Annotated in this window: 29 protein-coding genes and 3 pseudogenes (1 of these 32 running past the window's edge); 9 read left to right on the forward strand and 23 right to left on the reverse strand. The window is 72.3% G+C overall.

All coding sequences use genetic code 11. The annotated features are described in order from the left end of the window. From BMZ82_RS42095 to BMZ82_RS29210, 9 genes and pseudogenes are all read right to left on the reverse strand, one after another. A partial coding sequence (locus tag BMZ82_RS42095; protein ID WP_177244710.1) for a type I polyketide synthase occupies positions 1-6778 on the reverse strand: 6778 nt, incomplete at its 3' end. Positions 6779-6791: 13 nt separating this feature from the next. Further along, positions 6792-19640 (reverse strand): type I polyketide synthase, encoded by a 12849-nt coding sequence (locus BMZ82_RS29175; protein WP_256252168.1) that lies wholly within the window; start codon positions 19638-19640, stop codon positions 6792-6794. 338 nt (positions 19641-19978) lie between these two features. Then, complete coding sequence (locus BMZ82_RS29180; RefSeq protein WP_093780396.1) at positions 19979-21283, reverse strand: cytochrome P450; 1305 nt, start codon at positions 21281-21283, stop codon at positions 19979-19981. Positions 21284-22001: 718 nt separating this feature from the next. Continuing rightward, on the reverse strand, positions 22002-23342 hold the full coding sequence (locus tag BMZ82_RS29185; protein WP_093780397.1) for an NADH-quinone oxidoreductase subunit D: 1341 nt from the start codon (positions 23340-23342) through the stop codon (positions 22002-22004). A 109-nt stretch (positions 23343-23451) separates the two neighbouring features. Beyond that, positions 23452-24006: a NuoB/complex I 20 kDa subunit family protein gene (locus tag BMZ82_RS29190; RefSeq protein WP_093780398.1), complete on the reverse strand. Its 555-nt coding sequence runs from the start codon at positions 24004-24006 to the stop codon at positions 23452-23454. 507 nt (positions 24007-24513) lie between these two features. After that, positions 24514-26826 (reverse strand): serine/threonine-protein kinase, encoded by a 2313-nt coding sequence (locus BMZ82_RS29195; protein ID WP_093780399.1) that lies wholly within the window; start codon positions 26824-26826, stop codon positions 24514-24516. A 59-nt stretch (positions 26827-26885) separates the two neighbouring features. Beyond that, positions 26886-27401 (reverse strand): annotated as a pseudogene (locus BMZ82_RS29200) (oxygenase MpaB family protein); the annotation flags it as partial. A gap of 19 nt (positions 27402-27420) precedes the next feature. After that, positions 27421-28673, reverse strand: a protein-coding gene (locus tag BMZ82_RS29205) for an IS3 family transposase (protein ID WP_093780400.1) whose coding sequence is annotated in 2 segments (ribosomal slippage) — positions 27421-28391 and positions 28391-28673 — 1254 coding nt in all. Because the reading frame shifts where the segments join, the coding sequence is not laid out codon by codon here. Positions 28674-28723: 50 nt separating this feature from the next. Then, a pseudogene (locus BMZ82_RS29210) lies at positions 28724-28945 on the reverse strand (hypothetical protein); the annotation flags it as partial. A gap of 36 nt (positions 28946-28981) precedes the next feature. Here BMZ82_RS29210 and ppk2 point away from each other — a divergent pair. Then, the gene (gene ppk2 / locus BMZ82_RS29215; RefSeq protein WP_093780401.1) at positions 28982-29785 is read left to right on the forward strand and encodes a polyphosphate kinase 2; all 804 of its coding nucleotides are present in this window, start codon (positions 28982-28984) and stop codon (positions 29783-29785) included. A 17-nt stretch (positions 29786-29802) separates the two neighbouring features. Here the strand turns inward: ppk2 and BMZ82_RS29220 are convergent. From BMZ82_RS29220 to BMZ82_RS29230, 3 genes and pseudogenes are all read right to left on the reverse strand, one after another. Then, positions 29803-30676, reverse strand: a pseudogene (locus tag BMZ82_RS29220) (universal stress protein). Between the two features lie 5 nt (positions 30677-30681). Beyond that, positions 30682-31704: a zinc-dependent alcohol dehydrogenase gene (locus BMZ82_RS29225; RefSeq protein WP_093780402.1), complete on the reverse strand. Its 1023-nt coding sequence runs from the start codon at positions 31702-31704 to the stop codon at positions 30682-30684. Between the two features lie 34 nt (positions 31705-31738). Further along, the gene (locus BMZ82_RS29230; RefSeq protein ID WP_093780432.1) at positions 31739-32683 is read right to left on the reverse strand and encodes a universal stress protein; all 945 of its coding nucleotides are present in this window, start codon (positions 32681-32683) and stop codon (positions 31739-31741) included. Between the two features lie 297 nt (positions 32684-32980). Between BMZ82_RS29230 and BMZ82_RS29235 the strand changes: the two genes are divergently transcribed. The 3 genes from BMZ82_RS29235 to BMZ82_RS29245 all read left to right on the forward strand — a co-directional run bounded on the left by BMZ82_RS29235 (position 32981) and on the right by BMZ82_RS29245 (position 36212). Continuing rightward, a complete protein-coding gene (locus BMZ82_RS29235; protein ID WP_093780403.1) occupies positions 32981-34732 on the forward strand; it encodes a SulP family inorganic anion transporter in 1752 nt (583 codons plus the stop codon). Between the two features lie 152 nt (positions 34733-34884). Then, on the forward strand, positions 34885-35355 hold the full coding sequence (locus BMZ82_RS29240) for a cyclic nucleotide-binding domain-containing protein (RefSeq protein ID WP_093780404.1): 471 nt from the start codon (positions 34885-34887) through the stop codon (positions 35353-35355). 155 nt (positions 35356-35510) lie between these two features. Further along, positions 35511-36212 carry a response regulator gene (locus BMZ82_RS29245; RefSeq protein WP_093780405.1) on the forward strand — a complete coding sequence of 234 codons (702 nt, stop codon included), beginning with the start codon at positions 35511-35513 and terminating at the stop codon, positions 36210-36212. 22 nt (positions 36213-36234) lie between these two features. Here BMZ82_RS29245 and BMZ82_RS29250 read toward each other — a convergent pair whose 3' ends face one another. The 3 genes from BMZ82_RS29250 to BMZ82_RS29260 all read right to left on the reverse strand — a co-directional run bounded on the left by BMZ82_RS29250 (position 36235) and on the right by BMZ82_RS29260 (position 38608). Next, complete coding sequence (locus BMZ82_RS29250; RefSeq protein WP_093780406.1) at positions 36235-37413, reverse strand: acyl-CoA dehydrogenase family protein; 1179 nt, start codon at positions 37411-37413, stop codon at positions 36235-36237. Between the two features lie 218 nt (positions 37414-37631). After that, complete coding sequence (locus BMZ82_RS29255; protein WP_093780407.1) at positions 37632-38183, reverse strand: SMI1/KNR4 family protein; 552 nt, start codon at positions 38181-38183, stop codon at positions 37632-37634. A 47-nt stretch (positions 38184-38230) separates the two neighbouring features. Further along, positions 38231-38608 carry a four-helix bundle copper-binding protein gene (locus BMZ82_RS29260; RefSeq protein WP_093780433.1) on the reverse strand — a complete coding sequence of 126 codons (378 nt, stop codon included), beginning with the start codon at positions 38606-38608 and terminating at the stop codon, positions 38231-38233. Between the two features lie 199 nt (positions 38609-38807). Between BMZ82_RS29260 and BMZ82_RS29265 the strand changes: the two genes are divergently transcribed. Then, positions 38808-39173 (forward strand): DUF6479 family protein, encoded by a 366-nt coding sequence (locus tag BMZ82_RS29265; RefSeq protein WP_177244711.1) that lies wholly within the window; start codon positions 38808-38810, stop codon positions 39171-39173. 62 nt (positions 39174-39235) lie between these two features. Here BMZ82_RS29265 and BMZ82_RS29270 read toward each other — a convergent pair whose 3' ends face one another. Next, positions 39236-41659, reverse strand: coding sequence for an ATP-binding cassette domain-containing protein (locus tag BMZ82_RS29270; RefSeq protein ID WP_256252170.1), 2424 nt, complete (start codon positions 41657-41659; stop codon positions 39236-39238). Positions 41660-42012: 353 nt separating this feature from the next. On the opposite strand from BMZ82_RS29270, the gene BMZ82_RS29275 reads away from it, so the two are divergent. Further along, positions 42013-43947 carry a PAS domain S-box protein gene (locus tag BMZ82_RS29275; protein ID WP_371271320.1) on the forward strand — a complete coding sequence of 645 codons (1935 nt, stop codon included), beginning with the start codon at positions 42013-42015 and terminating at the stop codon, positions 43945-43947. Here the strand turns inward: BMZ82_RS29275 and BMZ82_RS29280 are convergent. The 3 genes from BMZ82_RS29280 to BMZ82_RS29290 form a co-directional block, all read right to left on the reverse strand. Then, on the reverse strand, positions 43931-44908 hold the full coding sequence (locus BMZ82_RS29280) for an ATP-grasp domain-containing protein (RefSeq protein WP_093780408.1): 978 nt from the start codon (positions 44906-44908) through the stop codon (positions 43931-43933). The two genes, BMZ82_RS29275 and BMZ82_RS29280, sit on opposite strands and share 17 nt — an antisense overlap. A gap of 472 nt (positions 44909-45380) precedes the next feature. Continuing rightward, a complete protein-coding gene (locus BMZ82_RS29285) occupies positions 45381-47765 on the reverse strand; it encodes a phosphoketolase family protein (RefSeq protein ID WP_093780409.1) in 2385 nt (794 codons plus the stop codon). Between the two features lie 143 nt (positions 47766-47908). After that, a complete protein-coding gene (locus BMZ82_RS29290; protein WP_093780410.1) occupies positions 47909-48370 on the reverse strand; it encodes an RpiB/LacA/LacB family sugar-phosphate isomerase in 462 nt (153 codons plus the stop codon). Between the two features lie 134 nt (positions 48371-48504). Between BMZ82_RS29290 and BMZ82_RS29295 the strand changes: the two genes are divergently transcribed. The 3 genes from BMZ82_RS29295 (at position 48505) to BMZ82_RS29305 (ending at position 52607) form a co-directional block, all read left to right on the forward strand. Then, complete coding sequence (locus BMZ82_RS29295) at positions 48505-48759, forward strand: KR domain-containing protein (RefSeq protein WP_093780411.1); 255 nt, start codon at positions 48505-48507, stop codon at positions 48757-48759. Between the two features lie 134 nt (positions 48760-48893). Next, positions 48894-49430 carry an SMI1/KNR4 family protein gene (locus BMZ82_RS29300; RefSeq protein ID WP_093780412.1) on the forward strand — a complete coding sequence of 179 codons (537 nt, stop codon included), beginning with the start codon at positions 48894-48896 and terminating at the stop codon, positions 49428-49430. Positions 49431-49589: 159 nt separating this feature from the next. Next, the gene (locus tag BMZ82_RS29305) at positions 49590-52607 is read left to right on the forward strand and encodes a glycosyl hydrolase 115 family protein (protein ID WP_093780413.1); all 3018 of its coding nucleotides are present in this window, start codon (positions 49590-49592) and stop codon (positions 52605-52607) included. Here the strand turns inward: BMZ82_RS29305 and BMZ82_RS29310 are convergent. From BMZ82_RS29310 to BMZ82_RS29325, 4 genes are all read right to left on the reverse strand, one after another. Beyond that, positions 52544-53368, reverse strand: a complete 825-nt coding sequence (locus tag BMZ82_RS29310) for a YqjF family protein (protein ID WP_093780414.1) — start codon at positions 53366-53368, stop codon at positions 52544-52546. The two genes, BMZ82_RS29305 and BMZ82_RS29310, sit on opposite strands and share 64 nt — an antisense overlap. A gap of 90 nt (positions 53369-53458) precedes the next feature. Beyond that, the gene (locus BMZ82_RS42550) at positions 53459-55936 is read right to left on the reverse strand and encodes a carbohydrate binding domain-containing protein (RefSeq protein ID WP_093780415.1); all 2478 of its coding nucleotides are present in this window, start codon (positions 55934-55936) and stop codon (positions 53459-53461) included. A 213-nt stretch (positions 55937-56149) separates the two neighbouring features. After that, the gene (locus BMZ82_RS29320; RefSeq protein WP_256252171.1) at positions 56150-57031 is read right to left on the reverse strand and encodes a glycoside hydrolase family 43 protein; all 882 of its coding nucleotides are present in this window, start codon (positions 57029-57031) and stop codon (positions 56150-56152) included. A 101-nt stretch (positions 57032-57132) separates the two neighbouring features. Beyond that, on the reverse strand, positions 57133-57671 hold the 3' portion of the coding sequence (locus BMZ82_RS29325) for a carbohydrate ABC transporter permease (protein WP_093780417.1). Its footprint extends 388 nt past the window's final position; only the last 539 of its 927 coding nucleotides appear in the window; its start codon lies off the right edge, out of view; it ends in the stop codon at positions 57133-57135.

The raw sequence follows: 57671 nt of genomic DNA on the forward strand, positions 1-57671 counted from the left end.
GACCCATCCCCGACCACTGAGAACCCTGACCCGAAAACAGGAACCCGCTCAGCCCACCCCGATCAGCCAACCCACTGACCACACCAGGCGCACCCGCCGCCAACGCGTCCAACCCCGCCAGCAACTCGTCCCGGTCCGCGGCCACCACCGCACCCCGAAACTCCAGCGCCGCCCTCGTCGTAGCCGCAGCCAACGCCAGCCGAGACATCGTCAGTTCAGACCCCGACGCCACCACGAACTCACGCAAACGAGCCGCCTGAGCAGCCAGACCCGCCGCACCACGGCCGGACACGAGCACGGGCAGCGCCTCAGACTCGGCAGGCCCAGCGGCAGGCCCCGTGGCGGCGGATGCCGTGACGGGTGACGTGGCGGGCGGTTGCTCGATGATGACGTGGGCGTTGGTGCCGCTGACGCCGAACGCCGACACGGCGGCGCGGCGGACATCGGTCTCCGGCCAGTCGATCGCCTCGGTGACCAGTCGCACCGGTCCGGCCGACCAGTCGACGTGCGGGGTCGGTTCGCCGACGTGCAGGGTGCGGGGCAGCGCCCCGTGACGCATCGCCTGCACCACCTTGATCACACCGGCGACCCCGGCGGCGGCCTGGGTGTGGCCGATATTGGACTTGACCGACCCCAGCCACAACGGCCGGTCACGTTCGGCACCGTAGGTGGCCAGCAGGGCCTGGGCCTCGATCGGGTCGCCGAGTGTGGTGCCGGTGCCGTGCGCCTCCACCATGTCGATGTCCGAAGGGGACAGTCCGGCGGCGCTCAGCGCGGCGCGGATGACCCGCTCCTGTGAGGGACCGTTGGGGGCGGTGAGCCCGTTGGACGCGCCGTCGGAGTTGACCGCCGAACCGCGCAGCACGGCCAGCACCTCGTGGCCGGCCGCCTGCGCGTCGGACAGCCGCTCCAGTACGAGTATCCCGATGCCCTCGGACCAGCCGGTGCCGTCGGCGTCGGCGGAGAAGGACTTGCAGCGGCCGTCGGCGGCCAGGCCGCGCTGCCGGTCGAACTCGCGGAACGGGGTGGGGCTGGACATGATCGTCACGCCGCCGGCCAGCGCCAGGGTGGATTCGCCTGAGCGCAGCGACTGGGCGGCCAGGTGCAGCGCCACCAGCGAGGACGAGCAGGCGGTGTCCACAGTGACCGCCGGACCGGTGAACCCGAAGGTGTAGGCGACCCGGCCGGTGGCGATGCTGCCCAGGTTGCCGTTGCCGAGGTAGCCCTCCAGCTCCTCGGGCACGTGCGCCAGCCTGGTCGCGTAGTCGTGGTACATCAGCCCGGCGAACACACCGGTGCGGCTGCCGCGCATGGTGAGCGGGTCGATCCCGGCGCGTTCGAACGCCTCCCAGGACAGTTCCAGCAGCAGCCGCTGCTGCGGGTCCATGGCCAGCGCCTCGCGCGGCGAGATGCCGAAGAAGCCGGGGTCGAAGTCACCGGCGTCGGCCAGGAAGCCGCCCAGTCCGACCGGCAGTCCGGGCAGGTCCCAGCCACGGTCGGCGGGGAACCCGGAGATGCCGTCCCGGCCCGCTGCGACCAGGTCCCACAGTTGCTCGGGGGTGCCGACCCCGCCGGGGTAGCGGCAGGCCATGCCGACGATGGCGATCGGCTCGTCCGCCGAGGCCACGACCGTGGGGGTGGTGGGTTCGGGTCCGGTTCCAAGGTCACCGGCCTGGGTGAGGACGAATCCGGCGAGCGCGGCCGGGGTGGGGTGGTCGAACACCAGGGTGGTGGGCAGCCGCAGCCCGGTGGCGACGCCGAGCCGGTTGCGCAGTTCCAGCGCGGTCAGCGAGTCGACGCCGAGGTCGGCGAAGGACTGTTCAGCGCCGACCTGTGCGGCCCCGGCCAGGTCCAGGACCCCGGCGGCCTGGGTGCGCACCAGGTCCAGGGCGGCGCGGCGGCGCTCCGGCGCGGGCAGCGCGCGCAGCCGGTCGGCCCAGCCGGACTGCTGCCGCGTACGGCGACGGCCACGGACCAGGCCCGCGAAGACCGTGGGCAGCGGGTCCAGCCGGTGCAGGGCCGCGGTGTCCAGCCGCATCGGCAGCACGGCCGCCTCACCGAGCCCGACAGCGGCGTCCAGCAGTGCCAAGGCGTCTTCGGTGGACAGGGCGGCGATACCGCTGCGGGCGATGCGGGCCAGGTCGGCTTCGGCGAGCCCGCCGGTGATGCCGCTGCGCTGCTCCCACAGACCCCAGCCCAGCGCGTGCGCGGGCAGCCCGGCGGCGCGGCGCTGCCGGGCCAGCGCGTCCAGGTGGGCGTTGGCGGCGGAGTAGGCGGCCTGTCCGGCGTTGCCGATGGTCGCCGAGGCGGAGGAGAACAGTACGAACCGGGTGAGGTTCCGGTCGCGGGTCAGTTCGTCCAGCCATCGCGCGCCCAGCACCTTCGGCGCCAGCACCGCCCGCAACCGCTCCTCGGTCAGCCCGGTGACGAGGCCGTCGTCCACGACCCCGGCAGCGTGCACCACGGCCGTCACCGGGTGCTCGGCCAACAACGCGGCCACCGCCTCCCGTTCGGCCACGTCACAGGCCACCACCGCCACCTCGGCACCCTGCTCCCGCAGCTCGGCCACCAACCCCGCCATACCCGGCGCCGCATCCCCGCGCCGGGAGGCCAGCACCAGACCACGCACCCCATGACGGCCCACCAGATGCCGCGCGACCAAACCCCCGAGCGTCCCACTCGCCCCCGTGATCAACACCACGTCCTCAGCCGGCCAAGGACCATCCCCCGCATCCCCGGCCGCCTCGGTCACCCGCACCAGCCGGGGCACCAGCAACCGCCCGCCACGCAGGGCCAGTTGTGTTTCGGTGGTGGTGGTCAGCGCCGCGGTCAGTTCCGCGTCCGTGACGGTGGGGTCGGGCGCGTCCAGCAGGACGAACCGGTCGGGCCACTCGACCTGCGCCGAGCGCACCAGGCCCCACACGGCCGCGCCGGCCGGGTCGGGCACCTCCTCGGCGGTGGTGGCGACCGCGCCCCGGGTGACCAGGACCAGCCGGGCACCCGGCGCGGGCTCGTCGGCCAGCCAGCCGCGCACCCGCTCCAGCACGGCGGCGATGCGCTCGGCCACCGGGGTGTCCTCGACCCGGAACAGCTCGTCGGCGCCGGTGTCGTGGTGGTGCCCGGTGTGGGCGGGCGTCCAGTCCAGCCGGTACAGCGAGTCCAGCCGCGCGGGCGGGCGCAGTGCGCCGGTGAGGGCACGCAGCACCACGCGCTCGACGGTGCCGACCGGCGTGCCGCTGTCGTCGGCGAGGTCCACCCGGACCGCGTCGTCCCCGGCGACGGTGAGCCGGACTCGCAGCGCCGCAGCGCCGGCGGCGTACCAGTGGACCCCGTGGAAGGCGAAGGGCAGCCGCAGGGCGTCGCCGCCGCGCAGGGCGAGGGCGTGCAGCGCCGCGTCCAGCAGCGCCGGGTGCAGGCCGAACTCCCCTGCCTGGCCGCGCTGTTGGTCGGGCAGGTTGATCTCGGCGAAGATCTCGTCGCCGCGCCGCCAGGCCGCGCGCAGCCCCTGGAACGCCGGGCCGTAGCCGAGACCGGTCCCGGCGAGCCGGGGGTAGAACTCGTCCAGGGCGACGGGTTCGGCGTCGGCCGGGGGCCACCGCACCAGGTCCACGCCCGTGGTGTCCTCGGTGCTCCCGGTGTCCTCGGCCAGCACACCGGTGGCGTGCCGGGTCCAGGGCAGTGCGGCGTCTTCCGGCCGGGAGTGGACCTCGATGCTGCGGCAGCCGGCGTCGTCGGGTTCGCCGATTCCGACCCGCAGGGCGAGACCGCCCTCGGCGGGCAGCGTCAGCGGGACTTCCAGGGTCAGTTCGTCCAGCCGGGTGTCGCCGAGCAGTTCGGCGGCGTGCCGGGCGAGTTCGACGAACGCGGTGCCGGGCAGCAGCACGGTGTCGGTGACCCGGTGGTCGGCCAGCCAGGGGTGGCTGCGCAGGCTCAACCGTCCGATCAGGACGGTGTCGATCGCGCCGGGGAGGGCGACCAGCGCGCCGAGCAGCGGGTGCCCGGCGGGCAGGGCGCCCAGCGCGGCCGGGTCGGTCGGTTCGGCGGACTCCAGCCAGTAGCGGCGGTGCTGGAAGGCGTAGGTGGGCAGGTCGACCGGGTCGGCGGCGGGCAGGTACCGGGTCCAGTCGACCGTGCCGCCGTACGTGTGGAAGCGGGCCAGCCCGGTGGGCAGGGTCACCGACTCCGGCTGGTCACGACGCATCAACGGGACGAACGCGGCCGTGGCGTCCTCGGGCAGGCAGCCCGGCCCTGCGGCGGTCAGCGCGGTGTCCGGGCCGACTTCGAGGAAGGTGGTGACGCCCAGTTCATGCAGATGCGCCACGGCATCGGCGAACCGGACCGTCTCCCGGACGTTACGCACCCAATAGTCGGCGCTGGTGGGCGTCGCCCCGACCTCCACCGTCGACACGAAGGGGATACGCGGGGCGTCGAAGGCGACACCGGCGATGGCCTCGCGGAACCGCTCCAACACCGGCTCCACCAACGGCGAATGGAACGCATGACTCACCCGCAGCCGGGTGCACCGCCAGCCCCGCTCCCGTACCCGCCCCTCGACGACGTCCACCGCCGACTCCACACCCGAGACCACAACAGATCGAGATCCGTTGACGGCCGCGATCCCGACCTCGCCGTTCAACCCGGTCAGGACTTCGGCCACGTCCGCCTCAGCCGCGTTCACCGCGAGCATCGCGCCACCCGACGGCAACTCCTGCATCAACCCCGCCCGCGCACACACCAACGCCACCGCGTCATCCAACGACAACACCCCGGCCACATGCGCAGCAGCCACCTCACCCACCGAATGCCCGGTCACTAAGTCCGGCACCACACCGAACGACTCCAACAACCGGAACAACGACACCTCAACCACGAACAGCCCACACTGCGCGAACAACGTCTGGTCCAGTTGCTCACCGCCGCCGAGGATCACCTCCCGCACCGGACGCCCGACAACCGACTCCACACGGCCGCAGATGTCCTCGAACGACGCGGCGAACACCGGATACCGCGCCAGAAGCTCCCGACCCATCCCCGACCACTGAGAACCCTGACCCGAAAACAGGAACCCGCTCAGCCCACCCCGATCAGCCAACCCACTGACCACACCAGGCGCACCCTCGGCCAGCGCGTCCAACCCGGCCAACAACTCGTCCCGGTCCGCGGCCACCACCGCGCCCCGAAACTCCAGCGCCGCCCTCGTCGTAGCCGCAGCCAACGCCAGCCGAGGCACCGTCAGTTCAGACCCCGCCGCCACCACGAACTCACGCAAACGAGCCGCCTGAGCGGCCAGACCCGCCGCACCGCGGCCGGAGAGCACCACCGGGACGGGCAGGGAGAGCACCGGTTCCGGTGCGGGGTCGGTGGTCTGTTCCGGTGTGTCGTCGGCGGGTGCGGTCGGGTCGGGAGCCTCCTCCAGGATGACGTGGGCGTTGGTGCCGCTGATGCCGAACGAGGACACGGCGGCGCGGCGCGGTCGCTCGCCGCGCGGCCAGGACACCGCCTCGGTGACCGGTGCGAGGGTGCCGGACGACCAGTCGATGTGCGGGGACGGGGGGTCCGCGTGCAGCGTCTTCGGCACGGTCTCGTGGCGCAGCGCCAGCACGGACTTGATCACCCCGGCGACCCCGGCGGCGGCGAGGGTGTGCCCGATGTTGGACTTCACGGTGCCCAGCCACAGCGGCCGGTCGCGGTCGGCGGCGTAGGTGGCCAGCAGCGCCTGCGCCTCGATCGGGTCGCCCAGCGAGGTGCCGGTGCCGTGCGCCTCGATCAGGTCGACGTCCGCGCCGGTGAGCCCGGCGCCGGCCAGCGCGGCGCGGATGACGCGCTGCTGGGAGGGACCGTTGGGGGCGGTGAGCCCGTTGGACGCGCCGTCCTGGTTGACGGCGGAGCCGCGGATGACGGCGAGGACCGGGTGGTTGTTGCGCTGTGCGTCGGACAGGCGCTCCAGGACCAGCACGCCGACGCCCTCGGCCATGCCCATGCCGTCGGCGGCGGCGGAGAACGCCTTGCACCGGCCGTCGGCGGCCAGCACCCGCTGGCGGCTGAACTCGACCAGCGGCCCGGGGCCGGCCAGCACGGTCACGCCGCCGGACAGGGCGAGCGAGGACTCCCCGTTGCGCAGCGACTGCACGGCCAGGTGCAGGGTGACCAGCGAGGTGGAGCAGGCGGTGTCCACGGTGATCGCCGGGCCCTCGACGCCGAGGGTGTAGGAGACGCGGCCGGACAGCACGCTGGAGACGACGCCGGTGACCAGGTGTCCTTCGACGCTGGCGGGGGCCTGCGCCAGGCTGGTGCCGTACTCCTGGTAGTTCTGGCCGACGAACACGCCGGTGCTGCTGCCGCGCAGGCCGGTGGGGTCGATCCCGGCGCGTTCCAGTGCCTCCCAGGAGGTCTCCAGGAGCAGCCGCTGCTGCGGGTCCATCGCGAGTGCCTCGCGCGGGGAGATGCCGAAGAAGCCCGCGTCGAACGCGCCCGGGTCGTCCAGGAAGCCGCCGCGTCGCACGTAGGTGTGGCCGGAGCGTTCCGGGTCGGGGTCGTAGAGTCCTTCGACGTCCCAGCCGCGGTCGGTGGGCAGGTCGCCGGTGACGTCCCGGCCCTCGGCCAGCACCTGCCACAGGTCCTCCGGGGAGCGCACTCCGCCCGGGTAGCGGCAGGCCATGCCGACGACGGCGATGGGCTCGGTGCGGGTCTGTTCGACCTCTTGCAGGCGGCGGTTGGCCTTGCGCAGGTCGACCATGACCCGCTTGAGGTAGCCCCGGAGCTTTTCTTCCTCGGACATGTCCAACCCTTTCTCAGCTCGTCCCGAGTTCGCGGTCGATGAGGTCGTACATCTCCTCGTTCGACGTCGGGTCGAAGTCGTCGTCGTCCTCGCCGTCCTCGCCGTCCTTGCCGACGAGCGAGAGCATCGCCCGCAGCCGCAGTTCGATGTCGGCCCGCTCGCCGTCGAGATCCGCGGTGGACAGTCGCTCGGCGAGCCGGTCCAGTTCGGTGAGGACGGGTGGTTCGGCGGGTGCCAACCGGGCGCGCAGGTACTCGGCCACCGCGGCCGGGGTGGGCTGGTCGAAGACCAGCGTGGCCGGCAGGGTCAGCCCGGTGCTCTCGCCGAGCCGGTTGCGCAGTTCGATCCCGGTCAGCGAGTCGTAGCCCAGGTCGCGGAACGCGCGGTCGGCGCCGATCGCGGCGGAGCCGGAGTGGCCCAGTACGACGGCGGCCTGTTCGCGCACCAGTCGCAGCAGGGCGCCGCGGCCTTCGGTGTCCGAAAGGCCGGCCAGCCGCTGCGACCAGGAGGAACCGGCCGACTGCGGTTCCGTTTCGACGGTGGTGCGCAGCGCGCGCTGTGCCTCGGGGATCTCGGCGAACAGCGGCCTGCTGCGGGCCGAGGTGAACAGCGGCATGAACTTCGCCCAGTCCACATCGGCCACCGACAGTCCGGTCTCGGCGCGTTCGAGGATGGTGCGCAGCGCGTCGAGCGCCGGTTCGGGGGCGATCAACGGCAGGCCCTGGCGGCGCAGTTGGTCGGCGTCCACCCCGTCGGGGAAGCGCGCGCCGTCCCATACGCCCCAGGCCACCGAGGTCACCGGCAGGCCGGCCGTACGGGCCTGCTCGGCCAGCGCGTCCAGTTCGGCGTTGGCCGCGGCGTAGGCACCGTGGTCGCCGCTGCCCCACACCCCGGCGATGGAGGAGTAGAAGACCATCGCGTCCAGTTCGGCCGGGTCGAGCAGGTCGACGAGGTGCCGGGCGCCCTGGACCTTGGCGGTGAGGACGTCGGCGTACTCGGCGAGGCTCGTGTCGGGCAGTGCGGCCAGCCGCATCAGCGCGGCGGCGTGCACCACCGTGCGCACCGTCTCGCCCTGCTCGCGCAGCCCGGCCAGCAGGGCCGCGACGGCGGTCCGGTCGCCGATGTCGCAGGCCCGTGCGGTCAGCCGGACGCCGAGGGCGTCGAGTTCGGCCGCCAGTTCGGCGATCCCCTCGGCGTGCGCGCCGCTGCGGCTGACCAGGACGACGTGCCGGGCGCCGAGCCCGGCGAGCCAGCGGGCGATCTCCGGGCCCAGCGCGCCGGTGCCGCCGGTCACGAGCGCGGTGTCCCTGGCCTGCCAGCCGTCGGCCGGACCGCCGTCGAGCGGGGCGTGCACCAGCCGCCGCAGCAGCGTGCCGGAAGGGCGTACGGCGAGCTGGTCCTCGTCGCCCCAGCCGCCGGCCAGGACGGCGCGCAGTTGCTCGAGCGCGGCGTCGTCCGGTTCGGCGGGCAGGTCGACCAGGCCGCCCCAGAGCTTCGGGTGCTCCAGCATCACCACCCGGCCCAGGCCCCACAGTTGCGCCGCGCTCGGCTCGCGCAGCGGATCGGTGTCGCCGGTGCGCACCGCGCCGGAGGTCGCCAGCCACAGCGGCAGCGCCGCGTCCAGGTCGCCCAGCGCCTGCACGACCGCCAGGGTGGCGGCCACGCCGGTGGGCACCACGGGGTGCTGCGGGTGCGGGCGGCGGTCGGCGGCCAGCAGGGACAGCACGCCGCGTGGGGTGTGGTCGGCGAGCGCGCGGCGCAGTTGCCCGGTCAGGGCGGCGCGGTCGGCGTGTTCGGTGTCGACGGTGACGGTGCGCACCGGGAGGCCTCCGGTGAGCGTGTCCAGCCAGTCCTGGTCCGCGCCGGTGCCGGGCACCAGGGCCAGCCACTCGCCGTCCGGCGCGGTGCGCTCGGGCGCGCCCGCGGCGCGCCATTCGACGCGGTGGCGCCAGGTGTCGGACCGGGCCGCGGCCTGCTCCGCCAGCCAGTACCAGCGGTGCTGGAAGGCGTACGTGGGCAGGTCCACCGGCCGTGCGCCGGCGCCGGCGAACACGTCGGCCAGCCGCACCCCGGCCCCGCGCACGTGCGCCTCGGCGAGCGACTGGGCGAACCGCGGCCAGCCGCCGTCGTCGCGGCGCAGCGTGGACAGTACGGTGGCGCGCGCCCCGGCGGCGTCCACCGTCTCCTGCACGCCCTGGGCGACCACCGGGTGCGGGCTGATCTCCAGGAAGGTGCCGATCCCGGCGTCCAGCGCGGCGTGCACCGCGTCGGCGAACCGGACGGTCTGGCGCAGGTTGGTGTACCAGTATTCGCCGGTCAGTTCGCGGGTGTCCAGGCGCTGCCCGGTGACCGTCGAGTACAGCTCGACCCGCGCCGCCTGCGGGCTGATCGCCGCGAGCAGCGCGGCCAGTTTCTCCTTGACGGCGGTGACCTGGGTGGAGTGCGAGGCGTAGTCCACCGCGATGCGCCGGGCCCGTACCCCGCGCGACTCGCAGACGGCCCGCAGGTCCTCGAGGGCGGACGGGTCCCCGGAGACGACGGTGGAGGTGGGGCTGTTGACGGCGGCCACGCCCAGCTTGTCGTCGGCGAACAGGGCCCGTACGTCGTCGGCGGGCAGCGCCACCGACATCATGCCGCCCTTGCCGGACAGTTCGGTCAGGGCCTGGCTGCGCAGGGACACCACCGCGGCGGCGTCGGCCAGGGACAGCGCCCCGGCGACGCAGGCCGCGGCGATCTCGCCCTGCGAGTGCCCGATCACCGCCTCCGGTTCCACGCCGTGCGCGCGCCACAGCGCGGCCAGCGACACGGTGACCGCGAAGGTCACCGGCTGCACCACGTCCACCCGCTCCAGGCCCGGCGCGCCCGGCGCGCCGCGCAGGACGTCCAGCACCGACCAGTCCACGTGCGCCTCGATCGCGGCGGCGCACTCGGCGAGCCGGGCGGCGAACACCGGCTCGGAGTCCAGCAGTTCCAGCGCCATCCCGGCCCACTGCGCGCCCTGTCCGGGGAACACGAACGCCACGCGCCGCGCCGCGTCGGTCGCGGCGGCGCGCAGCACGCCCGGGGTGTCACGGCCCTCGGCGAGTGCGGCGAGCCGGTCGCCCAGTTGCTCGGGGTCGGCGGCCAGCACGACCGCGCGGTGCTCCAGGGCGGCCCGGCCGGTCACGCTGGACCAGGCGATGTCCAGGACCCGGTGGCCGGGGTGGTCGGCGAGGTGCGCGGCCAGCCGCGCGGCCTGCTCGCGCAGGGCGTCCTCGCTCTGCCCGGACAGCGCGACCGGCAGCAGCCGAGGCGCGGCCTGCGGCAGCGCCGTACCGGATGCGTCGGCGGGTGCGGGTTGGGCCTGCTCGACGATGACGTGCGCGTTGGTGCCGCTGATCCCGAAGGAGGACACCCCGGCGCGGCGCGGGCGGCCGGTGTCCGGCCACGGCTGTTCCTCGGTGAGCAGCCGGACCCCGCCGGACGCCCAGTCCACGTGCGGGGAGGGCTCGTCCACGTGCAGGGTGCGGGGCAGCACCCCGTGTTGCAGTGCCTGCACCACCTTGATCACACCCGCGACGCCCGCGGCGGCCTGCGCGTGCCCGATGTTCGACTTGATCGACCCGAGCCACAGGGGTTCGCCGGCGCGGTCGCGGCCGTAGGTGGCCAGCAGCGCCTGGGCCTCGATCGGGTCGCCGAGCGGCGTCCCGGTGCCGTGGCCCTCCACCGCGTCGACGTCCTGCGGGGACAGTCCGGCGGCGGCCAGCGCGGAGCGGATCACCCGCTCCTGCGAGGGGCCGTTGGGTGCCGTCAGGCCGTTGGACGCGCCGTCCTGGTTGACCGCCGAGCCGCGCACCACGGCCAGCACGCGGTGGCCGTTGGCGCGCGCCGCGGACAGCGGTTCGAGCAGCAGCAGGCCGACGCCCTCGGCCCAGCCGGTGCCGTCGGCGGCCCCGGTGAAGGACTTGCAGCGCCCGTCGGCGGCCAGCCCGCGCTGCCGGGAGAACGCGGTGAAGGTGGTCGGTTCGGCCATCACCGTCACCCCGCCGGCCAGCGCCAGCGAGCATTCCCCGGAGCGCAGCGCCTGCGCCGCGAGGTGCAGCGCCACCAGCGAGGAGGAGCACGCCGTGTCCACGGTGACGGCGGGCCCCTGGAGGCCGAGGGTGTAGGCGACCCGGCCGGAGGCGACGCTCGCGGCGGTGCCGGTGAGCAGGTGGCCCTCGACGCCTTCGGGCAGCTCGCGCAGCGTGGTGGCGTAGTCGTGGTACATCAGGCCGGTGAACACGCCGGTCTGGCTGCCGCGCAGCGAGGACGGGTCGATGCCCGCCCGCTCCAGCGCCTCCCAGGCGGTCTCCAGGAGCAGCCGCTGCTGCGGGTCCATGGCCAGCGCCTCGCGCGGCGAGACCCCGAACAGCGCGGCGTCGAAGCGGCCGGCGTCGTAGAGGAAGCCGCCGTGCCGGGTGTAGGTGTGGCCGGCCCGGTCGGGGTCCGGGTCGTAGAGGCCGGTCACGTCCCAGCCGCGGTCGGTGGGGAACCCGCCGATGGCGTCGCCGCCGGCGGCCACCAGGTCCCACAGGTCCTCCGGCGAGGCGACCCCGCCCGGGAAGCGGCAGGCCATGCCGACGATCGCGATCGGCTCGTCCGCGGCGACCGCCGGGGTTACGGCCGCGTGGGCGGTCGTCGGGGTGTCGTCACCGGCTTCGTCGCCGAGCAGTTCGCCGCGCAGGTACCCGGCCAGTCCGGCGGGCGTGGGGTGGTCGAAGACCACGGTCACCGGCAGCCGTATCCCGGTCGCCCGGCCCAGCCGGTTGCGCAGTTCCACCGCGGTCAGCGAGTCGAAGCCGACGTCCTTGAACGGCCGGTGGGGTGAGAGCCCGCCGGGGTCGGAGTGGCCGAGCACGACGGCCGCCTGGGTCAGCACCAGGTCCTGGAGCACCCGCAGCGGCTCGCCCTCGGCGAGTCGCCGGCGCAGCCCGTCGGCGCCGTGCGCCGCACCGTCGGCGGTGGCGGCGGCCCGGCGCACCGCCGGGACCAGTGCGCGCAGCACCGGGGACAGCACGCCCTCGGCCGCCCGCTCGCGCAGCGTCGCCAGGTCCAGTCGGGCGGCCAGCAGCACCGGTTCGTCCAGCGCGGTGGCCGCGTCGAACAGGTCGAGCGCGGTGCCGGAGTCCAGCGGCGACATGCCGGCGCGGGCCAGCCGGGCCCGGTCGGTGTCGGCCATCTGCCCGGTCATCCCGCTGCTTTCGGCCCACAGTCCCCAGGCCACCGCGGTGGCGGGCAAGCCGGCGGCGTGGCGCTGCGCGGCGAGCCCGTCGAGTGCGGCGTTGGCCGCCGCGTAGGCGGCCTGTCCGGCGTTGCCGAACGTTCCGGCCACCGAGGAGAACAGGACGAACGCGGTGAGATCGGGGCCGGTCAGTTCGGCCAGGTGCCGTGCGCCGTCCACCTTGGCCCGGAACACCTCGGCCACCCGCTGTGGGGTGAGCGCGGCGAGCAGTCCGTCGTCGAGGACTCCGGCGGCATGGACGACGGCCGTCACCGGGTGCTCGGCCAACAACGCGGCCACCGCCTCCCGCTCGGCCACGTCACAGGCCACCACCGCCACCTCGGCACCCTGCTCCCGCAGCTCGGCCACCAACCCCGCCATACCCGGAGCCGCATCCCCGCGCCGGGAGGCCAGCACCAGACCACGCACCCCATGACGGCCCACCAGATGCCGCGCGACCAAACCCCCGAGCGTCCCACTCGCCCCCGTGATCAACACCACGCTCTCAGCCGACCAAGGACCATCCCCCGCACCCTCCGCCACCTCGGTCACCTCGGTGACGCGCACCAGCCGGGGCACCAGCACCCGCCCGCCACGCAGGGCCAGTTGGGCTTCTCCGGTGCCGGCGAGCCGGGGCAGCAGGGCCTCGGACGCGGCGTGCCCGTCGGTGTCGGCCAGCACGAAGCGGTCCGGGTTCTCCGTCTGCGCGCTGCGCAGCAGGCCCCACACCGCCGCGGCGTCCGGGTCGACCGGCGGCTCCCCCGGCCCGGCGGCGACCGCGCCACGGGTGAGCAGCACCAGCCGGGAGTCGGCGAACCGCTCCTCGGCCAGCCAGCGCTGCGCGACCGCCAGGGCATCGATCACCCCGGTCACCGCGACGCCCACCGTGGCGGGCACCTGGTCACCCAGTTCGTCCAGCCCGCCCGGGCCGGCCAGTGCCGCCCACGGGCCGTCCTGCGCCGGGGCCGCCGAGGGAACCCAGTCGGTGCGGTACAGGTGATCCTGGCGGCCGGCCGCGAGTTGCCGGGCGGTCACCGGGCGGAAGGCCAGCGAGTCGATCACCGCGACCGGGTTGTCCTCGGCGTCGGTGATGGTGATCGACACGGTGCCGTCGGCCGCGGGGCGCAGTCGTACCCGCGCCGTGGCCGCACCGGACCGGTACAGCCGGACCCCGGTGAACGCGAACGGCAGGGCGGTCGTGGCAGCGGGGTCGGCGGTGCCGTCGGCCGGGATGGCCGCGTGCAGCGCCGCGTCCAGCAGCGCCGGGTGCAGTCCGAACGACCCGGCTTCGCCCGCCGCCGGTTCCGGCAGGGCGACCTCGGCGAACAGTTCCTCGCCGTGTCGCCACAACCGGCGCAGGCCCTGGAACACCGGCCCGTAGCCGTAGCCGAGCCGGGCCAACGCCGGGTAGCGGTCGGCCAGTTCGACGGGGGTGGCGGCGGCCGGCGGCCAGTCGCCGGTCTCGGGCGCGGGCGCTGCGGTCACGCCGAGTCGGCCCGTGGCGTGGTGCGTCCACTGCGGACCGGCACCCGGCCGGGAGTACACGTCCACGGCGCGGCCGCCGTCGTCGTCCGGCGCGCCGAGCACCATCTGCACCCGTACGCCGCCGCGCTCGGGCAGCGGCAGCGGCGCGTGCACGGTCAGTTCCTCCAGCACCGGGCAGCCCGCCTCGTCCCCGGCGCGCACGGCCAGTTCGACGAGTGCGGCACCGGGCAGTACGACGGTGCCGAACACCGTGTGGTCGGCCAGCCAGGGCTGGCGCTGCCGGGACAGCTCACCGGTCAGCAGCAGCTCACCGGTGGAGGCCACCGGCGAGGCCGCGCCCAGCAGCGGGTGCGCGGTGGCGTCCAGCCCGAACCCGGCCGGATCCGATCCGCCCGCCGGGGTGGACAGCCAGTACCGCTGCCGCTGGAAGGCGTAGGTCGGCAGCTCCGCCCGGTGGCCGGTGGCGCCGAACGCGGCGGTCCAGTCGACCGGGACCCCGCGTACGTGGGCCTCGGCCAGCGACAGCAGGAACCGGCCGGGGCCGCCCTGGTCGCGGCGCAGCGAACCGACCACCACGGCCGTGCTGCCCGCCGACTCGACGGTGTCCTGTACGGCGGTGGTCAGGATCGGGTGCGGGCTGACCTCGACGAACACCCGGTGCCCGGCGCGGTCCAGCTCGCGGACGGTCTCCTCGAAGTGGACCGTCTGGCGCAGGTTGCGGTACCAGTACTCGGCGTCCAGGACCGCGGTGTCCAGCCGCTCGCCGGTCACCGTGGAGTAGAACGGGATCTCGGCGCCGCGCGGCTCCAGTCCGGCGAGCCGGTCCAGCAGGTCGGCCCGGATCCGTTCCACCTGCGGGGAGTGCGAGGCGTAGTCGACGGCGACGAGCCGGGCCCGCGCCCCTTCGGCGGTCAGCTCGGCGGCCAGTTCCCGCAGCGCGTCCGGTTCACCGGAAAGCACCACCGCGGCGGGCCCGTTGACGGCGGCCACCGACACCCGGTCGGCCCAGGCCGCCAGCCGTGGTTCCAGCTCGGCGATCGGCAGCGCCACCGACATCATCCCGCCGGCCCCGGACAGCGCGCCCAGCGCGGCGCTGCGCAGCGCGCTCACCTTCGCCGCGTCCCGCAGGGACAACGCCCCCGCGACACAGGCAGCCGCAATCTCACCCTGCGAATGCCCGACCACCGCATCGGGCTCCACCCCGAACGACCGCCACAGCGCCGCCAGCGACACCATCACCGCGAACGACACCGGCTGTACGACGTCCACCCGGTCCAACGACGGCTGACCCGCCTCGCCCCGCAGCACACCCACCAACGACCAGTCCACGAACTCGCCCAGCGCCGACGCGCACTCGGCCATCCGCGCCGCGAACACCTCCGACGAGTCCAGCAACTCGACCGCCATGCCCGCCCACTGCGCGCCCTGGCCGGGAAACACGAACACCGTGCGCCCGGCCACGTCGGCCACCCCGCGCACCAGGTCGGGCGACTCCTCGTCGGCGGCCAGCGTGCGCAGCCCCCGCACCAGGTCCGCGCGGTCGGCGGCGGTCAGTACGGCCCGGTGCTCCAGCCCCGCCCGGGTGGTGGCGCTCGCGCGCGCGACGTCCTCCAGGGTCAGTTCGGGCCGCCGCTCCAGGTGCGCGGCCAGCCGCTCCGCCTGCGCCCGCAACGCGGCCGCGGTCTGCCCGGACACCACCACCGGCACCGGACCGGACCGCAGCACCGTGTTCGCCGCCGCCGGGGATACGACCGCTGCTTCCGCCGCCGTCTCGGGTGCCTGCTCGACGATGACGTGCGCGTTGGTGCCGCTGATGCCGAACGACGACACTCCGGCCCGGCGCGGCCGGTCGCGCTCCGGCCAGGACCGCGCCTCGGTGAGCAGTCGTACCCCACCGGCCGACCAGTCCACGTAGGGGGAGGGTTCGTCCACGTGCAGCGTGCGCGGCAGCATTCCGTGCCGCATCGCCTGGACGACCTTGATCACCCCGGCGACCCCGGCGGCGGCCTGAGTGTGCCCGATGTTGGACTTCAGCGACCCCAGCCAGAGCGGATCCCCGTCGCGGTCGCGGCCGTACGTGGCCAGCAGCGCCTGCGCCTCGATCGGGTCGCCCAGCGTGGTGCCGGTGCCGTGCGCCTCGACCAGGTCCACGTCCGAGGTGGACAGGTGCGCGGCGGCCAGCGCGGACCGTACGACCCGCTCCTGCGCGGGACCGTTCGGCGCGGTCAGCCCGTTGGACGCGCCGTCCTGGTTCACCGCCGAGCCGCGCAGCACCGCCAGCACCGGGTGGCCGTTGGCTTGCGCGTCGGACAGCCGCTCCAGCACCAACTGCCCGGCGCCCTCCGCCCAGCCGGTGCCGTCGGCCGTCGCCGCGAACGACTTGCAGCGTCCGTCCGGCGCGAGTCCGCGCTGCCGGGAGAACTCCACGAAGATGCCCGGCGTGGACATCACCGTCACCCCGCCGGCCAGCGCGAGCGAGCACTCCCCGGCGCGCAGCGCCTGCGCCGCCAGGTGCACCGCCACCAGCGACGAGGAGCACGCCGTGTCCACGGTGACCGCCGGGCCCTGCAGTCCCAGGCTGTAGGCGATGCGGCCGGACGCGACGCTGGCCGTGGTGCCGGTCAGCACGTAGCCGTCCAGGCCGGCGGCGTCCTCGTGCATCCGTGGGCCGTAGTCCTGCGCCATCACCCCGGCGAACACCCCGGTCGTGCTGTCCCGCAGGGACAGCGGGTCGATGCCGGCCCGCTCCAGCGCCTCCCAGGACGTCTCCAGCAGCAGCCGCTGCTGCGGGTCCATGGCCAGTGCCTCGCGCGGCGAGATCCCGAACAGGGCGGCGTCGAACTCGGCCGCGTCGTACAGGAATCCGCCGTCGCGCGCGTAGGTGCGGCCCGGCCGGTCCGGATCCGCGTCGAACAGCCCGTCCAGGTCCCAGCCACGGTCGGTGGGGAACCCGCCGACCGCGTCGCCACCGGAGGCCAGCAGGTCCCACAGCTCCTCGGGCGAGCCGACCCCGCCGGGCAGCCGGCAGGCCATGCCGACGATCGCGATCGGCTCGGCAGCGGGAGCCGCCACCACGGGCGCGAGGTCCGCCGGTGTCCCGGCGGCCAGTACGGCGATCAGGTGCGCGGTGATGCGTTCCGGCGTCGGGTGGTCCAGCGCGACCGTGGCGGGCAGCCGCAACCCGGTCGCCTCGGCCAGCCGCTGCCCCAGCTCCACCGCCATCAGCGAGCCGAAACCCAGGTCCCGGAACGGGCGGTGTACGTCCAACTCCTCGACGGAGTCCAGTTCCAGCGCCGCGGCCACCTCGGCACGCACCAGGGCGCGCACCGCCTGCTCCCGCTCGGCCGCCGGCAGCCCGGCCGCCCCCGTAACGGGCCGCGTCGACGCCTCGGCCGTCGGCGCGTCCGCCACGGCGGGCGTCGCGCCGCCGGTGACCGTCACCCCGGCGAGCCAGTGCCGCCTGCGTTGGAACGGGTAGGTCGGCAACGGGATCCGCCGCGCCCCGGAGCCGGCGTAGAACCGCGCCCAGTCCACCGGCACACCCCGTACGTGCACGCGTGCCACCGCCGTGAGCAGCGACCGCAGGTCCGGGCGCTCGCCGCCGGCCATCGCGGCGACGAACGCCACGTCGTCCGGCGCGCTGCCCGGGCCCATCGCGCACAGCGTCCCGTCCGGGCCCAGCTCCAGGAACGTGCGCGCGCCGCGTGCGCAGGCCGTGGCGATCGCGTCGGCGAAGCGCACCGTGCCGCGGGTGTGCCGCGCCCAGAACTCCGGCCAGTCCAGGCCGGTCACGTCCAGTTCGGCACCGGTCAGCGAGGACAGGACCGGCAGGTTCGGCCGCCGCCAGTCGATCCCGGCGGCGGCGGCGCGCATCCCGTCCAGGATGCCGTCCACGTGGGCCGAGTGGCTGGCCATCGGGACCTGGATGCGCCGGGTGCGCCGACCCGTCGCGGACCAGCGGCCCGCGATCTCCAGCGTGGCGGCCTCGTCGCCCGAAAGCACCGTGGCGGTCGGGCTGTTGAGCGCGGCGACCGACACCAGTCCGCCGGACGCCTCGACGTCCGGCAGCAGCTCCGCCTCGGACGCCTCCACCAGCATCATCACCCCACCGGGCGGGATCTCCTGCATCAGCCGGCCACGGGCGGCCACCAGCGCGCAGGCGTCGGCCAGCGACATCGCCCCGGCGACGTGCAGGGCGGCCAACTCGCCGAAGGAGTGGCCGAGTACGGCGTCCGGGGTGATCCCCCAGCTCTCCACCAGCCGGAACAGCCCAACCTGGACGGCGAACAGCGCGGGCTGCGTGTACGTCGGCTCGTCGAGCAGCGCCGCGGCCGCCGAACCCTCCTCGGCGAAGACCACCTCCAGCAGTGGCCTCGGCAGGTGGGCGCCCATCTCCTCGGCTATCTCGTCCAGCGCGGCGGCGAACACCGGGTGACGCCGGTAGATGTCCCGGCCCATCCCGGGCCGCTGGTTGCCCTGGCCGGCGAACAGGAACACGGTCCGCCCCTCGACGGCCGTACCGCGCACCACCCGCGCGCTCGCCGCGTCGGCGGCCAGCGCCTCCAACAGCCCGGGCACCTCGTCGGCCGACTCGGCGACCAACACCGCCCGCCGCTCCAGCCGACTGCGCGTGGTGGCCAGCGAGTAAGCAAGGTCCACCGGGGCCCCCGCCGTCGCCCCGCCCAACAAACCGGCCAACTCGGCCAGCGCCCCCGGACTCCGCGCGAACAACGGCACCAGCACCGGACCGTCGTACGGCCCGACGGCGCGCTCGGGCACGGCGGCGGGAACGGGCGCGGCGGCGGGGGCAGGCTCGGTGCCGGGAACGAGCGCCGTGCCGGGAACAGGCGGTTCGGTCAGTACGACGTGGCAGTTGGCACCGCCCATGCCGAACGCGCTCACCCCGGCCAGGCGCGGGCCGTCGGCGGCGGGCCACGGTCCGGTCTCGGTGACGACCCGCAACCCCAGCTCCGTCAACGGGATCCGCGGGTTCGGGGTGCGGAAGTTCAGGCTGGGCACCAGTTCCCGGCGCGACAGGCACAGCACGGTCTTGACCAGGCCGGCGATCCCGGCAGCGCCCTCGAGGTGCCCGATGTTCGTCTTCACCGAGCCGACCAGCAGGGGCCGCTCGCGCCCCGCCACCGCACCCAGCGCGGCGCCCAGCGCCGCGGCCTCGACCGGGTCGCCCAACGGCGTTCCGGTGCCGTGCAGTTCCACGTAGCTCAACTCGGCCGGGGACACCCCGGCCGCCGCGCAGGCCAGCCGCAGCACTTCCTGCTGCGCCTCCTGGCGCGGGGCGGTGAGCGAGTCGCCGCCGCCGTCGTTGTTGGTGGCGCTGCCCCGGATCACCGCGTGCACGGTGTCCCCGTCGGCCAGCGCCGCCGACAGCGGCTTGAGCACCAGCACCGCGCCGCCCTCGCCGCGCACGAACCCGTCGGCCCGCTCGTCGAAGGTGTAGCAGCGCCCGTCCGGCGAGATCGCGCCCAGCGCCTGGGTGACGTCGTAGCCGTGCTGGGAGATGTTCAGGTTGACGCCGCCGGCCAGCGCCACGGTGCACTCCCCCGCCGCCAGTGCCTGGCAGGCCAGGTGGACCGCGACCAGCGCGGAGGACTGCGCGCTGTCCACCACCAGGCTCGGCCCGCGCAGTCCGAGCGCGTAGGACACCCGGTTGGCGATCATCGCCCGGTTGCGGCCGGTGGCCGAGTGCGGGCTCAGTCGTGCGCCGCGCAGCGCCGCGTAGTCGTCGTAGGTGGCGCCGACGTACACGCCGGTGCCGTCCGCGCTGCCGTCCGTTCCGTCGCCCGGGATGATCCCGGCGTCCTCGAACGCCTCCCAGGCCAGTTCCAGCACCAGCCGCTGCTGCGGGTCCAGCACCGCCGCCTCGCCCGGGGAGACGCCGAAGAACCCCGCGTCGAACGAGTCGACCTGGTCGAGGAAGCCCGCCCGTACCGGCTCGCCGGAGGGCAGCACGGGCACGGCCGGGCCGTCCGGGTGGCAGCGTCGCGGACCGGGTTCGCTCAGCGCGTCCCGCCCGTCGCGCAGCAACTGCCAGAACTCGGCGGGGTTCGCCGCTCCCGGCAGCCGGCACGCCAGGCCGACGACGGCGACCGGTTCCTGGCCGGCGGCGTTACCCACTCGGTTACCCACCCGGGTTTCCCCCTCCACGTCGCCTCATGGGCGAGGACACGTCGGATCTGCCCGGCAGTCACTCCGGGCGGACAGTTTTCGCAACGCTGCGGGCAGGCCGGGACACCCAGTGGTGCGCACCCGGCGCGTTCGGCCGACGGGACACGCCCCGGTCCGGCCCGCGATGGCAGCAGGTCGACCGCGTTCGGGATCGATGATCGATCGTGGACCGGCGTAGGACGCCGGTCCACCGCGATCTGCGACGTGGTCACCACGCTGTGACCACACGACCCGGCGCCCGCCGCGCAAGCGGCGGAACACCGGTCAGTAGCGGAACACCGGTCCGCTCAGGCCCGGACGAACTCCACCGGCACCTTCAACGCCACCGTGTGCTTGCTGTTGTTGGCCCACGGCACCGGCTCGGTCAGCCGTACCTCGGCGACCCGGTCGAGCAATTCGCCGAACAGCGTGCGCAGTTCGAGGCGGGCCAGGTCCACCGCGAGACAACTGTGCGGCCCGCCGCCAAAGGCCAGATGCGGGTTGGGATTACGGCGCACGTCGAAGGACATGGCGTCGGCGAACACGCTCTCGTCCCGGTTGGCCGAGGCCCACCACAGGGTGACCTTGTCCCCGCGGCGGATCTGCGTGCCGTGGAACGTGAAGTCCTCGGTGGCCGTCCGCCGGTTGTAGGGCGTCGGCGTGGACCAGCGCATCATCTCCTCGATGGCGCCGTCCAGCAGCGACCGGTCCGCGCGCAACGCCTGCCACTGGTCCGGCCGTTCGGCCAGGGCCATCAGGCCCACCGCGATGACGTTGCGGGTCGGCTCGCTGCCGGCCAGGGTCAGCAGGTTGACGAACACCTCGCGCTCGTACTCGCGCAGCGGCGGCACACCGTGGCCTTCCGGCAGATCACCGGCGGCGACGAGGGAGAGGAAGTCCTGCGCCGGGTCGGCCCGCTTCTCGGCGATCAGCTTGACGCCGTACTGGTACATGGCCATGAGCGCGGCCTGGCTGCGCGAGGAGGACTCGCCGGACTCGCGGTCCTCGTAGCCCATGACCACTTCGGTCCAGTCGACGAACTGCGGCCAGTCCGCGCGCGGTACGCCCATCAACAGGGCCATGACCTCGACGGAGAACCGGCCGGCGACGTCGTTCTGGAAGTCGCAGGAGCCCTGCCCGACGACCTCGGAGATGATCGCCTCGGCGCGTTCGGTGATGGTCGGGGTCAGCGCGTCCAGCACCGGGCCGGTGACCGACGGGGTGACCAGCTCGCGCAGCAACCGGTGCCGCGGGTCGTCCATCATGTTCAGCATCGCACCGGAGTAGGTGCCTGCGGGCAGGTCGTCGAGGTGGGTGCCGCCACCCTCGCGGTCGCCGCCGCCCTGGGAGGACAGCAGCGGATGCTTCGCGGCCTCGACCACGTCGGCGTAGCGGGAGAGCACCCAGAAGTTCTCACCGTCGCGGGTGCGGCCGGGCGGGTGCAGCAGGATCGGCGCTTCGCGGCGGAGCCGCTCGAAGACCTCGTGCGGGAACCCGTCGCCGAACCGGTCCTGATCGCTGAGGTCGAACCCGCCGAGAACAGCAGGCAACCCGTCCTGGGTGACCTCGGTGGCGCTTCTTAATCGCGGGACAGCCGGTTGTTCCAACGACATAAAGTCTCCATTTTTTGCACTGCCGCATCAGGGTGCATCAAAAACAATGAGCAGTTTCACCCCATCACAGAAAGATCGTCAAGCGCCTCCGTGGCCGGATCCGCCCTCGACCATGGGACAGGGATCCATTTGTCGACCTATCGGCGATTTATTGAACCTGGTAGGCAGGTAAAAGAAGGAGCGGTGCCGACTTCTTCCGGCCACGCCGGCAGGGGTGAATGGGCCGGTTTTACTGGATCCAGTCGCCAATCCTGCGGATCCACACCATTTCGGCGAGATCGACGGCCGGACAGGAACTGTCGGCCTTTGAGCAGATCCGGGGCGCGGCAAATAGGGGCGAATCGGTATCTGGTGGACTTCTCCGGCGGCGCTCAAGGGGCCGCCGCGAAGGGCGGGCCGACAGTGGCCGGTTCACCGCGAAACCGTCCTTGAGTCTCCCTCGAATCCCGGTAGAGGACGGCAGCGGGTCAGATACTACTCATGAGAGGATCGATGACCAGGGCTGCCGCGGAATTACCCGCCGGAGTCGCCTGAGCGTGCGGTGCGAATTAGCGGTGCAAATGAATCGCAACCACCGAGCAGAGGCCGTAGATCAAACGGCCGACCGCCGATATCGGGGGACACCCCCGGAATTCGCGACTCCGCAAAGGAGAACGCGCAACCCGCAGCACCGGACCCCTCGCGGAGCCCGGTGCTGCGGGGATGACGGGTGCGACCGTCACCGGTCGACGCCGCCCAGTACGGGGTCGAGGGACGCGACGACGACGATGACGTCGGCCAGTTGGCCGCCCTCGCACATCGCCGCCAGCGCCATCAGGTTGGCGAAGGACGGGTCGCGGAAGTGAACCCGGAAGGGGCGGGTGCCCCCGTCGGACACAAGGTGCACGCCCAGCTCGCCCTTCGGCGACTCGACAGTCGCGTAGGCCTGCCCCGGCGGTACCCGGAAGCCCTCGGTGACCAGCTTGAAGTGGTGGATCAGGGCCTCCATGGAGGTGCCCATGATCTCCCTGATGTGGTCCAGGGAGTTGCCCAGACCGTCGGGGCCGAGCGCGAGCTGAGCGGGCCAGGCGATCTTCCGGTCCGCGACCATCACGGGCCCCGGCTCCAGCCGGTCGAGGCACTGCTCGACGATCCTGAGCGACTGTCGCATCTCCTCCAGCCGGATCAGGAAGCGGCCGTACGCGTCACAGGTGTCGGCCGTCGGGACGTCGAAGTCGTACGTCTCGTAGCCGCAGTACGGCTGCGTCTTGCGCAGGTCGTGCGGCAGGCCGGCGGAGCGCAGGACGGGCCCCGTGACGCCGAGCGCCATGCAGCCGGTGAGGTCGAGGTAACCGACGTCCTGCATACGGGCCTTGAAGATGGGGTTCCCGGTGGCGAGCTTGTCGTACTCGGGGAGGTTCTTCCTCAATGTCCTGACCAGGTCGCGCAGTTGGTCGACGGCGCCGGCCGGCAGGTCCTGGGCGAGTCCGCCGGGCCTGATGAACGCGTGGTTCATCCGCAGCCCGGTGATCAACTCGAAGGCGTCCAGGATGAGTTCACGGTCGCGGAACCCGTAGATCATGATCGTGGTCGCGCCCAGCTCCATACCGCCGGTGGCGATGGCCACCAAGTGCGAGGAGAGGCGGTTGAGTTCCATGAGCATGACCCGGATGGCGCTGGCCCGGTCGGGGACGTCGTCCTCGATGCCCAGCAGCTTCTCCACGCCCAGGCAGTAGGCCGTCTCGTTGAAGAACGACGAGAGGTAGTCCATCCGGGTCACGAGCGTGGTGCCCTGTGTCCACGTGCGGTACTCGAGGCTCTTCTCGATGCCGGTGTGGAGGTAACCGACGCCGCAGCGGGCCTCGGTGACGGTCTCGCCGTCGATCTCCAGGATGAGGCGGAGCACTCCGTGGGTGGAGGGGTGCTGGGGCCCCATGTTGACGACGATGCGCTCGTCGTCGGCGCGGGCCGCAGATTGGACGACCTCGTCCCAGTCGCCACCGGTGACCGTGTACACGGTGCCCTCGGTCGTCTCGCGGGCCCTGGACAGGGGGGTGGCTTGCCTGTGTGAAGTGGTCATCGGCTGTACGACCTCCGCTGGTCCGGAGCCGGGATCCGGGCGCTCTCGCCCTCGACGGGGACACCGCCGAGGGGGCGGCCCTCGCACTGCGGACGGTCATGCCGGGGCGTCATCGCAGGAGCCCCTTGATCTCGATGGTCGGGAGCGCCTTGAGCGCCGCTTCCTCCGCCTCGCGGGCCGCTTCCTCGGCGTTCACGCCCAGCTTGGAGTGCTGGATCTTGTGGTGGAGCTTGAGGATCGCGTCCATCAGCATCTCGGGGCGCGGCGGGCAGCCCGGGAGGTAGATGTCGACGGGGACGATGTGGTCGACGCCCTGGACGATCGCGTAGTTGTTGAACATGCCGCCGGAGGACGCGCAGACGCCCATGGAGATGACCCACTTGGGGTTCGGCATCTGGTCGTAGATCTGCCGCAGGACGGGCGCCATCTTCTGGCTGACGCGCCCGGCGACGATCATCAGGTCGGCCTGGCGCGGTGAGCCGCGGAAGACCTCCATGCCGAACCGTGCGAGGTCGTACCTGCCGGCCCCGGCCGCCATCAACTCGAAGGCGCAGCAGGCGAGGCCGAACGTGGCGGGGAAGACGGACGACTTCCGTACCCAGCCCGAGGCCTGTTCGACGGTGGTCAGCAGGAAACCACTCGGCAGTTTCTCTTCGAGTCCCATTTGGTGCCCCTCAGCCCCTTGAGTCCTCTTGGTCACATTTCAGACTGTCGCGCCGCCGGACGTACGCGGGGGTTCAACGTATGTCTGATCGAAATGATCGAACCGGTCGAACTGTCTGACGTGGCGCGCCTGGAGAGGATCGCGGCCGCCGCCCGAGGGCGTCGCGCACGAGGACGGATGCGTAGGTGTTCACGCCCTTGCTCCTTCCAGTCGTCCTTGACTGATGGACCGCACACGCCAGGCGCACTCACGACCTCCGGCCCATGACCGGCCCCGTGGACCGCCGCCGAGAGGCGTCCCCCACGGAGATCACAGGCATGTGAGACAGTTCACAAGCCCTGGCTGCGTGCATCCTATGCCCGACGCACTGTGATCTGCGACATAGCGTCCGGCGCTCTCTTTTGTGACCTTCACCACCTGCCGAGGAGGGCTGAGTCGTCGTCATCTCCCTTTCGGCAAGCGCCGGTTCAGCGCCGGACCCGGGTTCGAGCGACGTCGTGCGCAGGCCTACGCGCCACCGGCCGCCCGGTGTTGCCGCAGTGCCGCCACCCTTCGGTACAGCTCGGCCGCCTCCTGGCCGCGGCCGAGCTGTTCCAGGCAGTGCGCCTCGTCGTCGCGGCTCGCGAGGGTGTCGGGGTGGTCGCCGCCCAGGACGTGTTCGCGGGTCGCGGCCACCCGCCGGTACTCGGCCAGGGCGTCGGCCCAACGGCCCAGCCAGCCCAGGCCGACGGCGACCTCGCGGCGGCTGACGAGCGTGTCGGGATGGTCGGCGCCGAGCACCCGCTCGCGGATCGCGCACACGTCCCGGGACTCGGCGAGCGCCTCCTCCCAGCGGCCCAGTCGGCCGAGGTTGACGCCGAGACCGTGCCGGGCGCGCAGGGTCTCGGGGTCGGCCCGGCCGTGGACGCGGGTGCGGTGGTCGACGAGGTCGCGGTAGAGCTCGAGCGCCTCCGCGCTGCGGCCGAGGCGGCCCAGGCTGATGCCGGTCTCGTAGTGGGCGGCGAGGGTGTCGGGGTGGTCGGGGCCGAGCGCCTGCGCACGGGCCGCCGCGACCTCCCGGTAGGTCTGCAGCGCTTCCGGCCAGCGGTCCAACTGGCCCAGGGCGTAGGCGACTTCGTAGCGGGTGACGAGCGTGTCCGGGTGGCCGGGGCCCAGCACGCGGGCGCGGGCGTCGGCCACCTCGCCCGCCATCCGGTACGACTCCTCCAGACGGCCGAGCCTGCTGAGGTTGAAGGCGAGGTTGTGGCGGCAGCGCAGGGTGTCGGGATGGTCGGCGCCCGTCGTGCGCACCCGCACGGAGAGGACCGCCGTGTACACCTGCTGGGCGTCGAAGTGCCGGCCCAACTGCCCCAGCACATAGGCCAGTTCCTGGCGGGCGGCGAGCGTGTCGGCGTGCTCTGCGCCCAGTACCCGGATACGGGCGGCGGCCACGTCCTGGTACTCGCGCAGCGCGTCGGTGGCGCGGCCGGTGCGGCTGAGGGTGAAGGCGACCTCGTAGCGGCTGGCGAGGGTCTCGGGGTGGTCCGGTCCGAGGAGCCGCGCGCGCTCGGCGGCGACGGCCCGGTGAGCCTCCTCGGCCTCGGCCCAACGCCCGAGACGACCGAGACCGAGGGCCGCGTCATGCCGTCCGGCGAGGGCGGCGAGCGCGGTGAGCGCCTGCGGGGACGGCGTGTCCGGTGCGGTCGGCGTATCCGGTGCATCCGGTGCGTTCGGCGCGTCTGTTGCGTCCGGTGTATCCGGTATGTCCGGTGTCGGCGGGGCGGGGAGCGTGCCGAGGGCCGGCCGGGGGATCCACTCGCCGGTCAGGGCGGCCCCGGCGTCCGGGGGTGTGACCGGCAGTCCGGCGCCGATGGCCTTGTGACCGGTGGTCATGCCCCGGGTCCAGGCCGGCAGCCGGGCCTCGTGGCCCGTGGACTCGGGCGGCCGCGGCTCGGGCCGGGGTGTCACCACGGTCGGCACGTACGCCGGTGCGGTGCGGCCGGCGGCGATGCGCCGGACGATCTCGCGGGCGTCGTCAGGGCGTTCTCCGGGCTGCTTGGCCAGCAGGTCCAGGATGATCCGGTCGAGGTGCTCGGGCAGGTCGGCGCGGAGCTCGCGCGGCGGCCGGGGCGGGGTGTCGCGGTGCCCGACGAGGATCGCCCAGTGGTCGTCCAGGTCGAACGGCGGTGCCCCGGTGGCGATCTCGTACAGCACGCACCCCAGCGAGTAGAGGTCGCTGCGCTCGTCGACCTCCTCGCCGCCGATCTGCTCCGGCGACATGTAGTGCGGGGTGCCCATGGCGATGCCGGTGCCGGTGAGGCGGGAGGTGAAGCCGATGTCGTGGCCGAGGCGGGCGATGCCGAAATCGCAGATCTTCACCGTGCCGTCGGTGAGCCGCACGATGTTCGCGGGTTTCAGATCGCGGTGCACGATGCCCTGCCGGTGCGTGTAGGCGAGGGCCGCGGCGACCTGGTCGGCGATCTCCACGACGTCGGCGACGGGCAGCGGCCGGCGCTCGTTGGCGTCCAGCAACTGGCACAGGTCGCTGCCGTCCAGGAGCTCCATGACGAGGAAGAGGACGCCGTCGTGGTCGCCGAAGTCGTGGACGACCGTCACCCCGCGGTGCTGGAGCGAGGCGGCGACGCGGCCCTCGCGCCGGAACCGCTCGCGCACGACGCGCCCGGCGGACGGGTCGTGGTGCGGCCCGATCGGTTTGAGACACTTCACGGCGACCTGCCGCCCGAGGGACTCGTCACGGGCCCGCCACACCTCGCCCATGCCCCCGCGCCCGATCACGTCGAGCAGCCGGTACCGGCCCTGGATCAGCCTGCTCTCCGCCATACCGCGCCGCCGCCCCCGTCACTTTCCGGCCCTCCCCTTGGCTCGTCCAGTATGGCGGCCTATGACTTGACCTTGTACGGCGCGGGCCGGGCCTGGGGGCCGAGCCGGGCCATGGCCCGCAGGATGTGCTTCGGCGGAAGCTGCCACCGCACCCGTGCCGGGACGCGCCGCAGCAGCGTGCCCGTGGCCCGCAACTGGCGGGTGACGGTGGCGGGTTGCGGGGCGCGCCTGCCGTACAGCTCGTGGGCGTACGGCGGCAGCGAGGCGTACGCCAGGTGCGCCACGCGCCGCCACAGCAGGGCGCGCGCCGGGACGAGCAGGGGATGGACCGGCGGTCGGAGCAGAAAATCGTCCACCTCGCGCGCCTCCAGGCCGGCGGCGAGTTCGGGGCGCACCTTCTCGAAGTACGCCGCCATCTCGGCCCGGTCGCCCGGTACGGCGTCGGGGTCGAGGCCCACCAGGCGGGCGCTGACGCGGTGTTCGGCCAGGTAGCGGTCGGCGGCGGCGTCGGTGAGGGGGTAGCCGGAGCGGCGCAGGACGTGCAGGTAGGAGTCGATCTCGGCGCAGTGAACCGTTCCGGGTTCCATAGAGATCTCAGATGTTGGCTGTGACCTGGAGATTCGTGGTTGCTCGGTAGAAGTTGGCTTCGTATTCGACGGGTGGGATGTGCCCGATCTCACCGTGGAGTCGGCGATGGTTGTACCAGTCGACCCACTCGGCAGTGGCGAGCTCGACGTGCGACAGCGTCTTCCACGGCCGCTGCGGCTTGATGACCTCGGTCTTGAACAGGCCGATCGTCGACTCCATGAGCGCGTTGTCGTAAGCGTCGCCGACCGATCCGATCGAGGCCGCGATCCGGGCCGAGTCCAGGTGTTCGGCGAGGCGAAATGATGTGTATTGCGACCCGGTCTCGGAGTGGTGCACCAACTCGCCGGGGATGGGCGGACGACCGTCTCGGTCGTGCTGCCACAGGCCCATGTCCAGTGCGTCCAGGACGAGTTGGGTCTGTTTCGACAGCGACGCGGACCAGCCGACGATGCGGCGGGAGAAGGTGTCCACGATGAAGGCGGCATAGACAACGCCCGCCCAGGCGGCGACGTGCGTGAAGTCGGCGACCCAGGTCCGGTTCGGCGCCGGTGCGACGAACTCGCGGTCGAGCAGGTCCGGGGCCCTGGCCGCGGCCGGGTCCGGCATGGTCGTGATGACCTTCTTGCCGCGGACGGCGCCGGCGATGCCGATCTCGCGCATCAGACGCTCGACCGTGCAGCGGGCCACTTTCTGGCCCTGCCGGTTCAGCTGCCGCCAGACTTTTCTCGCGCCATAGACACGGTAGTTGGCCTCGTAGACCTCCTTGATCTGTTCCTTGAGCCCTTCGTCCCGCACGGACCGCGGCGAGGGCGCCGACTGGCGTTTCTTGCAGGCGTAGTAGGTGGAAGGGGCGATCTTGCAGCCGTGCTGGGTGAGCACGCGGCAGATCGGCTCGACACCGCCGAAGCGGTCCCGGTGCTCGTCGATGAACGCTACGAGCGCGTGTGTGGCCGGTCGAGCTCGGCCGCGAAGAAACTCGCCGCCGCCTTCAAGATCTCGTTCGCCAGCCTGAGTTCGGCGATTTCCTTCTTCATCGCCTTGACCTGCGCGGACTCCTCTGTCGTCGTTCCCGGCCGGGCTCCGTTGTCGATCTGGTCCTGGCGGACCCACTTGCGCAGCGTCTCGGTCGTCCCGATCCCCAGCTTGGCGGCGACCGCCTTCATCGCGGACCACTCGGTGTCGTACTCGGGCCGCACCTCGGCGACCATGCGGACTGCACGTTTGCGCAGCTCAAGGGGGTAAGGGGAAGGGCGTGCCATGACTCGATCCTCTCAAATGATCGAGTCCCTATCGAACCCGGAGCGGTTCAGTTGAGGTGGGTGTACACGAGGTTGAGGCCGGGCGAGGTGCCCCAGTGGCCCAGCAGCCTCGGCTTGATGTGCTCGGGCCGCAGGGGTTCGGTCAGCAGCGGGTTGGCCATGAGGTGGATCTGTCCGGCGGCCAGATAATTGGCGGCCCGCCAGTGCGCGTCCAGGGTGCGCAACTCGTCGTCGGAAAGTACGGTGGCGTTCTGGTGTTCGACCTTGGGCATGAGGGACTCCTCAAGTCATCGGGGGGTGGAGGCGGCATGGCCGGCAAGAAGGCGGCGGAGCTGCCGCGCAAGGTGTACGAGAAGGAACTGCTGCGTCTGCAGACCGAGTTGGTGAAGCTGCAGGAGTGGGTGCGGGCGTCGGGCACCCGTCTGGTCGTCGTCTTCGAGGGACGGGACGCTGCGGGCAAGGGCGGCACGATCAAACGGGTCGCCGAACACCTCAACCCTCGGGTGGCCCGGATCGCGGCGCTTCCGAAGCCGACCGAGCGCGAGCGCACCCAGTGGTACTTCCAGCGGTACGTCGAGCATCTGCCGGCGGCGGGCGAGATCGTGCTGTTCGACCGGTCCTGGTACAACCGGGCCGGCGTCGAGCACGTGATGGGCTTCTGCACGAAGGAGGAGCACCAGCTCTTCCTCCGGCAGTGCCCGATCTTCGAGCGGATGCTGGTCGAGGCGGGGGTCCTGTTGCGCAAGTACTGGTTCTCGGTGAGCGACACCGAGCAGCAGGAGCGCTTCCGGCGTCGGCTGGAGGATCCGCTGAGGCGCTGGAAGCTGTCCCCGATGGACCTGGAGTCGATCACCCACTGGGAGGCGTACTCCCGGGCGAAGGACGAGATGCTGGTGCACACCGACATCAGCGAGGCACCCTGGTACGTGGTGGAGAGCGACGACAAGCGCCGGGCGCGGCTGAACATGATCGCCCATCTGCTGGGCTCCGTTCCGTACCGCGACGTCCCGCCGCCCGTCCTCGACCTGCCGAAGCGCCCGGAGTCGACCGGCTACGAGCGCCCGCCGCGCGATCTGCAGACCTACGTCCCCAACCACGCGGCGAGCCTCTGAGCAACCGGCCACCGCTCTCACGCCCGCTCGGGTACGACCGCGACGGCGCAGGCGGCGTGGTGCAGTACGGCATGGGTGACCCGCCTCGACCGGAGACCGAACCGCCCGGGGCTGCGCCGCGCGCCGACCACCAGCAGGGCGGCCCCGTGCGAGGCGGCCGTGAGCACCTCGCGGGCCGGGCCCTCTACCGTGCGTCGGCGCAGCTCCACGTCCGGCGGCGCGTCCTTCAGCGCCTGCTCCAGAACCTCGGCGGCCTGCCGCTCGTGCAGCCGCGCGGGTTCACCGGCGAGCAGCGGGTGGTCGGTGCTGTCCTGCGCCGGGCACCGCCAGGCCCGTACCGCGTCCAGGGTCGCGTGGCGCAGCCTCGCCTCCTCGACGGCGAAGCGCAGGGGCGGCGGAGTCCGGGCCCGTCGCTCCCACGCCCACCACGACGGGGCCGCGCGCCTCGGCGCGGACCTGGTCGTCGTGGCTGCCGCGCGGCACGATCACCGGGCAGTCGGCGTGGGCGGCGACGGTCAGGCCGACCGACCCGAGCAGCGTCTCCACGAAGCCGCCGCGACCGCGGGTGCCCAGCACCAGGGCGGAGGCGGCACGTCCCTCGCGGACGAGGGCGGACTCGGGCTCCTCGGACAGGACGTCGGTGGAGATCTCGACGTCGGGCCGGCGCAGGCCGGCCCGACGCGCGGCGACCCGCACGATGTCCTCGGCCGTGACCTGCTCGGACGGCTTGCCGGGGCCGGCCGCGAGAGACTCGCCCTCGTACCGCTCCCAGAGGGAGGCGTACACCAGCCGCAGCGACGATCCGCGCAGGGCGGCCTCGTCGGCCGCCCAGTCGACGGCCCGCAGGCTGGGTTCGGAGCCGTCGACGCCGACGACGATCGGGAGGACCATCGCTCTTACCGTCCCGCGTCCAGGTCGAAGACGATCCGGGCCTTGACCTCGCCGCGCAGCACCTCGTCGATGCAGTCGTTGACGGAGGCGAGCGGGCGGGCCTCGTAGATGACCTTGGTACGGCCGGCCGCGTGCAGCTGGAAGACCTCGGCGAGGTCCTGCCGGGTACCAACGATCGAACCGATCACCGAGGTGCCGTTCAAGACGGTGTCGAAGATGGGGACCCGGACCGTGCCGTGCGCGGGCAGGGCCACCATGACCAGCTTGCCGCCGCGCCGCAGCCCGGAGTTGACCGCCTCGAAGGCCGCGTCGTTCACCGCGAGCGCGATCGCCGCGTGGGCGCCGCCGTGCCGCTTCAGCACCTCACCGACGCTCTCCTTGCGGGCGTCGATGACGATGTCCGCACCGAGGTCGGCGGCCAGCTGGAGCTTCTCGTCGGTGACGTCGATCGCGGCGACCGTGGCTCCGGCGATCTTCGCGTACTGCACGGCGAGGTGACCGAGGCCGCCGACGCCGGAGATCGCGACGAGCTGCGTGGGCCTGACGTCGGCGACCTTGAGCGCCTTGTACGTCGTCACGCCCGCGCAGGTCAGCGGGGCGGCCTCCAGCGCGGTGATCCCCTCGGGCACCGGCTGGGCGAAGTCGGCCCAGGCGAGCATCTTCTCGGCGTAGCCGCCGTCACAGCCGTAACCGGTGTTGACCTGCTGCTCGCACAGCGTCTCCCAGCCGGACAGGCAGTGCTCGCACCGCCCGCACGCCCTGCCCAGCCAGGGCACGGCCACCCGCTGCCCCACGGACAGGTGGGTGACGCCCTCGCCGAGCGCCTCCACCAGGCCCACGCCCTCGTGCCCGGGGACGAACGGCGGGTTCGGCTTGACGGGCCAGTCGCCGTGCGCCGCGTGGATGTCGGTGTGGCACAGCCCGGACGCCTCCACCCGGACGCGGACCTGGCCGGGGCCGGGCTCCGGGTCGGGGCGCTCCTCGATGACCAGGGGCTCGCCGAACGCTCGTACGACCGCTGCCTTCATGGATCTCTTCTCCTCGCGAACAGGTGCGGGTGGGTCAGCCGTGGGGGACGACGGCGACGGGGGCGGTGGAGTGGTGCAGGACGGCGTGCGTGACGTGTCCGATGTGGGCGCCGAACGGGCTGCGGCGGATGCGCCGGCCCACGACGACGAGCGAGGCCCCGCGGGAGGCGTCCACGACATGGACCGCCGCGCTGCCGTAGCGGGACACCTCGACGACGTCCACGTCCGGGTACTTCTCCCGCCAGGGCCGCAGCGCCTCGGCCAGCGCCTCGGCGTCCCTGAGGGCCAGCGCCTCGTGCAGGGCGGGGTTGGCGGGTGTGCCGTAGGCGTAGTAGGGCGGCGGGTTCCAGCCGTGGACGACCCGCAGAGGCGTCGCGCGCCGCCTGGCGGCGTCGAAGGCGAACTCGATCAGCGTCTCGTCCGGGTTCTCGACGTCCAGTCCGAGGACCACGGGCAGGAAGGGCGTCGCGGCGGAGGGAACTCCGACCGGGTCCGGCTCGTGCTCGTCGGCGGCCACTTCCAGCGCGCGGACCAGCACGACGGGGCGGTCCGCGTGCGCGACGGCGGACAGGCCGACGGAACCGACCATGAACCCGCCGATCCCGCCGAAGCCACGCGAGCCCAGGACGAGCAGCTCGGCGCTCCTCCCCGCCTCGGCCAGCACGTCGCCGGGGTGTCCGGAGAGCTCCTCGGTGATCACCTCGACGCCGGGGTGGCGCAGGCTGACGCCCTCGGCGGCCTCGCGCGGGATCCTCCCCCAGCCTTCGGCCGGGGGGACCCCCGTCTCGCTTCGCTCGGTCCAGTGCTGCCGGGTCTCGGCTCCCAGGAGCGGCGCCTGGGCCATCGGCTCCGGTACCGGCTCCCAGACATGGACGATCTTCAGGGACAGGCCGCGCAGCTTCGCCTCGCGAGCCGCCCATTCCGCGGCGGCCCGGCTCTCCTGTGAGCCGTCGAGGCCTACGGTGATGGTACGGAGCATGATCTCCACCTCCTGTGGCGAGGGATCGTGGGGCAGGGGTTCCGATTCCAGAGTCGTCGTCGGGCGGTTCCTCGCCCAGGGGCCACTGGTCCCGAATCGGGGCCGACCGACCCCCCGCACGGCTCGCGCCCCGGGCGGCGCAGGATGCCGAAGGTCCGCGGCCATGGGGCTGAACGGCCCTGCCTGAAGGGGCCGTTGGGCTCGGTGCGGTCCGGCGGGCGCCCGGACCGGCCGCCGGGGTTCTCGCGCCCGGCCGCACACCGGTGGATCATGAGGTCAGACGACGGAAGGCGGCAGATGTCCCAGGGCTCGGGCAGACGACACGTCGCGCGATGGCGCCGACTGGTGCCCGGCCTCGTCGCGCTTCTCGGTTACCGGCGCACGTGGCTGACGGGTGACCTGCTCGCCGGTGTGACGGTGGCCGCGTACCTCGTGCCGCAGGTCATGGCGTACGCGGGGGTGGCGGGACTGCCGCCGGTGGCCGGGCTGTGGGCGATCCTGCCGGCCCTCGCGATGTACGCCCTGTTCGGTTCCTCGCGGCTGCTGTCGGTCGGCCCGGAGTCCACGACCGCCCTCATGACGGCCGCCGTGGTCGCACCGCTCGCCGCCGGGGACCCCGGGCGCTACGCGTCGCTGGCGGCGGCCCTCGCGGTCACGGTCGGGCTGCTCTGCCTGGTCGCCCGGGTGGTACGGCTGGGCTTCCTCGCGGACCTGTTGTCCCGCCCCGTCCTGATCGGCTATCTGGCGGGCGTGGCGCTCATCATGATGGTGGACCAGCTTCCCAAGCTCACCGGGGTGCGGACGGCCGGCGCGGAGTTCTTCCCTCAACTGTGGTCCTTCGTCACCCACCTGACGGACGCGCACCTGGCGACCACCGTGTTCTCCGCCGTCGTGCTCGTGTTCCTCTTCGTGATGTCCCGGTACGCCCCTGCCGTGCCCGGTCCGCTGCTGGCGGTCGTCCTGGGCACCGCCGCCGTCGCCGTCTTCGACCTCGACGGGCGGTACGGGCTGAAGGTGATCGGCGAGGTCCCGTCCGGTCTGCCGAGCCTCGCCGTCCCGGACCTGACCGAGTTGCCGCGTCTCGTCCTGCCCGCGCTCGGTTTGCTCCTGGTCGCCTACACCGACTTCATCCTCACCGCGCGGGCCTTCACCGACCGCGACGACGAAGGTCCCGGGCTCGACGCCAACCAGGAGTTCCTCGCCCTGGGCGCGGCCAACCTGGGCGCCGGGGCACTGCACGGCTTCCCGGTGAGCAGCAGCGCCAGCCGCACCGCGCTGGCCTCCTCGGGGGGTGCCGGCAGCCAGGCGTACTCCCTGGTGGCCGGGGCGGTGGTGCTCGCCGTGCTGCTCTTCCTGAGCCCGCTGCTGTCCCACACGCCGTCCGCCGTGCTCGGCGCGCTCGTCGTCTACGCGGCGGTCCGCATGATCGACCTCGCCGGCTTCCGCCGGCTGGCGTCCTTCCGCCGCCGGGAACTGCTCCTGGCGCTCGGCTGCCTCGCCGGGGTGCTCGCCCTGGACATCCTGTACGGGGTGATCGTGGCCGTCGGTCTGTCGGTGGCCGAGCTGCTGACCCGGGTGGCGCGCCCGCACGACGCCGTGGAGGGCCTGGTCCCCGGTGTGGCCGGCATGCACGACGTCGCCGACTACCGGCAGGCCCGGACGATTCCCGGCCTGCTCGTCTACCGCTACGACTCGCCGTTGTTCTTCGCCAACGCCGAGGACTTCCGGCGTCGTGCCCTGGCCTCCATGGACGAACAGAGCGACCCGGTCCGCTGGTTCGTCCTCAACACCGAGGCCAATGTCGAGGTCGACATCACCGCCCTCGACGCGGTCGACGAGCTGCGCCGCGAACTGACCCACCGCGGCGTCGTGTTCGCCCTCGCCCGCGTGAAGCAGGACCTGCGGAACGACCTGGAGAGGTACGGCCTGGTGGACTCGGTCGGCGAGGAACGGATCTTCCCTACGCTACCCACGGCCGTGACCGCGTACCGCGCGTGGCTCGACGGTCAGCCCGGCGGTCAGCCCGACGGAGGGAAGACGATCATCTGACGCACGGTTCCGGAAGACTCCCCCTCCGGTACCGAACGGCCCGGTCTGTGGACCAGGTGGCCCATGGCCCGCCCCGGAGGACCGGCACACGCTGGAGCTGGAAGTCCGCAGTCCGCAGTCCGTGTCCGTACGGCCCGCCCCGGAGGCATGCCATGAACGCTTCCCCCAGCCCCAGTCCCGGCACGCTGCGCGCGCTGTCCGCCGAACACCGCCTGCGGCTCATGCGCGTCGCCCGGGAGGTGTCCATCCCCCAGGGAGCACGTCTGTTCGAGGAAGGTGGACGCGCCGACCGCTTCTGGATCATCCGCACCGGCAGGATCGACCTCGACATGCACGTGCCGGGGCGTCGGGCGGCTGTCATCGAGAATCTCGGGCACAACGAACTGGTCGGCTGGTCCTGGCTCTTCACCCCGCACGTCTGGCACCTGGGCGCCGAAGCCACCACACCGGTGCGGGCCTACGAGTTCGACGCCACGGCCGTGCGGTCCATGTGCCAGAACGACGCGGCGCTGGGCAACGACGTCGCGCAGTGGGTCGGTGACGTAGTGGCCCACCGTCTCCGCTCGGCCAGGACCCGCCTCCTTGACCTGTACGCCCCCTACGGCGCCGACAGCACCGTCTGACCCGCGGCCGGACGAACACCGACACGAAGAGCCGAAGGACGCGCTCGCACGCGCGAGTGGGGCCGGTCGGCTCTGGTGCATTCGGTTCAGGCGCGTGATGATCGGAAGCGTCGACAGGGCGCAGTCCGTCCTCCGCCGGGGAACGAGGGATCACCATGCCAGAGCCGCGCACCTTCACCGAGCGGGACCCGATCCGGGTGTTCCTGCTCGACGACCACGAGGTCGTCCGCCGTGGTCTGGCCGATCTGCTCGACGCCGAGCCGGACATCAAGGTGATCGGCGACGCCGGCACCGTGGACCAGGCGCTCGCGCGAGGCCCCGCGCTGCGCCCCGACGTCGCCGTCCTCGACGTGCGGCTGCCGGACGGCGACGGCATCTCGGTCTGCCGGGAGCTGCGCAGCCAGATGCCGGAACTGACCTGTCTGATGCTGACCTCGTTCGACGACGAGGAGGCCCTGCTCGACGCGATCATGGCCGGCGCCTCCGGCTACGTCCTCAAGCAGATCAAAGGGTCCGACCTCGTCTCGGCGGTGCGCACGGTGGCCTCGGGCCAGTCGATGCTGGATCCCGCGACCACGGCCCGTCTGATGCGCTCGCTGCGGGCGGACCCCGCGAAGACCCCTTCCGTGCCTTCCGAGCTGGCGGGACTGTCACCCCGCGAGAGGGACATCCTCGCGCTGATCGGCGACGGCCTGACCAACCGCGAGATCGGCAAGAAGCTCTACCTGTCGGAGAAGACCATCAAGAACCACATCTCCCGTCTCCTGGCCAAGCTGGGCGTGCAGCGCCGGGTCCAGGCCGCCGTCCTCGCCTCCCATCTGGAACAGCCGGAGACGGGCGGACACCGGACCAGGTGAGACCGGCCCACCCGCACGGCCGCTAACGCCGGACCCGTGGCATCCCCAGGCCGATCCACGAGATGATCTCCCGCTGGATCTCGTTGTTGCCGCCGCCGAAGGTGAAGATGACGGCGGAGCGGTAGCCGCGTTCGAGGTCGCCGTGGAGCACGGCGCCCGCCGAGCCCTCCTGGAGTGCGCCGGGGGCGGCGACGATCTCCATGAGCCAGGCGTAGGCGTCCCGGCGGGCCTCGGAGCCGTAGACCTTGACGGCGGAGGCGTCCTGCGGGGTGAGGGTGCCGTTCTGGAGGGCGCCCACCATCTGCCAGTTGAGGAGCTTGAGCGCGTCGAGTTTGACGTGGGTCCGGGCGAGCAGACGGCGTACCCAGGGCAGGTCGACGACGCGGCGGCCGTCGGCGAGCTTGGTCTCCGTCGCCCAGCGCTGCACGTCGTGCAGGGCGCGGATGGCCATGGTGCCGTGCGCGGCGAGGGTCACGCGCTCGTGGTTGAGCTGGTTGGTGATCAGCCGCCAGCCCTGGTTCTCGGCGCCGACCCGGTGGGTGACGGGGACACGGACGTTCTCGTAGTAGCTGGCGGTGGTGTCGTGGGAGGCGAGGGTGCGGATGACCGTGCAGGAGTAGCCGGGGTCGGTGGTCGGCACGAGGAGCATGGTGATGCCCTTGTGCGGCGGGGCCTTCGGGTCGGTGCGCACGGCGAGCCACACCCAGTCGGCGGTGTCGCCGTTGGTCGTCCAGATCTTCTGCCCGTCGACGACGTACTCGTCGCCCTCGCGCACGGCGCGCGTCTTGAGGGCGGCGAGGTCGGTGCCCGCGTCGGGTTCGCTGTACCCGATGGCGAAGTCGATCTCCCCGGCGAGGATCTTCGGCAGGAAGTACGCCTTCTGGTCGTCGGTGCCGTAGCGCATGATCGTCGGTCCGACGGTGTTCAAAGCCATCAACGGCAGCGGCACACCGGCCTGGGCGGCCTCGTCGAAGAAGACGAACTGCTCGATCGGCGTGAGGCCCCGCCCGCCGTACTCCTCGGGCCAGCCGACCCCGAGCCAGCCGTCCGCGCCGAGCCGGCGGATGGTCCTGCGGTAGAAACGTTTGGCGGCGACCTGGTCGGTGTGCCGGGCGTAGGCGTTGTCGGGCACCAACTCGGCGAAGTAGGCCCGCAGTTCGGTACGCAGCCGCAGTTGCTCGGGCGTGTGGTCGAGGTGCACGGCGCCTCCTGGCTCCCCAAGGCCGGTGTCCTGACGGCGCACACGGTAGAACGTGTTCCAGAAATTGGGAATGGCGGGGCGGGAAGAGGTGCCGGGAGGATGTCGTCCCGTGCCGTCGGAGGAACTCGGGGCGCTGCTGCGGCGGGCGGGACCGGAGCTGACGGGGCCCTGGTGGTCGAGAGACGCGTTGCCGACCGAGGCCGCGGGGTGCCGGGTGTTTACGGGCTCTGGAGCCACTCGGTGTACCAGGTGCGAAAATCGGGGCTCACCGGGACGAAGCCGCCCCAGTCCGGATCGAGCTGCCAGACCTCTCCCTTCCGCGGGCCGTTCAGGATCAGCCTGACGAAGATGCCGCAGCCGTCTTCGGCCAGCATGAGCGTGCCCCGGGTCACCTCACAGGCCGATGGGCCGATCCGGCCGGGCAAGGGTTCGGTGAGGGGAAACGGCTCGGCGAGTCGGCCCGACAACCGGTCTTCTTGCCACTCGCCGTCCACAGCCCACCCCTCGCCGATCTCCGGGCGCGGGACGGTCAACGGCATCAACCCGTGGCCGGGACCGGCGGGCCCATTGCCCACTTCTGCGACGAAGGACCGGTACTCCGCCGGCAGATCGATGCCATGCGCTTCCTCGAATGCCCTGATCTCCGCCTCCGGCAGCGCCGACGCCAGCTCGTACCGGTGCGTGTCCGCCCCGAAGCGCGACCACCCCGGATCCCGTGCCGCCATCTCCCCTATCCGAGCGCGTACGCCACCCTCGATCCAGCTCTCCATCCAGCGACCGTAACAACGACGTCGGCGTCGGGTGCTCAACGCGTCGTTCAGAGCAGCGTCGCGATGAACTCCGTGCAGGTTTCGGCGCAGGTGCGGCAGGTGGTCGCGTCCTGTTCGGCGCTGGGGTGGCGGTCGAAGACGCGGGCGGACTCCAGGCAGACGGTCCGGCACCACTCCAGTTGGGCGCGGATGCCGGCCTCGTCCGCGCTCGCGTCCTCGGACAGCACGCGGCAGGTCGCGTCGCACACCTCGGCGCACATGATGCCCTTGCGTCGCACGAGTTCCTCGCGGTCGGGCCCGTCCGGTTCCAGGAGGCTCGCGCGCCGCGCACAGGCTCGCGCGCACTCGGTGCACGCCAGGGCGCAGGCGAAGCGGTCCTCCAGGAACCGGAAGAGATCCTGTTGGTCTCGCCGGTCCCGATGGATCCGTTGGTCCTGCGTGTTCCGTTGGTCCTGTTGGGGTTTCGTCGAAGTCACCTCTGGCGGGTAGCCGGGGCTTGTGGCGCCAAACCCGTCCTACCGTCGCGGGGGCAGGCGGCGAGCGCCGTATGCGAGGGGTTGTGGACGGAGAGTCATGGGGGCGGAATGGCGGGTTCATGACCCGTTGTGGGGGTATTCGCCTGATATGACTACCGCTAGCCTGCAACTGGCCGCCGCGAGCGGCCTGCTCAGCCTCGGGCTGTTCGTGGTCGCTCTGGCCGTGGTGGCCGTGCTGGCCGGCAGCGTCTGGCTGGGCGCGCGTACCAGGTCGCGCGAGCCGAACCGGCCGCGCCCCGAGGAGCAGCCGCACCTGCCGCCCGGCGGCGCGGTGCACGAGGTGCGCGAGAACCGGGAGCCCGAGGAGGTGCCCCTGACACCGAAGGGCGGCCGTCCCCTCACGCCCTACGAACTGACCAACATGCAGACCCGGCCGAGCACGGACAAGAAACGGCCGCGTTGGAGCCGCGGCAGCAGCGGCTCGTTCGGCGGGGGCGGCTTGGGCGCCCACTGAGCATGGGCGCCCGCTGAGACCGGTGCCGGGGCCGGCCGGGTGGCCTGCCGGTCACGGCGCGCTCAGGCGCCGACGTAGGCCGCGAGGTGCTCGCCGGTCAGGGTGGAACGGGTGGCCACCAGGTCGGCGGGGGTGCCCTCGTAGACGATCCGGCCGCCGTCGTGGCCCGCGCCGGGGCCGAGGTCGATGATCCAGTCGGCGTGGGCCATGACCGCCTGGTGGTGTTCGACGACGATGACCGACTTGCCGGAGTCGACGAGCCGGTCGAGCAGGCCGAGCAGTTGCTCGACGTCGGCGAGGTGCAGGCCCGCGGTCGGCTCGTCGAGGACGTAGACGCCGCCCTTGTCGCCCATGTGGGTGGCCAGCTTGAGCCGCTGGCGCTCGCCGCCGGAGAGTGTGGTGAGCGGCTGGCCGAGGCTGAGGTAGCCGAGGCCGACGTCGGCGAGCCGGGTCAGGATCCGGTGCGCGGCCGGGGTCGCCGCCTCGCCCGCGCCGAAGAACTCCTCGGCCTCGGTCACCGACATCGCGAGCACCTCGCTGATGTCACGGCCGCCGAGGTGGTATTCGAGCACCGACGCGTCGAACCGCTTCCCCTCGCACTCCTCGCAGGTGGTGGCGACGCCGGCCATCATCGCCAGGTCGGTGTAGACGACCCCGGCGCCGTTGCAGGTGGGGCAGGCGCCCTCGGAGTTGGCGCTGAACAGGGCGGGCTTCACGCCGTTCACCTTGGCGAACGCCTTGCGGATCGGTTCGAGCAGTCCGGTGTACGTCGCCGGGTTGCTCCGCCGGGAGCCGCGGATCGCCCCCTGGTCGACCGACACCACCCCCTCCCCGGCCGGGATCGACCCGTGCACGAGCGAGCTCTTGCCGGAGCCCGCCACACCGGTGACGACGGCCAGCACGCCGAGCGGGACGTCGACGTCGACGCCCTTCAGGTTGTGCGTCGTCGCGCCCCGGATCTCCAGCGTGCCGGTGCGTTCGCGCACGCTCTCCTTGAGGGCGGCCCGGTCGTCGAAGTGCCGGCCGGTGATGGTGCCGCCGGTGCGCAGGCCCTCGACGGTGCCCTCGAAGCAGACGGTGCCGCCCGTCGTGCCGGCGCCGGGGCCGAGGTCGACGACGTGGTCGGCGATCGCGATCGTCTCCGGCTTGTGCTCCACGACCAGGACTGTGTTGCCCTTGTCCCGCAGCCGCAGCAGCAGGTCGTTCATCCGCTGGATGTCATGCGGGTGCAGGCCGATGGTGGGCTCGTCGAAGACGTAGGTGACGTCCGTGAGCGAGGAGCCGAGGTGGCGGATCATCTTGACGCGCTGCGCCTCGCCGCCCGACAGCGTGCCCGCCGGCCGCTCCAGGGACAGGTAGCCGAGGCCGATCTCCACGAACGAGTCGAGGGTCTGCCGCAGGGCGGCGAGCAGCGGCGCCACCGACGGTTCGTCGAGGGCGCGGACCCAGTCGGCCAGGTCGCGGATCTCCATCGCGCAGGCGTCGGCGATGCTGATCTTCCCGATCTTCGACGACCGGGCCCCCTCGCTGAGCCGGGTGCCCTCGCACTCGGGGCAGACGGTGAAGGTGACCGCCCGCTCCACGAACGCCCGGATGTGCGGTTGCAACGCTTCCTTGTCCTTGGACAGGAACGACTTCTGGATCTTGGGGATGAGCCCTTCGTAGGTGAGGTTGACGCCGTTGACCTTGACCTTGACCGGCTCCCCGTAGAGGAAGTCCCGCAGCTCCTTCTTGGTGTACCTGCGGATCGGCTTGTCCGGGTCGACGAAGCCGGACTGGGCGTAGACCTGCACGGTCCACTGGCTGTCCGACTTCCAGCCGGGGATGGTGAACGCGCCCTCGGCCAGCGACTTGGAGTCGTCGTAGAGCTGGGTGAGGTCGATGTCGGAGACCGAGCCGCGGCCCTCGCAGCGCGTGCACATGCCGCCGGTGCGGTTGAAGGTCGCCTTCACGGTTCTCGTCTTCTCGGCACCGCGCTCGACGGTGATCCCGCCGCTCGCCCGGACCGAGGCGGTGTTGAAGGAGTACGCGCCGGGCGGGCCGATGTGCGGCTTGCCGAGCCGGCTGAAGAGGATCCGCAGCATCGCGTTGGCGTCGGTGGCGGTGCCGACCGTGGAGCGCGGGTCGGCGCCCATCCGCTGCTGGTCGACGCTGATCACGGTGGTCAGCCCGTCCAGGACGTCGACCTCGGGCCGCGCCAGCGTCGGCATGAAGCCCTGCACGAAGGCGCTGTAGGTCTCGTTGATCAGCCGCTGCGACTCCGCCGCGATCGTGTCGAACACCAGCGAGCTCTTGCCCGAGCCGGAGACGCCGGTGAACACCGTCAGACGGCGCTTCGGGATCTCGATGCTGACGTCCTTGAGGTTGTTCTCGCGGGCGCCGTGCACCCGGATCAGATCGTGGCTGTCGGCGACGTGCCCGGCGGCATGCTCGGCGACGTGCTGCGCAGGCGGCGGCGTGGCAGTCCGCCGAGTCCTCGTGGCCATGCTGATCGTCTCCCCATCTGGTCCATCTGGTCCATCTGTCCCGCCGGGCCGCTCGCGCGGTCTCGGCCGGCGTCGCCCGCTCGGTCCGGTCCGGTCCGGTCACCCACGCTATCCACGGCCCCGGGCCCGCGCTTCTCGAATACTGATCGGTGCGGCGGCGTTCAGGTTCGGACAGCGGCGGCCAGTAAGCGACAACGCGGGGCGCGGCCGGGCCAAAGGCGCTGAGATGGCCTGATTCGTCGTGCGGGATGAGGTGGAAGATGGCCGATGTGATGCGGGCGGAATCTGCGCGGCGCGCGGGGTCGGGGGCCGACGCTGCCAACCAGGGTGTGAAGCAGAGTGCGAAACGGAGCGTGAAGCGCAAGCCTGAGCAGAAACGGTGCGCCTGTGGGGCGCCCGCCCCCGCCGCGCCGCAGGAAGGTGCCGTGGGCGGGGCCGAGGAGCGGTTCCGGGGGCTGCTGGAGGCGGCGCCGGACGCCATGGTGATCGTCGACGACACGGGCATCATCAAGCTCGTCAACGCCCAGACCGAGGCCCTGTTCGGGCACGGCCGCGAGGAGCTGCTCGGCCGCCCGGTCGAGCTGCTGATCCCGCACCGTTTCCACGACCAGCACACCGCGCACCGGCGCGGGTACACGGCCAACCGCCAGGTGCGGCCGATGGGTGCCGGACTCGAGCTGCACGGTCTGCGCAAGGACGGCACCGAGTTCCCGGTCGAGATCAGCCTGAGCCCGCTGGAGACCGCGGACGGGCTGCTGGTGTCGGCGGCGGTGCGCGACGTCAGCGACCGCAAGGCGGCCGAGGCGCGGATCAACGAACTCGCCGCGCTCGTGGAGTCGTCCCAGGACGCGATCCTCGCCAAGACCCTCGACGGGTACATCACGTACTGGAACGCGGCGGCGCAGCGCCTGTACGGCTACACCGCCGACGAGGCCATCGGCCGGCACGTGTCGATGCTGGCCCCGCCGGAGCTGCGGGGCGAGGTCCGCGAGCTACTCAAGCGGCTGCGGCACGCCGAGAAGGTCGAGCACTACGAGACGCTGCGGCTGACCAGCACCGGGGCGCTGCTGGACGTGGACGTCACGCTGTGGCCGACCCGGGACACGCGCGGCACCGTCGTCGGGGCGTGCGCGATCGTGCGGGACATCAGCGACCGCAAGCGCGCCGAGGCCGAACTCACGGCCCTGTACGAGCAGCAGCGGCACATCGCGCTGACGCTCCAGCGCAGTCTGATGGGCACCCCGCCCGACCTGCCCGGGCTGGCCACCGCCAGCCGCTACCGGCCCGCCACCCAGGGCGCCGGGGTGGGCGGCGACTGGTTCGACCTGATTCCGCTGGGCGCGGACCGGGTGGGTGTGCTGATAGGCGACGTGATGGGCCGCGGGCTCGAAGCCGCCGCCGTGATGGGCCAGTTGAGGTCGGCCGCGCACGCACTGGCCAAGACCGGGATGCAGCCACGGCAGTTGATGCGGGCGCTGGACACCTGCGTCGCCGACCTCGACGTCCCGGACCAGCTCGTCACCTGCTGCTATCTGGTGATCGCCCCGGACACGGGCACGGTGACGGTCTGTTCGGCGGGGCATCTGCCGGTGCTGGTCGCCGGGGTGGGCAACCGCGTGAGCGCCCTGCCCTGTCCGGTCAACACCCCGCTCGGCGTGGGCGACGTCGTGTACGAGGAGTCCAGTTCGGAGATACCGCCGGGCGCCACGCTGGTGCTCTACACGGACGGCATGATCGAGACGCCGGGCAGTGACATCGAGGTGCGGATCGGTGAACTGACGGTGCTGCTGGAGGAGTTGTTCGTCGGCACGCCGTGTCTGGAGGCGGCGGCGGACCATGTCCTGGCGGGTCTGCTGCCGGACTCGGACGGCCACAACGACGATGTCACCCTGCTGCTCGCGCAGTTGCCGGCCGCGCCGCTGGCCGCCGTCACCACCCACCTCCCGGCGGTCCCGGCGTCGGTGCCGGAGGGGCGGGCCTTTCTGCACCGGGCGCTGGCCTCGTGGAACTGTACGGACAGCGCCGACGACGCGCTCCTGCTGCTGTCGGAGACGCTGACGAACGCCGTCCAGCACGCCGAGGGCCCGGTCGGCGTGCATCTGCACCGCACGGCGACCGATCTCACGGTCGAGGTGAGCGACCGCAGCCCGCAACTCCCCCAGCCGCGGCTGGCGGTCGAGGGCGAGGAGTCGGGCCGCGGCCTGGTCCTGGTCCGTGCCCTCGCCGCCAGTTGGGGGGTACGGCCGACGGACGAGGGCAAGACGACGTGGTTCACGCTGAGGCTGTGAGCCCCCGGTGCGGGCCGCCGCCGGCCAGCGCGAAGGCGTCGAGGTGCGCCTGGACGTAGGGCACGGCCACGGCCTTCAGTTCGAGTTCGCCGTCGACGAACGCGGGCTGCACGTTCACCTCGAAGACGACCCCGCCGTTCTCCACCGCGAGGTCGACGCCGGCGAACGGCAGTCCGACCGACGCGGTGGCGGCGACGGCGAGTTCGGCGAGCCGGGGCGGCAGGTCCGGCGGGGCGATGTGGACGGCGGTGGCGCCCTGGCAGGTGTTGCAGGGGGTGTCGGGGGCGGGCTGGAGGTGCTCGCGGGCGTGCACGACACGGTCGCCGAGGACGAAGACGCGGAACTGGTGGCGCCGGCCGTCGGCGGTGAAGTTGCCGGCGTCGCGGGAGAGCAGCCAGTCGGTGTCGCGTTCGGCGTAGTAGGCGGCGGCGTCCGCCAGTTGGGCGGGGGTGGTGACGTGGAAGGTGTCGTTGCCGCCGGTGCCGACGACGGGCCGGGCCCAGGTGTCGCGGCCGAGCCGGTCGAAGATGCCGGCCGCTTCCGCGAGGGTGGGCCGGGACAGTACCGCGGTCTCCATCTGGGCGACGCCGTCGCGCAGGAAGCGTTCGACGGTGAGGTTCTTCTCGGTGGCGGTCCGCCAGGCGTCGGGTCCGGCGGCGAGCGTCACCACGTCGTGGCTCTCCAGGAGCTCCTGGAAGCCGGCGAGGGCCCGCCGGTGGTGCGGCGGGATCTCGTAGAGCAGGACGACGTCGGGTACGAAGTCCAGGCGCTCTTCTGGGACTTGGAGCCGTAACCGGCCGCCGTCGCGGACGCCCCGGCCGGTGTTGCCGGTCGCGAAGTGCCGGGAGTCGATCCGGACGGGCGGGGCGCCGGTGAGCAGTTCGACGGCCTCGGCGAGGTACTCACGGCAGCCTTCGGGCGAGGTGGGGTCGGCGATCAGGGCGATGCACGGTCGGGACACAGCGGCCTCCAGTGGCTCTCGACTGGCTCTCGACGCGCGCTCGTACCGCGTGCGGCCCTCGCGCGGCCCGAGCGGTGTCACGGATGGTGCCTGTCGCGCGGGTGGTCGTCACACTCGTCGCACTCGTCGCCCGGGGAGCCGCGCCGGTGTACGGGGCTGGTGTGCGGGCTCGCGCACGCGGCTCGGTGCACGGGCTCGGTTGTGCGGGGCTCGGTTGTGCGGGGCCGTCCCGGGTCCGGACGGGTGCCGGGTGGGGACGAGGACGACGGGTGACCACAGGTGGGACGAGCGGGTGGGGCGAGCGGGTGGGACGGTGCCCAGCCTCGCCGGATCCGCGCGCAGGGCTGGCCGACCACTGTAGGCACCCGGCGGGACGCCGTGCCAGGGCGCACGACGGCCCGTCTTCTGCCCCTCCTTCTGCGCCGTCCGCCCCGGTCCGTGCGCCCTGTCCGGTCATCGGTGAGCTGCCGTCTCAGCCGTCCCAGACCCACTCCGTGACCTCGGGAAGGTCGGTGCCGTGCTCGCGGATCCAGGCCTGGTGGCGGGTGCGGACGTCCGCCATCTGCTGGCGTACGGTGGCGGCGCGCGCGGCGAGGCCGGGGACGCGGTCGATGACGTCCATGACGAGGCGGTAGCGGTCGAGGTCGTTGCGGACGACCATGTCGAACGGCGTGGTCGTGGTGCCGATCTCCTTGTAGCCGCGCACATGCAGGTTGCGGTGGCCGGTGCGGCGGTAGGCGAGGCGGTGGATGAGCCAGGGGTAGCCGTGGTAGGCGAAGATCACCGGTTTGTCGGGGGTGAACAGGCCGTCGTACTCGAAGTCGCCCATGCCGTGCGGGTGTTCCTCGCTCGGCAACAGGCGGGCGATGTCGACGACGTTGACGACGCGCACCGCGAGCTCGGGGAGGTCGCGGCGCAGCAACTGGGCGGCGGCCAGCACCTCTTGGGTCGGTACGTCGCCCGCGCAGCCGAGGACCACGTCGGGTTCGTGGCTGCCGTCCTCGGTACCGGCCCAGTCCCAGACGCCCGCGCCCCGCGCGCAGTGGCCGCGGGCCTGGTCCATCGACAGCCAGTCGAAGCACGGCTGCTTCCCGGCCACGATGACGTTGACGTGGTCACGGCTGCGCAGCGCGTGATCGGCCACCGCCAGCAGGGTGTTGGCGTCCGGCGGCAGATAGACCCGCACGACTTCCGGGCTCTTGTTGAGGACGTGGTCGACGAAACCGGGGTCCTGGTGGGAGAAACCGTTGTGGTCCTGACGCCAGACATGCGATGTGAGCAGGTAGTTGAGGGAGGCGACGGGTGCGCGCCAGGCCAGTTTCCGGGTGACGCGCAGCCACTTGACGTGCTGGTTGACCATCGAGTCGACGATGTGCGCGAACGCCTCGTAGCAGGAGAACAGTCCGTGACGGCCCGTCAGAAGATAGCCCTCCAGCCAGCCCTGACAGGTGTGTTCGGAGAGAATCTCGAGCACCCGGCCGTGCCGGTCGAGGTGCTCGTCGACCTGGAGGGTCTGTGCCTGCCAGGCCTTGCCGGTGGCGCCGTAGACGGCCTGAAGCCGGTTGGAGGCGGTCTCGTCGGGGCCGACGAGACGGAAGTCGCGCCGGTCGGCGGTAGCGCGCATGACGTCCTCGATCAACTCGCCCAGTACGCCGGTGGGTTCGTGCCGGGTGGTGCCGGGTTTGTCGACCGGGACGGCGTGCGAGTCCAGGTCGGGCAAAGGGAGTTCACGCAGGCGCAGGCCGCCGTTGGCGTGCGGGGTGGCACCGAGGCGGCGGGTGCCGTCGGGGATCCAGGCGAGCACGTCGAGGCGCGGGCGGCCGTGCTCGTCGAAGAGTTCTTCGGGCCGGTAGGAGCGCAGCCAGGCCTCCAGTTGGCGCAGGTGTTCGGGGTTGTCGCGGACGGCGGACAGCGGCACCTGATGGGAGCGCCAGGTGCCCTCGACGGGCAGGCCGTCGACGTGGGCGGGGCCGGTCCAGCCCTTCGGGGTGCGCAGCACGATCACCGGCCAGCGGGGGCGTTCGCCGCTGCCGTCCTCGCGGGCGGCGCGCTGGAGGGCGGCGACGCGGTCCAGGGCGGTGTCCATGGCCTGCGCCATGGCGCGGTGGACGGCGTTCGGCTCGTCGCCTGTGACATGGATCGGGTCGTGGCCGTAGCCGCGCAGCAGCTCGTCCAGCTCGGGTTCGGGGATCCGGGCCAGCACCGCCGGGTTGGCGATCTTGTAGCCGTTGAGGTGCAGGATCGGCAGCACGGCCCCGTCGTGCACCGGGTCCAGGAACTTGTTGGAGTGCCAGGAGGCGGCCAGCGGCCCGGTCTCGGCCTCACCGTCGCCGATCACGCAGGCGACCAGGAGGTCGGGGTTGTCGAAGGCGGCGCCGTAGGCGTGGGAGAGGGAGTAGCCGAGTTCGCCGCCCTCGTGGATCGAGCCGGGCGTCTCGGGCGCGACGTGGCTGGGCACACCGCCCGGGAACGAGAACTGCCGGAACAGCCGGGCCATACCGGGGGCGTCCCGGGTGACGTCCGGGTACGTCTCGGTGTAGGAGCCCTCCAGCCAGGAGTTGGCGACCACGGCCGGACCGCCGTGCCCAGGCCCCCAGACGCACAGGGCGTTCAGGTCACGGGTGCGGATGACGCGGTTGAGGTGCGTGTACACCAGGTTCAGCCCGGGCGAGGTGCCCCAGTGGCCCAGCAGCCTCGGCTTGATGTGCTCGGGCCGCAGCGGTTCGGTGAGCAGCGGGTTGGCCATGAGGTGGATCTGGCCGACGGCCAGGTAGTTCGCGGCGCGCCAGTGGGCGTGCAGCGTCCTGAGCTCGTCGTCGGTGAGCCGGGCGGACGTCCCTTGCGGGTCGACGGACATCTCGGGTTCCCTTCCGGACCAGGACCGCTCGGAGGTGCGGACCGATCGATCCGTACCTCCCACCCTCGCCCGCCCGCCGGGTGCCCCGCCCGGGCCGAGCGACCCGTACGGCGCAACGGAGCCGTCCGTAAGGGCGCGGCGCGCTACGCGTGCGAGCCGGTCCTGCCGGTGTCGAGACCGCTGACGTGGGCCACGTTCCGCCGGTCCTCGGCGTCCCCGCTCGCCTCGGCGGCGAACCAGGCGCCCAGGATCTCCTTGAGCAGCGGCTCGGAGGTCAGGCGCAGGCCGAGGGCGAGGACGTTGGCGTCGTTCCAGCGGCGGGCGCCGTCGGCGGTGTAGGCGTCGGTGCACAGGGCGGCCCGGACGCCGGGCACCTTGTTCGCGGCGATCGACGCGCCGGTGCCGGTCCAGCAGCACACCACGGCCTGCTCCGAGGTCCCGTCGGCCACATCCCGGGCCGCCGCCTCCGAACACACCGCCCACTGCGGATCGTCACCGGGCCGCAGCGCCCCGTACGGCACGACATCGTGCCCGCGCCCCCGCAACTCCGCGACGAGAGCCCGCGCCACTGGTTCGTCCATGTCCGAGGAAACGGAGATCCGCATACCGGCGAGCCTACTGAGCGAGGACGCCTGCTGTCGCCCCAAGCAGCCACTCTGCGCGGTCACCGGGGGTGCGGGCGAGCGGATGATCGTCGCCGCCCGCGCGCGGTGGACCGAGGGGGGCTTCCGGTGCGTGGCTGGTCGACCGGGGTGTGGAGCATCTGCGGCCGGCCAGCCGGAGCGGCCCGGCCGCAGCCGGTGCCGGGGAACTGGTCGCCGAGCTGACCGCGTCCGATGCCCGTGCGATGGCGGTGGCATGCGACATCGCCGACCGCGTCTTCCACCACGAACTCACCGAACCGGTGCGGGCGTTGGCACGAGCGCGGCGCGTGCCGACGTATCCCCCGCGCGACGGTGTGACTCACTCCGAAGTCCTCCTCACCGCTGACTGATCGATGGCCCTGGCAGTGACAACGACAGCGATAGCGACAGCGATCGTGTCAACGCCGAGAGGCAGCTTCCGCTGCGACAGGGGTCGACAACAAGCCCGCCCGGCACTGTCAGTGGGCTCGTTTAGCCTGCGCTCATGAGTGAGACGACCACCGACGACCGCCGTTTCCCGCCCGCCCTCGCCGAGGTGGCCGCGGCGGATTTCCCCTACGACGACGGCGAGGGCTACGACTTCGAGCCGTACGACGCCTTCGACTCGGCCGAGGAGACCACCGACTGGCTGCGCCAGTGGACCGGCGACCACGAGCTCGACGCGGGCGCCTACCGGGTGTTCGGGCAGGACGGCACCGGCGGGCTCGCCGCCCTCTGGTGTGTGCGGCCGGGGCTGCCGCTGACCGAGCAGCCGGTGGTGTTCCTGGGCTCGGAGGGCGAGTGCGGGGTGGTCGCCGCGAACCTGTCCGACTTCCTGTGGGTGCTGGCCGACGGCCTCGGCCCGATGGAGGCCGTGACCTACCCCGACCACGACGCGCGTCCGAGGCCGGCACTCGCCGCACTCGCCGCACTGGCCGCGCGCCACGCCACCACCCCGCGCCGCCCCGCCCGGGTCCTCATCGCCGAGGCGAGGAGCGAGTTCCCGTCGTTCGAGGAGGACATCCTCGCGCTGTGCCGCTAGCGACCTCACCCGCGATCGACGTGAGGGCCCGTTGCCGTACCGACGCTTCGCGGAGCGGCCGTCGTGCACGGTTATGGACGCCGTGGCCGGTGCTGACCTAAGGTGCGCGGGAAAGCGCTTTCTAGCATGGTCATGCCAGTGCCTAGTCCGGGAGCGTCGATGCCGCACACCGCACCACGGGACTCCTCGCAACCACAGGACCCCGCGCACTCGTGGTCCCGAAAGGCGTTTCTCCGGGGCCTGACGGCCGTCGGACTGGCCCCGCTGCTGCCTGCCGTACTCCCGGCCGACGCCCACGCCGCGTCGGCGTCCGCCGCCGCTGCCGCCCCGGGCTTCGATCTGGTGCGGGACGGTGTCGCGGTCGACGTGTTCGTCGACGCGGCCGACGACGACGCCGTGGTCCGTGCGGCCGGGGACCTCCAGGCCGACGTGGAGCGGGTCGGCGGGGTGCGGCCCGCGCTGCGGCGCACCCTGCCGGCACGGTCCGCGGCGCTGGTCCTGGTCGGCACCCTCGGCGCGAGCCCGGTCATCGACCGGCTCGTCGCGCGGGGGCGGCTGGACGTCGGGCGGGTCGAGGGGCGCTGGGAGGCCTCGGTGACCCAGGTGGTGGAGCGTCCGGCGCCCGGCGTGGACCGCGCGCTGGTGATCGCGGGCAGCGACCGGCGCGGCACGGTGTACGGGATCTACGACACCTCGGAACGCATCGGCGTCTCGCCCTGGTACTGGTGGGCCGACGTACCGGTGGAACGGCGCGAGACGGTCACCGTGCCCGCAGGCCCCGTCAAACGCCTTGAGCCGTCGGTCCGCTACCGGGGTGTCTTCCTCAACGACGAGCAGAATCTCACCACTTGGTCGCATCGCACCCAGGAGCCGGACAAGAACATCGGCCCGGAGACGTACAAACGCCTCTTCGAGCTGCTGCTGCGCCTCAAGGCCAACTACCTGTGGCCTGCGATGCATCCGTACTCCGACTTCTTCAACCAGTACCGGGAGAACCCCGAACTCGCCGACCGCTACGGCATCGTCGTAGGCTCCAGTCACCCCGAGGCCCTGCTGCGCAACGGCGTCCACGAGTGGGAGCCGTGGGCCGAGGCGCACCGGGGCGCGGACGGGAGTCTGCCGGTGTACGACTACACGGTGAACCCGGGCGTCATCTCCGACTACTGGCGAGCCCGGGCCCGGGAGAACGCGGCCTACGAGAGCAGTTGGACGATCGGCATGCGCGGGCTGCACGACACCGCGCTGGAGACGAAGTACGCGACGACGATCCCGGAGAAGGTCGCGGTGATGAACGACATCGTCGCCGACCAGCGCCGGATCCTGGCCGAGGAGGTCGGCGCGGCGGCCGAGCCGCAGATCTTCATCCCGTACAAGGAGGTCCTGGACCTGTACAACGCGGGCGTCGAGGTCCCCGGCGACGTCACGCTGATCTGGCCGGACGACAACCACGGCAACATGCGCCAACTGCCGAACGCGGCGGAGCGCGCCCGCCCGGGCGGCAACGGGATCTACTACCACCTCTCCTACTGGGGCCGCCCGCGCAGCTACCTGTGGCTGGATACCACCCAACTCGCCAAGGTCTGGCAGGAGTTGCGCCGGGTGTACGAGCATCAGGTCGACCGGATGTGGATCTTCAACGTCGGTGACCTCAAGTCGATCGAGACCGGCCTGTCCTTCTCCATGGACATGGCCTGGGACGTGGACCGGTGGGACGCCGACGACGTCGAAGGGTTCCTCGCCCAGTGGTACGGGCGGCAGTTCGGGCTCCGGCACGCCCGGGAGATCGCCGCGATCCGCACCGAGTACTACCGTCTCGCGGCGGAGCGGCGTCCGGAGTTCATCGACCGGAACATCTTCTCCGTCATCCATCACGGGGACGAGGCGGGACGCCGGATGGCCGCGTACGACCGGCTGCTCCAACGGACCGTGAAACTCGGAGCCGAACTCCCCGCCGCCTACCAGGACGCCTTCTTCGAACTGCTCCACTACCCCGTGCACGGCGCGTACTTGATGAACCTGAAGTACTACTGGGCGGACCGCAACGCCCTCGCGGTACGTCAGGGGCGCGGGGCGGGGGCCAACCGGTTCGCGGACCTCGCCGAAGCCGCGCACGCCGACGAGGTGGCGCTCACCCTGCGGTACAACACCGTGGTGGCGGGCGGGAAATGGGACGGCTACATCAATCCGTACCCCTCGCAGATCCCGAAAGCGCCGGGCCGGCCGGCGGTCACGAGGGTCGCCCGGCAGGAGACCTCGGGGCTGGGGATCGCCGCCGAGGGGAACGAGACCGGCGCGCAGCGGCCGTTGTCCTTCTCCTCCGCCACCCGGGACCGGCGTTTCGTCGACGTCTTCAACACCGGCTTCCTCGCGGTCACTTGGGCCGCGCAGGCCGATCGGCCGTGGGTCCGGCTGAGTTCGTCGGGCGGCTCGCTCACCGAGCAGACCCGGGTGTGGGTCGAGGTCGACTGGGCCGGGGCGCCCGAGGGCGCGCACGACGTCACGGTCGTCTTCACGGGTACGGGTGGCGGGCAGCGTTTCGAGGTGCCCCTGAAGGTGGTCAACGACGGGGCGCGGGCACGACGGCGGGCGCGCGGGTTCGTCGAGGCGAACGGCTGGGTCTCCATCGACGCCGTGCACACCGAGCGCCGGGTGGCACGCGGCGGGGCCCGCTGGCAGACCGTGCGCGGGCTCGGGCGGCGCAGCGCCGCCGTGGCGGCGGTGCCCTCGACGGCGGCCCCGGTCACCGCCGAATTCGCCTACCGCGCACCGGAGTTGAGGTACCGGGTGCGCTTCGGCAGCACCGGCGCCTTCCCCGTCACCGTCTTCCGGCTGCCCTCGCTCGACGAGCGCGGCGCGCGGCGGCTGGCCCTGGCCCTCGACGACCAGCCGCCGACCGTGCTGTCGGGGCAGGCCGTGGCCACCGGCAACCGCGGTGACGCCTGGGCGCGCAACGTGGAGGAGGGCGTCGAGAAGCTGACCGGCACCGTGACCGTCACCGAGCCGGGCGAGCACGTCCTGCGCCTGTTCATGGTGGACCCGGCGATCGCCGTGGACCAGATCGTCGTCGACACCGGCGGGCTACCGGCCGCCGCCTATCTGGCGCCGCCGGAGAGCTACCACCCGGTGTTCAACCCCGAGCCGGACACGGCCCCGGGGCCGGCCGCGCCGGACCAGTAGCCGGGAGGAGGGGCCGGGCGGTCGAAGCGGGCCGGGACGCCCGGCGAGTACAGCACGCTGACCGGCTCCCCCACCGGTGCCGGCAGCCCCGCCGCCATGACCAAGTCCTCCTCGTACTCGACGAGTTCGGCCCGGTGCAGGGGCCAGCGCGGGTGGGCGTTGGGCAAATACATCGGGCGGCCGAAGAAGGTGCTGTGCATGCCCCAGCGCGCCGTCAGGAAGTGCTCCAACGCGGTGGGTTCCTCGACCGGTCGCCCCACCCGCACGGTGAGCCGGCTGCGGGCGCGCGGGCCCGGCCAGCGGCGGCGGCTGGTGTACGTGACGGTGTCGCCGTCGGCGTCGATCGCCATGCGGGACCACACGTAGGGCATCCGGAAGCCGAGCCGCGCCACGGCGACCGGCAGCAGGCGGGAGGCGTCGAGCGAACGGAAGACGACGCCCCGCCGCCCGTGCGCGTCCACCGAGTAGAGCCGGACGTTCGTCTCCGGGAAGGACCCCAGATAGGGGACGCCCGGCAGCCTGAACCAGCCGACGCGATGCATCCGGAACGCGACCAGACCGACGTAGGTGACGCCGTCCAGGGTGTCCGGGACGGTCCCGGCCGGCAGCAGACCGGCGACGTCCGCCGGGTCCGCCGCCCAGTGGAGAAAGGCGAGGTCCAGCCAGGACTGGGTGAGCAGCGGACGCTCTATCGGATCCGGCGCGTCAGGTGTGATCGGCTGCGGGGTGACCAGGGGCTGCGGCTGTGGTGTCGGCGGCACCGCGTCAGTATCGCCCGCGCCGGTGGGCGGGTCGACCGAGTCGACCCGCCCACCTTTGATGAAACCTTCCTGCTAAGACTTCGTCCGTGGTCAGGAGAGCTTGATCACGGTGAAGTCGTCGCAGTAACCGGCCGCCGCACCGGCGTTCTTGTAGCAGTAGACGGCCGCCGAGGTGGCGGCGGCGCCCGTCGTGAAGAAGACGGGCTGCTGCGCGTAGGACGTCGTCGAGGTCCGCAGGAACGTTTCCGTTCCGCCGAAGCTCTTCACGCCGACCGCCACCTCCTCACCGGCGGTGGCCGCCTTGGCCCAGCCGGCCAGCAGGTAGGTGCCGCTGGAGGAGAGACCGCTTGCCGTCTGGATGGCGCCGCTGGCGCTGGCCCCGGTCTGCAGGGAGTTCGTGCCGCTGCGGGCGTTGGTGGCGACGACGCTGGACGCCGTACCCGCGCTCTGCGCCCAGGGGGTCAGCGCGCCCGTCTCGAAGCCCGGGTTGGTGACCGCGTTGGTGGCGGACGACAGGGGCTCCACCGCGAGGTCGTCGCAGTTGCCGGTGCCGGTGCCACCGGAGTTCTTCCAGCAGTAGACCAGGGCGGAGGTGTTGCCGCTGCCCGTGGTGAACAGCACCGCGGCCTGGGAGTACGCGGTCGTCGCCACGTTGGTGAACGTCTCCGTGCCGCCGTAGTTCTTGACGCCGATGGCGAGAGTCTCCCCCGCATTCGCCACCTTGGCCCAGCCGGTGAGGAGGTAGGTGGTGTTCGGGGTGAGGCCGGTCAGGTTCTGGTTGGCGCCGCTGCCGCTGGCCAGGGTGGTCAGCGCGAAGCCGCCGGTGCGAGCGCCCGTGGACGTCACGGAGGGAGCGCCGCCGCTGTTGGTCCAGGGGCTCATCGCGCCGGTCTCGAAGCCGGCGTTGGAGACGAGGTTGCCGCCGGTGCCGTTGTACGCGCCGATGTTGGGCGCGGCCGTCGCGGAGACGGTGTTGCCGAAGGCGTCCTTGCCGCCGTTGTCGCTGATGACCGCACCGGCCCGGATCACGGGAGAGGACGGGTGGACCTGGTAGGCGTTGGCGCCGGTGTACGCGCCGGTGGTGACGGTGTTACCCGGGTTGCGGAACTCGGGGTCGGTGACGACCTTCGCCGCGTCGGCCGGCTCGGAGCCCGGGTGGGTGCCGTAGAAGAGGTTGTTGGAGTAGACGGATCCGGCGCTGGTGGTGAAGTAGCCGCCGGTGCCGTAGTTGAAGACCGCGTTGTTGCGGAAGGAGAGCGTGCCGGAGATGCTGCCGCCCGCGCGCGAGTACAGGATCTTGGTGTTCAGGCCGCTCTGGTTGACGTAGATGCTGTTGTTGTAGATCTGCGGGACGGCGACCGAGCTGCCGCTCTTGTTGGGGACGCCGCCGACGAAGTGGAAGACGCCGGTGCCGTGGGTCGGGTTGCCCGCGGCGGGGCAGCCCGCGTTGGTGCCGTCGTTCTCGCTGATGTTGTAGCGAATCACCGTGCCGTCGCTGGGGACGGTCGAGGTCGGCTCGTTGGCGATGCTGAACGGCGGCATGACCAGGATGAAGCCGCCGAGGTTCTGGTGGCTGTAGTTGTACTGGAACGTGGTGTTGTGGTTGCCCCAGTCGACGTCGTAGCCGGTGCCGTCGGCGAAGTTGACGTGGCAGTACACCTCGTTGTTCTGGACGAGGGTGTCGTTGCTGCCGGACATCCAGATGCCGGCCGAAGCGCCGTTGCAGTACTGGCCGGACGGCGGGCAGGTGGCCTTCGCGCCGCCGTAGCCGGCCTTGTTGCCTTCGATGAGGGCGCCGTCGTTCTTGACGACGAGGATGTCGTCCGCGCCGTCGAAGGTCATCGTGTTGTTGCGGATGACCGTGCCGGTGGTCTGGCCGGTGCCCTGGCCGTCGCCGTCCGGGGTGACGGCCACGGCGATACGGTCCACGTGGTCGAAGACGTTGTTCTCGACCACGACGTCGTCCCAGGTGGAGACGGGCGTGGTGTGGTTGGTCTGGACGCCGACGCCCGCGTTGGTGGCGTACCAGCCGCCCGACCAGCCGCTGATGTGGTGGATGTTCATGTCGTGCACCCGGATGTGGTGCAGGACGCCGCCCGAGCTGTTCTCGGCGAGGACGCCGGAGCGGTAGGCGGGCGAGGCCGCCGCGTTGGTCAGCTCCAGGCCGCCGATCTCCCAGTACTGCTGGTTCAGCAGGTGGATGACGGGGCCGGTGGCGCCGTTCGCGTTGATGATCGGCTTGGCGCCGGTGCCGTACGCGCCCATCGTGATCGGGCTGCCCGACGCGCCCGAACCGCCGGGGTGGAGCTGGCCGGTACAGGTGGTGCCGGCGGCGAAGAGGATGCTGTCGCCGGCGCCGAAGGTGGCGCTGTTGACGCTGCCGACCGCGTTCCAGGGGCTGGCCTGGGTTCCGGTGCCGTTGGTGGCGGCCGAGCAGTCGACGAAGAAGGTGGTGCCCGCGGCCAGAGCGGTGTGGGCCGGAAGGAGGAGGGCGCCCGCCAGGGTGGCGAGCAGGGTGAGGATGCGGGAGGCCCGCACTCCCGGGCGGTCCGTTCTGCGACGCTTCATCGCGGCGCTCCTTGATCGGTGGATGTGTCCTCCGCGCCGCGGGACACGGCGTGGATCTTCCTGCACCGGGCGGACCGGCCGAAGCGGGTGCGCCCGGAGTCTGTGGTGGTGGCGGGGGCCTGCGGCACCCCGGCCGTACGCGGGCCGTTCACGAGGCGGGAGGCGAGCTCCCGGCGGGCCGTGCGGACCTGGCAGGGCTCGGCGAACGGCGGTTCACCGGGTCGGCAGCGAGGCCGGGAGGGGCGTTTCGAGGACGGAGGCGTGGCGCATGCCGGGCGGCAGCGTCAGGGAGGCGAGCTCCCAGTCCACGCCGTCCCTGCTGCGGACCGCTCCGTACCGTCCTTCGAGGAAGTGGTCGAAGATCATCACCATCTCGTCGCCGCGGCGGAAGATCGACGGTCCTTCCACCACCGAGGGGGTGACCGGCCCGGTGGCTGAGGTCAGGGGGCCGCCGGGGGTGTCGAAGGTGGTCACGTGGATGTCCTTGTGGGCGGTGACGAGGTCGTTGGTGCCGCGTTCGTCCTTGTAGGCCATGAGGAATCCGCCGCCGTCCAGCTCCCGCACGGTGGCGTCGATGACCGAGTGACCGGGGTCGAAGAAGAGTCCGGGGTCCGAGAACGTTGTGAAGTCGCCGGTGGTGCAGTGCCAGATGCGGTGGTTCTGGCCGATGTGTTCGAAGTCGCGGCCCTCGGCCGTGCTCCCGGACTCGACGACCGAGGACCAGATCAGGTGGTACAGCCCGGTGCCGCGGTCCAGGAAGAACTCCGGCGCCCAGGCGTTGAGGGCGCCCTCCACCCCGGCCATCACCGGCAGGAGTTCCTGCTCCGACCAGGTGAGCAGGTCGCCCGAGGTGGCGTGGACGATGTGGGGGCTCGTCCAGCCGTCGGTGGCCAGCAGATGGAACAGGCCGTCGGGGCCCACGCCTATGAACGGATCCCGCAGCCGGCCGGTGCCGACCGTCCCGCGCAGCACGGGCCGGCCGCCGTTCACCACCGTGAATTCCTCGCCGTCGTGGCTGTAGGCCAGGTGGAGCGCCTCGTCGGCGTTGGTGAAGTAGGAGACCACGTACATCGGTGGGGGGTCCTTCCGGGACATGGGGTCAGCGAGACATCGGGGCAGGGGTCGCCGAGGGAACGGGGCACCAGGGCACCGTCGTTGTTCGGGCAGACCGGTCGTCGGCGGGGCGGGCCCGGCTTTCAGGACTTGACCGCTCCGGCGGACATGCCGGCGACCACCTGGCGCTGGAAGAAGGCGAAGATGATCAGCAGCGGTACGACGCCGAGCAGCGCGGCCGGGAACAGGGTGGTCGGCTGCACGGTGTGCGGGTCGATGAACGAGTAGGCGTTCACCATGACGGTCCGCTTGGCCGGGTCCTGGAGGAACACCAGGGGGACCAGCAGGTCGTTCCAGATCTGCAGGGAGACGAAGGTCAGGAGGGTGCTGGTGACCGGGCGCAGCAGCGGCAGGATGATCGTGAAGAAGGTGCGGAAGGCGCCGCAGCCGTCGAGTGCCGCCGCCTCCTCCAGGTCCGCCGGGATGGAGCGGATGAAGCTGGTGTAGAAGAACACGGCGACCGGGAGGTTCAGGGCGATGTAGATGAGGACGACGCCCGTGTACGTGTCCAGCAGGTTCAGGTCGCGCATCAGCAGGTACAGCGGCGCCACCACGACGAAGACGGGGACGGACGTGCCGAGGATGAACAGCCGGTACACGGCGGTGGACCAGTGCTGGGTGA

Source organism: Streptomyces sp. yr375 (genome assembly GCF_900110755.1).
GTDB lineage: Bacteria > Actinomycetota > Actinomycetes > Streptomycetales > Streptomycetaceae > Streptomyces.

What these genes read in the sequence shown, in the direction of transcription:
- BMZ82_RS29255 (WP_093780407.1), bottom strand. Translation starts at nt 38,183, where the DNA reads ATGGAGAGCTGGATCGAGGGTGGCGTACGCGCTCGGATAGGGGAGATG.
- BMZ82_RS29285 (WP_093780409.1), bottom strand. Translation starts at nt 47,765, where the DNA reads ATGTCCGTCGACCCGCAAGGGACGTCCGCCCGGCTCACCGACGACGAG.
- BMZ82_RS29185 (WP_093780397.1), bottom strand. Translation starts at nt 23,342, where the DNA reads ATGACCACTTCACACAGGCAAGCCACCCCCCTGTCCAGGGCCCGCGAG.
- BMZ82_RS29245 (WP_093780405.1), top strand. Translation starts at nt 35,511, where the DNA reads ATGCCAGAGCCGCGCACCTTCACCGAGCGGGACCCGATCCGGGTGTTC.
- BMZ82_RS42550 (WP_093780415.1), bottom strand. Translation starts at nt 55,936, where the DNA reads ATGAAGCGTCGCAGAACGGACCGCCCGGGAGTGCGGGCCTCCCGCATC.
- BMZ82_RS29240 (WP_093780404.1), top strand. Translation starts at nt 34,885, where the DNA reads ATGAACGCTTCCCCCAGCCCCAGTCCCGGCACGCTGCGCGCGCTGTCC.
- BMZ82_RS29190 (WP_093780398.1), bottom strand. Translation starts at nt 24,006, where the DNA reads ATGGGACTCGAAGAGAAACTGCCGAGTGGTTTCCTGCTGACCACCGTC.
- BMZ82_RS29320 (WP_256252171.1), bottom strand. Translation starts at nt 57,031, where the DNA reads ATGTCCCGGAAGGACCCCCCACCGATGTACGTGGTCTCCTACTTCACC.
- BMZ82_RS29300 (WP_093780412.1), top strand. Translation starts at nt 48,894, where the DNA reads ATGAGTGAGACGACCACCGACGACCGCCGTTTCCCGCCCGCCCTCGCC.
- BMZ82_RS29180 (WP_093780396.1), bottom strand. Translation starts at nt 21,283, where the DNA reads ATGTCGTTGGAACAACCGGCTGTCCCGCGATTAAGAAGCGCCACCGAG.
- BMZ82_RS29290 (WP_093780410.1), bottom strand. Translation starts at nt 48,370, where the DNA reads ATGCGGATCTCCGTTTCCTCGGACATGGACGAACCAGTGGCGCGGGCT.
- BMZ82_RS29235 (WP_093780403.1), top strand. Translation starts at nt 32,981, where the DNA reads ATGTCCCAGGGCTCGGGCAGACGACACGTCGCGCGATGGCGCCGACTG.
- BMZ82_RS29195 (WP_093780399.1), bottom strand. Translation starts at nt 26,826, where the DNA reads ATGGCGGAGAGCAGGCTGATCCAGGGCCGGTACCGGCTGCTCGACGTG.
- ppk2 (WP_093780401.1), top strand. Translation starts at nt 28,982, where the DNA reads ATGGCCGGCAAGAAGGCGGCGGAGCTGCCGCGCAAGGTGTACGAGAAG.
- BMZ82_RS29230 (WP_093780432.1), bottom strand. Translation starts at nt 32,683, where the DNA reads ATGCTCCGTACCATCACCGTAGGCCTCGACGGCTCACAGGAGAGCCGG.
- BMZ82_RS29225 (WP_093780402.1), bottom strand. Translation starts at nt 31,704, where the DNA reads ATGAAGGCAGCGGTCGTACGAGCGTTCGGCGAGCCCCTGGTCATCGAG.
- BMZ82_RS29265 (WP_177244711.1), top strand. Translation starts at nt 38,808, where the DNA reads ATGACTACCGCTAGCCTGCAACTGGCCGCCGCGAGCGGCCTGCTCAGC.
- BMZ82_RS29305 (WP_093780413.1), top strand. Translation starts at nt 49,590, where the DNA reads ATGCCGCACACCGCACCACGGGACTCCTCGCAACCACAGGACCCCGCG.
- BMZ82_RS29270 (WP_256252170.1), bottom strand. Translation starts at nt 41,659, where the DNA reads ATGGCCACGAGGACTCGGCGGACTGCCACGCCGCCGCCTGCGCAGCAC.